Source organism: Actinomadura parmotrematis, from assembly GCF_019458805.1.
GTDB lineage: Bacteria > Actinomycetota > Actinomycetes > Streptosporangiales > Streptosporangiaceae > Spirillospora > Spirillospora parmotrematis.
The window spans coordinates 1-56057 of record NZ_JAIBOA010000011.1 but is presented as its reverse complement, the minus strand read 5'-3'; the positions used below and the strand labels follow the sequence as shown (position 1 = coordinate 56057).

The 56057-nt window shown below is 75.4% G+C and carries 51 protein-coding genes and 1 pseudogene (1 of these 52 running past the window's edge); 26 read left to right on the top strand and 26 right to left on the bottom strand.

Translation table 11 applies throughout. From position 1 onward, the window contains the following. The 6 genes in view from K1Y72_RS18400 to uraD are tightly spaced (at most 14 nt apart) and all read right to left on the bottom strand, a layout consistent with a single transcriptional unit that may run on beyond the window. A protein-coding gene (locus tag K1Y72_RS18400) for an 8-oxoguanine deaminase (protein ID WP_220167593.1) crosses the window boundary here: on the bottom strand, window positions 1-398 show its start. 970 nt of this gene lie to the left of the window's left edge; only the first 398 of its 1368 coding nucleotides appear in the window; its start codon is at window positions 396-398; its stop codon lies beyond the left edge, outside the window. After that, entirely contained in the window at window positions 395-886 is a 492-nt protein-coding gene (locus K1Y72_RS18395) for a (2Fe-2S)-binding protein (RefSeq protein WP_220167592.1), read from the bottom strand. The genes K1Y72_RS18400 and K1Y72_RS18395 overlap by 4 nt, the downstream gene beginning before the upstream one ends. A 2-nt stretch (window positions 887-888) precedes the next feature. Next, on the bottom strand, window positions 889-1764 hold the full coding sequence (locus K1Y72_RS18390; protein WP_220167591.1) for an FAD binding domain-containing protein: 876 nt from the start codon (window positions 1762-1764) through the stop codon (window positions 889-891). Between the two features lie 14 nt (window positions 1765-1778). After that, on the bottom strand, window positions 1779-2684 hold the full coding sequence (gene pucL / locus K1Y72_RS18385) for a factor-independent urate hydroxylase (RefSeq protein WP_220167590.1): 906 nt from the start codon (window positions 2682-2684) through the stop codon (window positions 1779-1781). A gap of 3 nt (window positions 2685-2687) precedes the next feature. Then, window positions 2688-3005: a hydroxyisourate hydrolase gene (gene uraH / locus K1Y72_RS18380; RefSeq protein WP_220167589.1), complete on the bottom strand. Its 318-nt coding sequence runs from the start codon at window positions 3003-3005 to the stop codon at window positions 2688-2690. Continuing rightward, window positions 3002-3529 carry a 2-oxo-4-hydroxy-4-carboxy-5-ureidoimidazoline decarboxylase gene (gene uraD, locus K1Y72_RS18375; RefSeq protein ID WP_220167588.1) on the bottom strand — a complete coding sequence of 176 codons (528 nt, stop codon included), beginning with the start codon at window positions 3527-3529 and terminating at the stop codon, window positions 3002-3004. Before uraD ends, uraH begins: the two co-directional genes overlap by 4 nt. 153 nt (window positions 3530-3682) lie before the next feature. Here uraD and K1Y72_RS18370 point away from each other — a divergent pair, with 153 nt between their 5' ends. The 3 genes from K1Y72_RS18370 to K1Y72_RS18360 all read left to right on the top strand — a co-directional run bounded on the left by K1Y72_RS18370 (window position 3683) and on the right by K1Y72_RS18360 (window position 10606). Then, window positions 3683-5176 carry a PucR family transcriptional regulator gene (locus K1Y72_RS18370; protein WP_220167587.1) on the top strand — a complete coding sequence of 498 codons (1494 nt, stop codon included), beginning with the start codon at window positions 3683-3685 and terminating at the stop codon, window positions 5174-5176. 61 nt (window positions 5177-5237) lie between these two features. After that, window positions 5238-7151, top strand: coding sequence for a translocation/assembly module TamB domain-containing protein (locus tag K1Y72_RS18365; protein ID WP_220167586.1), 1914 nt, complete (start codon window positions 5238-5240; stop codon window positions 7149-7151). After that, the gene (locus K1Y72_RS18360; RefSeq protein WP_220167585.1) at window positions 7148-10606 is read left to right on the top strand and encodes a hypothetical protein; all 3459 of its coding nucleotides are present in this window, start codon (window positions 7148-7150) and stop codon (window positions 10604-10606) included. Before K1Y72_RS18365 ends, K1Y72_RS18360 begins: the two co-directional genes overlap by 4 nt. On the opposite strand, the gene K1Y72_RS18355 is transcribed toward K1Y72_RS18360, so the two are convergent. From K1Y72_RS18355 to K1Y72_RS18325, 7 genes are all read right to left on the bottom strand, one after another. Then, window positions 10581-11735: a serine hydrolase domain-containing protein gene (locus K1Y72_RS18355; protein ID WP_308287134.1), complete on the bottom strand. Its 1155-nt coding sequence runs from the start codon at window positions 11733-11735 to the stop codon at window positions 10581-10583. The genes K1Y72_RS18360 and K1Y72_RS18355 overlap by 26 nt on opposite strands. 27 nt (window positions 11736-11762) lie before the next feature. Beyond that, window positions 11763-12503 carry a siderophore-interacting protein gene (locus K1Y72_RS18350; protein WP_220167584.1) on the bottom strand — a complete coding sequence of 247 codons (741 nt, stop codon included), beginning with the start codon at window positions 12501-12503 and terminating at the stop codon, window positions 11763-11765. A gap of 96 nt (window positions 12504-12599) precedes the next feature. Continuing rightward, complete coding sequence (locus K1Y72_RS18345; protein ID WP_220167583.1) at window positions 12600-13529, bottom strand: NAD-dependent epimerase/dehydratase family protein; 930 nt, start codon at window positions 13527-13529, stop codon at window positions 12600-12602. Further along, the gene (locus K1Y72_RS18340) at window positions 13526-15007 is read right to left on the bottom strand and encodes a class I adenylate-forming enzyme family protein (RefSeq protein ID WP_220167582.1); all 1482 of its coding nucleotides are present in this window, start codon (window positions 15005-15007) and stop codon (window positions 13526-13528) included. Before K1Y72_RS18340 ends, K1Y72_RS18345 begins: the two co-directional genes overlap by 4 nt. After that, window positions 15004-16152 (bottom strand): cytochrome P450, encoded by a 1149-nt coding sequence (locus tag K1Y72_RS18335; protein WP_220167581.1) that lies wholly within the window; start codon window positions 16150-16152, stop codon window positions 15004-15006. The genes K1Y72_RS18340 and K1Y72_RS18335 overlap by 4 nt, the downstream gene beginning before the upstream one ends. Then, on the bottom strand, window positions 16149-16901 hold the full coding sequence (locus K1Y72_RS18330; RefSeq protein ID WP_220167580.1) for a glycosyltransferase family 2 protein: 753 nt from the start codon (window positions 16899-16901) through the stop codon (window positions 16149-16151). The genes K1Y72_RS18335 and K1Y72_RS18330 overlap by 4 nt, the downstream gene beginning before the upstream one ends. Window positions 16902-16903: 2 nt before the next feature. Then, window positions 16904-17896 (bottom strand): 3-oxoacyl-ACP synthase III family protein, encoded by a 993-nt coding sequence (locus K1Y72_RS18325; protein ID WP_220167579.1) that lies wholly within the window; start codon window positions 17894-17896, stop codon window positions 16904-16906. Between the two features lie 186 nt (window positions 17897-18082). Between K1Y72_RS18325 and K1Y72_RS18320 the strand changes: the two genes are divergently transcribed. From K1Y72_RS18320 to K1Y72_RS18305, 4 genes are read left to right on the top strand one after another with little or no spacing between them, the layout of a single operon-like run. Continuing rightward, window positions 18083-19273: a cytochrome P450 gene (locus tag K1Y72_RS18320; protein WP_220167737.1), complete on the top strand. Its 1191-nt coding sequence runs from the start codon at window positions 18083-18085 to the stop codon at window positions 19271-19273. Window positions 19274-19320: 47 nt separating this feature from the next. Then, on the top strand, window positions 19321-20268 hold the full coding sequence (locus K1Y72_RS18315) for an ATP-binding cassette domain-containing protein (protein WP_220167578.1): 948 nt from the start codon (window positions 19321-19323) through the stop codon (window positions 20266-20268). Further along, complete coding sequence (locus K1Y72_RS18310; RefSeq protein WP_308287133.1) at window positions 20268-21065, top strand: ABC transporter permease; 798 nt, start codon at window positions 20268-20270, stop codon at window positions 21063-21065. Before K1Y72_RS18315 ends, K1Y72_RS18310 begins: the two co-directional genes overlap by 1 nt. A gap of 18 nt (window positions 21066-21083) precedes the next feature. After that, window positions 21084-21710, top strand: coding sequence for an NADPH-dependent F420 reductase (locus K1Y72_RS18305; RefSeq protein ID WP_220167577.1), 627 nt, complete (start codon window positions 21084-21086; stop codon window positions 21708-21710). 59 nt (window positions 21711-21769) lie between these two features. On the opposite strand, the gene K1Y72_RS18300 is transcribed toward K1Y72_RS18305, so the two are convergent. Then, on the bottom strand, window positions 21770-22213 hold the full coding sequence (locus tag K1Y72_RS18300; protein ID WP_220167576.1) for an ATP-binding protein: 444 nt from the start codon (window positions 22211-22213) through the stop codon (window positions 21770-21772). 117 nt (window positions 22214-22330) lie between these two features. Here K1Y72_RS18300 and K1Y72_RS18295 point away from each other — a divergent pair, with 117 nt between their 5' ends. The 3 genes and pseudogenes from K1Y72_RS18295 to K1Y72_RS18285 form a co-directional block, all read left to right on the top strand. Then, window positions 22331-23140: a helix-turn-helix domain-containing protein gene (locus K1Y72_RS18295; RefSeq protein WP_220167575.1), complete on the top strand. Its 810-nt coding sequence runs from the start codon at window positions 22331-22333 to the stop codon at window positions 23138-23140. Then, the gene (locus K1Y72_RS18290; RefSeq protein ID WP_220167574.1) at window positions 23137-23328 is read left to right on the top strand and encodes a DUF397 domain-containing protein; all 192 of its coding nucleotides are present in this window, start codon (window positions 23137-23139) and stop codon (window positions 23326-23328) included. The genes K1Y72_RS18295 and K1Y72_RS18290 overlap by 4 nt, the downstream gene beginning before the upstream one ends. 329 nt (window positions 23329-23657) lie before the next feature. Beyond that, window positions 23658-23813 (top strand): annotated as a pseudogene (locus K1Y72_RS18285) (DUF397 domain-containing protein); the annotation flags it as partial. 213 nt (window positions 23814-24026) lie between these two features. On the opposite strand, the gene K1Y72_RS18280 reads toward K1Y72_RS18285, so the two are convergent. From K1Y72_RS18280 to K1Y72_RS18260, 5 genes are all read right to left on the bottom strand, one after another. Continuing rightward, window positions 24027-24611 carry an NADPH-dependent FMN reductase gene (locus K1Y72_RS18280; RefSeq protein ID WP_220167573.1) on the bottom strand — a complete coding sequence of 195 codons (585 nt, stop codon included), beginning with the start codon at window positions 24609-24611 and terminating at the stop codon, window positions 24027-24029. A gap of 29 nt (window positions 24612-24640) precedes the next feature. Next, window positions 24641-25591: an RNA polymerase sigma-70 factor gene (locus tag K1Y72_RS18275; protein WP_308287130.1), complete on the bottom strand. Its 951-nt coding sequence runs from the start codon at window positions 25589-25591 to the stop codon at window positions 24641-24643. Window positions 25592-25711: 120 nt separating this feature from the next. Next, window positions 25712-26809, bottom strand: a complete 1098-nt coding sequence (locus K1Y72_RS18270; protein WP_220167571.1) for an ABC transporter substrate-binding protein — start codon at window positions 26807-26809, stop codon at window positions 25712-25714. 72 nt (window positions 26810-26881) lie between these two features. Then, entirely contained in the window at window positions 26882-27820 is a 939-nt protein-coding gene (locus tag K1Y72_RS18265) for an RNA polymerase subunit sigma-70 (protein WP_220167570.1), read from the bottom strand. 33 nt (window positions 27821-27853) lie between these two features. Next, entirely contained in the window at window positions 27854-28261 is a 408-nt protein-coding gene (locus K1Y72_RS18260) for an SgcJ/EcaC family oxidoreductase (RefSeq protein ID WP_220167569.1), read from the bottom strand. 102 nt (window positions 28262-28363) lie between these two features. On the opposite strand from K1Y72_RS18260, the gene K1Y72_RS18255 reads away from it, so the two are divergent. Next, a complete protein-coding gene (locus tag K1Y72_RS18255; protein WP_220167568.1) occupies window positions 28364-29122 on the top strand; it encodes a class I SAM-dependent methyltransferase in 759 nt (252 codons plus the stop codon). Here the strand turns inward: K1Y72_RS18255 and K1Y72_RS18250 are convergent. From K1Y72_RS18250 to K1Y72_RS18240, 3 genes are all read right to left on the bottom strand, one after another. After that, a complete protein-coding gene (locus K1Y72_RS18250) occupies window positions 29103-30083 on the bottom strand; it encodes a hypothetical protein (protein ID WP_220167567.1) in 981 nt (326 codons plus the stop codon). The genes K1Y72_RS18255 and K1Y72_RS18250 overlap by 20 nt on opposite strands. A gap of 47 nt (window positions 30084-30130) precedes the next feature. Continuing rightward, on the bottom strand, window positions 30131-32971 hold the full coding sequence (locus K1Y72_RS18245; protein ID WP_308287129.1) for an ATP-binding protein: 2841 nt from the start codon (window positions 32969-32971) through the stop codon (window positions 30131-30133). A 288-nt stretch (window positions 32972-33259) separates the two neighbouring features. Then, window positions 33260-34303, bottom strand: coding sequence for a hypothetical protein (locus K1Y72_RS18240; RefSeq protein WP_220167566.1), 1044 nt, complete (start codon window positions 34301-34303; stop codon window positions 33260-33262). Between the two features lie 388 nt (window positions 34304-34691). On the opposite strand from K1Y72_RS18240, the gene K1Y72_RS18235 reads away from it, so the two are divergent. From K1Y72_RS18235 to K1Y72_RS18195, 9 genes are all read left to right on the top strand, one after another. Continuing rightward, window positions 34692-35978 (top strand): cytochrome P450, encoded by a 1287-nt coding sequence (locus tag K1Y72_RS18235; RefSeq protein ID WP_220167565.1) that lies wholly within the window; start codon window positions 34692-34694, stop codon window positions 35976-35978. An 86-nt stretch (window positions 35979-36064) separates the two neighbouring features. Further along, a complete protein-coding gene (locus K1Y72_RS18230; RefSeq protein ID WP_220167564.1) occupies window positions 36065-37225 on the top strand; it encodes a steroid 3-ketoacyl-CoA thiolase in 1161 nt (386 codons plus the stop codon). A 2-nt stretch (window positions 37226-37227) separates the two neighbouring features. Beyond that, entirely contained in the window at window positions 37228-38226 is a 999-nt protein-coding gene (locus K1Y72_RS18225) for an MBL fold metallo-hydrolase (RefSeq protein ID WP_220167563.1), read from the top strand. Between the two features lie 154 nt (window positions 38227-38380). Further along, window positions 38381-39304: an SDR family NAD(P)-dependent oxidoreductase gene (locus K1Y72_RS18220; protein WP_308287128.1), complete on the top strand. Its 924-nt coding sequence runs from the start codon at window positions 38381-38383 to the stop codon at window positions 39302-39304. A 42-nt stretch (window positions 39305-39346) separates the two neighbouring features. After that, complete coding sequence (locus tag K1Y72_RS18215) at window positions 39347-40615, top strand: cytochrome P450 (protein WP_220167562.1); 1269 nt, start codon at window positions 39347-39349, stop codon at window positions 40613-40615. Window positions 40616-40637: 22 nt separating this feature from the next. Continuing rightward, window positions 40638-41864, top strand: coding sequence for a cytochrome P450 (locus K1Y72_RS18210; protein ID WP_220167561.1), 1227 nt, complete (start codon window positions 40638-40640; stop codon window positions 41862-41864). 29 nt (window positions 41865-41893) lie between these two features. Next, entirely contained in the window at window positions 41894-43177 is a 1284-nt protein-coding gene (locus K1Y72_RS18205; protein WP_220167560.1) for a glycosyltransferase family 4 protein, read from the top strand. A 41-nt stretch (window positions 43178-43218) separates the two neighbouring features. After that, on the top strand, window positions 43219-43980 hold the full coding sequence (locus tag K1Y72_RS18200) for a class I SAM-dependent methyltransferase (RefSeq protein ID WP_220167732.1): 762 nt from the start codon (window positions 43219-43221) through the stop codon (window positions 43978-43980). After that, the gene (locus K1Y72_RS18195; protein ID WP_258572743.1) at window positions 43970-45154 is read left to right on the top strand and encodes a prenyltransferase; all 1185 of its coding nucleotides are present in this window, start codon (window positions 43970-43972) and stop codon (window positions 45152-45154) included. The genes K1Y72_RS18200 and K1Y72_RS18195 overlap by 11 nt, the downstream gene beginning before the upstream one ends. A gap of 68 nt (window positions 45155-45222) precedes the next feature. Here K1Y72_RS18195 and K1Y72_RS18190 read toward each other — a convergent pair whose 3' ends face one another. Further along, entirely contained in the window at window positions 45223-45954 is a 732-nt protein-coding gene (locus K1Y72_RS18190; protein WP_372452917.1) for a class I SAM-dependent methyltransferase, read from the bottom strand. A gap of 178 nt (window positions 45955-46132) precedes the next feature. Between K1Y72_RS18190 and K1Y72_RS18185 the strand changes: the two genes are divergently transcribed. The 4 genes from K1Y72_RS18185 (at window position 46133) to K1Y72_RS18170 (ending at window position 50144) form a co-directional block, all read left to right on the top strand. Continuing rightward, window positions 46133-46324 carry a ferredoxin gene (locus tag K1Y72_RS18185; protein WP_220167559.1) on the top strand — a complete coding sequence of 64 codons (192 nt, stop codon included), beginning with the start codon at window positions 46133-46135 and terminating at the stop codon, window positions 46322-46324. Window positions 46325-46400: 76 nt separating this feature from the next. Then, complete coding sequence (locus K1Y72_RS18180; protein ID WP_220167558.1) at window positions 46401-47489, top strand: Zn-dependent alcohol dehydrogenase; 1089 nt, start codon at window positions 46401-46403, stop codon at window positions 47487-47489. Between the two features lie 148 nt (window positions 47490-47637). After that, window positions 47638-49653, top strand: coding sequence for a DUF8508 domain-containing protein (locus K1Y72_RS18175; protein WP_220167557.1), 2016 nt, complete (start codon window positions 47638-47640; stop codon window positions 49651-49653). 299 nt (window positions 49654-49952) lie between these two features. Continuing rightward, window positions 49953-50144 carry a hypothetical protein gene (locus K1Y72_RS18170; RefSeq protein WP_220167556.1) on the top strand — a complete coding sequence of 64 codons (192 nt, stop codon included), beginning with the start codon at window positions 49953-49955 and terminating at the stop codon, window positions 50142-50144. Window positions 50145-50314: 170 nt separating this feature from the next. On the opposite strand, the gene K1Y72_RS18165 is transcribed toward K1Y72_RS18170, so the two are convergent. From K1Y72_RS18165 to K1Y72_RS18155, 3 genes are all read right to left on the bottom strand, one after another. Beyond that, a complete protein-coding gene (locus tag K1Y72_RS18165) occupies window positions 50315-51301 on the bottom strand; it encodes a D-cysteine desulfhydrase family protein (protein ID WP_220167555.1) in 987 nt (328 codons plus the stop codon). Next, on the bottom strand, window positions 51298-53589 hold the full coding sequence (locus K1Y72_RS18160; RefSeq protein ID WP_220167554.1) for a sialidase family protein: 2292 nt from the start codon (window positions 53587-53589) through the stop codon (window positions 51298-51300). The genes K1Y72_RS18165 and K1Y72_RS18160 overlap by 4 nt, the downstream gene beginning before the upstream one ends. A gap of 87 nt (window positions 53590-53676) precedes the next feature. Beyond that, window positions 53677-54228 carry a DUF1707 SHOCT-like domain-containing protein gene (locus K1Y72_RS18155; protein WP_220167553.1) on the bottom strand — a complete coding sequence of 184 codons (552 nt, stop codon included), beginning with the start codon at window positions 54226-54228 and terminating at the stop codon, window positions 53677-53679. A gap of 143 nt (window positions 54229-54371) precedes the next feature. On the opposite strand from K1Y72_RS18155, the gene K1Y72_RS18150 reads away from it, so the two are divergent. Both K1Y72_RS18150 and K1Y72_RS18145 read left to right on the top strand, forming a co-directional pair. Further along, the gene (locus K1Y72_RS18150) at window positions 54372-54956 is read left to right on the top strand and encodes a Uma2 family endonuclease (protein WP_220167552.1); all 585 of its coding nucleotides are present in this window, start codon (window positions 54372-54374) and stop codon (window positions 54954-54956) included. Window positions 54957-55038: 82 nt separating this feature from the next. Beyond that, on the top strand, window positions 55039-55959 hold the full coding sequence (locus tag K1Y72_RS18145; RefSeq protein ID WP_220167729.1) for an NADP-dependent oxidoreductase: 921 nt from the start codon (window positions 55039-55041) through the stop codon (window positions 55957-55959). Window positions 55960-56057: the final 98 nt, after the last annotated feature.

The window sequence follows — 56057 nt, the reverse complement described above, 5'->3', positions numbered from 1 at the left end:
CGCCCCTTGGGGAAGATGTAGTGGTGGTCGGTGGAGGTCGTGCAGCCCGACTTGGCGAGCCAGCCGAGGCCGGCGGACGCGGCGCCCGCGACGACCTCGGCGTCCATCTTCGCCCACGGCCGGTAGAGGGTCGTCAGCCACTCGAACAGGGTGTGGTCGGGCGCGTAGCCCTGGCTGGCCCACTGGTACAGGTGGTGGTGGGTGTTGACGAGGCCGGGCGTGGCGAGGCAGCCGGTGCCGTCGATCCGCTCGGCGCCCTCGGCGCCCTCGACGGCGGGGGCCGGGCCGGCGCCGACGGCGGTGATCCGGTCGCCGGTGACGACGATGTGGCCGCCCGGGTGCTCCGCGCCGGTGACCGTGACGACGTGCGCACCCTCGATGATCTTCACGTCGCTCATGCGGACGCCTCCGCCCGCCGCCGGGCGGCGAGCCGCACGGCGTCCAGGATCTTCTCGTAGCCGGTGCAGCGGCACAGGTTCCCCGCGAGCGCCTCGCGGATCTCGGCGTCGCTCGGGTCGGGCACCCGGGAGATCAGGTCGTGCGACTGCACGACGAGACCGGGCGTGCAGAACCCGCACTGCACGGCGCCCGCCTCCACGAACGCCTCCTGCACGGGGTCGAGGCGCCCGTCCGCGCCGGTCGAGCCCTCGGCGAGGCCCTCGACGGTGCGGACCTCGCGGCCCTCGGCCTGCCCGGCGGCGACCAGGCAGGAGCAGGCGGGGACGCCGTCGAGGTAGACGGTGCACGACCCGCACTCGCCCTGCTCGCAGGCGTTCTTGGAGCCGGGCAGGCCCATCCGCTCGCGCAGCATGTAAAGCAGGCTCTCGCCCTCCCAGACGTCGTCGACGGTCTGCGGGGCGCCGTTCACGGTCACGTTCACGCGCATGTCTAGGACGCCTCCCTGCGGGAGTCACCCGCGTGGTCGTTCCAGGCCCAGGTCAGGGTGCGGCGGGCCATCACCGACAGGGCGTGGCGGCGGTAGTCGGCGGTGCCGCGCACGTCGTCGATGGGCGCGGCGGCGTCGGCGACGAGCGCCCCGAAGCGCTGCGCGGCCGATACCGCGAGCGGCGTCCGGCCCTCCCAATCCAGCTCGGCCGACAGGAACTCCTCGGCGGCGACCGCGCGGACGGGCGTCGGCGCCGCCGACCCGATGCCGGTGCCGACGCGGCGCTCCTCCGGGTGCAGCGCGATCGCGAACGAGCAGACCGCGATGACCATCGCGTTCCGCGTGCCGATCTTGGAGAAGTACTGCGGGCCGGGCGCGGGCGGCGTCCAGAACGCGCGGATCAGCTCGTCGGGCGCCAGGGCGTTCCGCTTCACGCCGGTGTAGAACTCCGCGGCCGGGATCATGCGGGTGCCGCGCGCGGCGGACTCGGCCTCGACGACGGCGCCCGCGGCGAGCAGCGGCGGGTGGGAGTCCCCGGCGGGCGAGGCGGCGCCGAGGTTGCCGCCGACGGTGCCCCGGTTGCGGATCTGCGGCGACCCGACGGTGCGGGCCGCCTGCGCGAGGCCGGGCAGCCGGTCGCCGAGCCCGTCGATCAGCCGCGCGTAGGGGACGCCCGCGCCGACGCGGATGCGTCCGCCGTCGTCGTCCCATCCGGCGAGATCGGCGATCCGGGTGAGGTCGAGCAGCGCGGCGGGCCGCCGCGCCCCGAAGTTGAGCTCCACCATGACGTCGGTGCCGCCCTGGAGCGGCACCGCGTCCGGGTGCTCGGCCTTGGCCGCGAGGGCGTCCGCCCAGGTGGGCGGGCGTAGGAAGTCCATGGTTCCACTCTCCCCTAGGACCAGGCGTCCGGCGCGTCCGGCGCGTCGCCGGTGAGGACCGAGCCCTCGATCAGGCCGTAGGGACGGTCGGCGGCGAAGAACACCTCGTTGTCGTTGTCGAGGCCGAACGGGGCCAGGTCCACGACGAAGTGGTGCTTGTTCGGCATGGCGAGCCGCACCTCGCACGTCTCGGGCCGCTCGGTGAGGACGCGGCGGCCCATCGCGTACAGCGTCTGTTGCAGCGACAGGCTGTAGGTCCCGGCGAACGCGTCGAGGAGGGCTTGGCGGGCGCCCGCGTAGGAGGCGTCCCAGCCCCCCGCGTCCCCCGCGTCCGTGCCGTGGTGGCGCCAGCGGGCGGTGACGGCGGTGGCGAGGACGCGGTCGTTCGTCTCCTCCAGCGTCGTGTACTCGTCCTTGACGTAGCCGTGGAACTCGCTGCCGGTGGAGTTCAGGACGACCAGGTCGGTGAGGCCGGACACCACCGACTCGGCGCCGCCGGTGCCGTCGCTGTGCACGAGCGCGGTGCGCACCTCGCCGCCGCTGCGGACGAACGAGTGCTGCTCGGCGCGCGGGACGCCGCCCTCCAGGACGGGGATGCGGTCCCACGCGTACTCCTGGACCTCCACCCGGGCGTGGTGGATCGTCGGCCGGGAGTCCACGAAGTGGCGGGCGAGGGTGAGCGCGAACTCCTCCGCGCTCGCGATCCCGTACTTGCGGGCGAAGGCGAACACGGTGTTCTTCTGCGCGTCGGTGGTGAGGACGTTGGCGTTGTCGCCGCTCAGGTGGACCTCGTCCATGTCGCCCGACAGCGACACGCTCACGTTCAGGTCCTTGATCGTGTGCACCCCGCCGTCCCGGGTGACGCGGACGACGCGGGTCTCCGCCTTCCCGTAGCGGTTGGGGCCGAGGACGATGGCCATGTGCTAGCTCCCTCGGTAGGTGGAGTAGGCGAACGGGCTGAGCAGCAGCGGCACGTGGTGGTGCCGGTCCGCGTCCGCGATCGTGAACGCGACCGCGACCTCGGGGTAGAAGTCCGACAGGTGCGCGGTGTCGAAGGTCAGCCGGTAGGTGCCGGCGGCGAGATCGGTGACGCCGGGCCAGGCGCGGACGCGGCCGTCGGCGTCGGTGCGGGCCTCGGCGAGCGGCGTCCAGGCCGCGCCGTCGCGGCGCTCCAGCCGGACGGCGACGCCGGGCGCGGGCAGGCCGCGGGCCGCGTCGAGGACGTGCGTGGACAGCGTCACCTGGCCTCCCCCGCCGCCGCGCCCGCGCCGTCGAGCTCGGCGGCGAGGCCCGCCAGCCGCAGGTCGACGATCTTGGCGAGCTCCTCGCGGACGACGACGCGCTCGGCGGCGACGCCGTTGTCCAGGCGGCGGTGCAGGGCGGCCAGCATCTCGGCCGCCGACAGGCCGGTCGCGCAGATCAGGTAGACGTGGCCGAACCGCTCCTCGTAGGCGCGGTTGCCGTCCGCGAGGGCCTGCTGGGTCTCCAGGCCGGCGTCGCTCGCGCCCGCCTGCTCGCGCCGCGACCAGGCGGCCTCGCGGGACGCGCCGCCCGCCCGCTCGCCGATGCGCGGGTGCGCGGCGAGCGCCTCGCCCACGTCCTCCCAGGTCAGGCCGAGCATGGCCCGCGCGGACGCGGCCTTCAGCGCGGCGAGGTCGGGGTAGGGGCGGGCCGCGGCGACCTCGGCCGCCCAGCGGCGCGAGGCGCAGCACGCCAGCAGCGCGGCCGCGGCGTCCTGCTCGTCCAGCGCGTTCAGCCGGTCCATCGGCCCCCCTCGACGTCGTTCCCAGCAGTACACACAGCGGCGGCCGGGACGGTCGAGGGGCAGGAGCTCCGAACTGTGCGCCCCCCGGCCACCGGGTTTTCGTGCGTTGCTCCAAGCGGGACGCCGCGCCGGGGGTCGCGTAGCCTCCCCGGCATGAGGCTCCGCTCCCTGCTCACCCTGCCCGACCTGCGGCTGGAGCTCGTCGGCGGGCACGCCGAGCTCGATCGGACGATCCGCTGGGTCGTCACCACCGACATGCTCGACCCGGGCCGCTACCTGAGCGGCCGGGAGCTCGTCCTGACGGGCCTGGTGTGGCGTTCGGGGCCCGCCGACTCGGAGGTGTTCGTCCGGGCGCTCGCGCGGGCCGGGGTGTCGGCGCTCGCGGCGTGGGACGCGGCGAACGCCGTGCTGCCCGCCGACCTCGCCGAGGCGTGCGACCGGCACGGGGTGCCGCTGTTCCGGGTGCCCGAGGACGTGGCGTTCGCGACGGTGACCGAGACGGTCGTCCGGCACCTGTCGACGGCCCGCGCCGCCGACCTCACCGCCGTCCTGGACCGGCACCGGCGGCTCGTCGCCGGCGTCGGCCTCGAACCCGTCCTGGACCTGGTCGCCGCCGACCTCGGGCTGCGCTGCTGGGTGCTGACGCCGGTCGGGCGGGTCGTGGCGGGCCCGCCGGACCTGCCCGACCCGGCCGGGCTCGCGCGGGCGTTCCTCACCGCGCCGCGCCTGCCGCACCGGGCGGGCGGCCTGTCGCTGCTGCCGGTCGCGCCCGACACCACCAGCCGGGTCGCCGACTGGTTCCTGGCCTGCGCGGGCGACTGGCGCGAGTGGCCGCCCGAGCGGCGCGCCACGATGGGCGAGCTCGCCGCGATCGTCGCGCTGGAGCGGGCCCGGCTGGACGACCGGCTGAGCGTCGCGGGCCGCCTCGCCCAGGAGGTCGTCCGGCTGCTGGACGCCGGCGCGCCCGGCGCCGACGTCCGCGCCCGGCTGGAGCTCACCGGCCTGGACGCCGCCGGGCCGTTCGTGGCGGTGTCGGCCGCCGCGCGCGGCCCGCTGCGGCCCGGCGAGCTGCGGGCGCTGCTGCGCGAGGCGCTGCCGGGGCCGCCGGTCGTCGGCCTGGCGGGCGAGGAGGCCGTCGCGCTCGTCCCGGCGGGCGGCGCGGGGGACGTCGGCGGCGCCGTGCGGGAGGCGCTGCGCGCGCTCGCCCCCGGCCTCGGCGGCGCGGACCTGGCGGTCGGGACGAGCGGCGCGGCCGCGGCGGGCGAGCTGCGCGGCGCCGTCGAGGAGGCCCGCCACGCGCGCCGCCTCGCCGCCTCCCGGGAGGGGCCGGTGGCGGTCGTCGGGCACGACGAGCTGGCGACGCACGTGCTGCTCCTCGCCAGTGTCCCCGACGATGTCCGGCGCATGTTCCGGGCGCGGCTGCTGGACCCGCTGCGCGCCTACGACCGCGAGCACGGGGCCGACCTCGTCGCGACGCTGGAGACGTTCCTGCGGCACTCGGGGTCGTGGACGCGGTGCGCGGCGCAGCTCCACCTGCACGTCAACTCGGTCCGGTACCGGATCCAGCGGATCGAGGAGCTGACCGGCCGCGACCTCGGCCGCCTGGAGGACCGGGTGGACTTCTTCCTCGCGCTGCGGCTGGATTGAGGCAACCGGCGGCGCGGCTCCCGCGTCCGATCTAAGGACGATCACCGGAGGGCGCCGCCGCATGCCGTACGACGACCTGACCGAGGCCGAGCGGGCCGTCTGGGACGCCTTCCCCGAGGCCGCCGCGGTCGACCTGGGCGGCGACGAGGTGCGGGCGGGGGTCGTCGCGGCGCTGCTGATGGGCGCGCGCGAGGCCCTGCCGGGCCGCGTCCCCGCCGTCCGCGTCGCCGGCGCCCGCGTCACCGGCGTCCTGAACCTCGCGCACGCCGAACTCGCGCACCCGCTGCTGATGACGGGCTGCGCCTTCGCCGAGGCGCCCGAGCTGACCGGGGCGCGGACGGGCGACGTGCGGCTGCTGCGCTGCACGTTCGAGAAGGCCCCGCACCTGTCGGGCGCCCGCGTCGGCGGCACCCTCGACCTCACCGGCTCGACGCTCGGCGGCGCCCCCGCCCTCCGCGCCGCCGACCTGGAGGTCGAGCGCGATCTCGACCTCAGCGAGATCGACGCCCGCGGCGAGCTGCGCTTGCCGAACGCCCGCGTCGGCGGCGCCCTCGTCCTGGACCGGGCGCGCGTCGCCAACCCCGGCGGCGTCACCCTGAACGGCGACGGCCTGACGGTCGAGCGCGGCCTGTTCGGGTCGGGCCTCGTCTCCGAGGGCCGGATACGGCTGCGGGACGCCCGCGTCGGCCGCCGCCTGTCGCTGCGCGGCGCGCGCCTCACCGCCCCCGGCGAGAACGCCCTGGACGCCGACCAGATCCAGGTCGACGGCACGGTCGGCCTGGACGACCTGGCCGCCGAGGGCACCCTCCAGCTCCGCAGCGCCGCCGTGCAGGGCTCGGTCGCCGTCAACGACGCGCGCCTCAGCGCCCCGGACGGCTTCGCGCTGAACCTGCGGCTCACCACGATCGGCGGCGAATTCAGCGCCTTCCGCGGCCTGCGCGCCGAGGGCACCGTCAACCTGACGGCGGCCGACGTCCGCGGCCAGGTCGCGCTGAGCGGGGCGGTGCTGTCGCGGCCCGGCGGCGTCGCGCTGGAGCTGGAGCGCGCGAACGTCGGCGGCGTCCTGTTCTGCAACCGGGGCTTCCGCGCCGACGGCGAGGTGCACATGCCCGACGCCCGCTTCGGCGCCGGGATCGACTTCGGCGACGCGCGGCTGAACTCGCCCGGCGGCTACGCGCTGACCGCCTGGGGCGTCCAGGTCGGCGGCCTCGCCCGCTGCGGGGACCTCACCGTCGACGGCAAGGTCTCCTTCGCCGGCGCCCGCATCGAGAACGAGCTGCACCTGCACGGCGCCGCCCTCACCGGCGCCCTGTCCCTCTGGCGGGCCAGGATCGGCGCCCTGCGCGTCGACGCGGCCGCCTCGTTCGGCCGGGTGGACCTGCGCGACGCCGAGATCACCGTCCTGGACGACGTCGCCGGCCGCTGGCCGGACGGCCTGCTGCTGGACGGCCTCGTCTACCAGACGCTGCGCTCCCCGCGGCCCGTCGCCGACCGCCTCGCCTGGCTGGCCAAGGCGGGCGACGGCCACCTCCCGCAGCCCTACGCGCAGCTCGCCGCCGTCTACCGGCGGCACGGCTACGACGCCGACGCGCGGACCGTCCTGCTCGCCGAGCAGCGCCGCCGCCGCGCCTCGCTCCCCCTGCCGCTGCGCCCCTGGGGCTACCTCCAGGACGTCGCGGTCGGCTACGGCTTCCGCCCCTACCGGGCCGCGGCCTGGCTGGTCGCGCTGCTCGCCGCCGCGACGGCGGCGTTCGCCGTCCACCGCCCGCCGCCCGCCGAGGCGGCGAAGGCGCCGCCGTTCAACGCCTTCCTGTACGCGCTGGACCTGCTGCTTCCGGTCATCTCCTTCGGGCAGGAGAGCGCGTTCAACCCGCACGGCTGGCAGCAGTGGCTCGCCGCCGCGCTCGTCGCGGCCGGCTGGATCCTCGCCACGACGATCATCGCGGGCGTCTCCCGGAACCTGTCGCGCCCGTGACCGCCGCCGAAGACGCCGTGCGGGAGGCGTTCGCCGCCTCCCGCCCCATCGACCTGCGCGGCGAGCGGCTGCCCGCCGCCGCGCTCGCGGCGATCCTGACGGCGCCCGGCGCCGTCCGCTCGCTCCGCCTGACCGGCGCCCGCATCACCGGCGTGTTCAACCTCGCGCACCTGGAGATCCCGCATCCGCTGCTGCTCGTCGGCTGCGAGCTGCCCGACGGCGCCGAGCTGATCGGCGCGCGCCTGCAACGCACCCGCTTCGCGCACTGCGCCTTCGGCGCCGAGCTGCGGATGCCCGACGCCCACATCGCCGGGACGCTCGACCTCACCGGCGCGACGCTCGTCGGCGTTCCGGCCCTGCACGCGGGCAGCGCCGTAGTCGAGCGCGACCTGATCCTGCGCAACGCCGACATCGGCGGCGAGGCCATGTTGTGGAACACCCGCGTCGGCGGCGCGCTCGTCCTGGAGGGCGCGCGCGTCCACGGCGGCGACTTCACCGGTGACGGGCTGGTCGCCGAGGGCGGCCTGTTCGGCGCGGGCGTGGCCTGCGACGGCGAGCTGCGGCTGCCGGGCGCGCGCGTGGAGACCTGCACGCTGTCGGGCGCTCGCCTCACCGGCGCCGTCGCCCTGAACGCCGAGCGCCTCACCGTCACCGGCCCGCTGGTCATGGACGGCGGGCTCGCCGCCGACGGCCTGGTGGACCTGCGCGACGCCCGGATCGGGCAGGGCTGCACGCTGGAGGGCGCCCGCCTCACCGCCCCCGGCGGCACCGTCCTTGACGCCCGCCACATCGCGGTCGGCGGCACCCTCACTCTGGACGGCGTCGCCGCCGAGGGGACGCTGGACCTGCGGGCGGGCGACGTCCAGGGCTGGATCCAGCTCGCGGGCGCCCGCGTCGAGGTGCCCGGCGGCGTCGCCCTGCACTGCCGCCGCATGGTCCTCGGCGGCTTCTCGGCCTCCGACGGCTTCACCGCGCGCGGCCACGTGTCGCTGGCGGGCGCGCAGGTGCGCGGCTCGGTCAACTTCAACGGCGCGCACCTCGCCGCGCCCGACCACGGCGCCCTGTCGCTCAACCGGGCCGAGATCGACGGCATGGTGTTCTGCTCGCAGGGCTTCACCGCCGAGGGCGAGGTCCGGCTGAGCGACGCCCGCACCGGCAGCATCGACCTGCGGCACGCGCGGCTCTCCTCCCCCGGCGGCCGCGCCCTCACCATGGTCAGGACGGCCGTCCGGGGCTCGGTGTCGTTCCACGGCGCGTTCGAGGCCGACGGCGAGGTCGTCCTGGAGGACGCCGCGATCGGCGCGTCCCTCGACCTCACCGGCGCCCGCCTCGCCAACCCCGGCGCCGCCGCCCTCACCGCCGACCGCGTCACCGTCGAGGGCGCCCTCACCGCCGTCCGCCTCCAGGCCGACGGCGAGGTCCGGCTCGTGGACGCCCGCGTGGCCAAGAGCTGCGAGCTGACCGGCGCCCGCCTCGCCGGTCCCGTCGCCCTGAACGCCGAGCGCCTCACCGTCGAGGGCGGGTTGCTCATGGGCGGCGGGTTCGCGGCGGACGGCGAGGTCCGCCTCCGCGACGCCCGCGTCGCCAAGAGCTGCGAGCTGACCGGCGCGCACCTGGCGGGCGCCGTCGCCCTGGACGCCGAGCGGCTGACGGTCGAGGGCACGCTCCTCATGAACGACGGGTTCGCGGCGGACGGCCTGATCCTCCTGCGCGACGCCCACGTCGGCCGGACCTGCGACCTGACCGGCGCCCGGCTCGCCGCGCCCGGCGCCGTCGCGCTGGACGCCGGGCAGCTCGCCGTGGAGGGCGCGCTGCTGATGAGCGGCGGGTTCGCGGCGGACGGCGAGGTCCGCCTCCGCGACGCCCGCGTCGCCAAGAACTGCGAGCTGATGGGCGCCCGCCTCGCCGGCCCCGGCGGCGTCGCCCTGCGCGCCGAGCGCCTCGCCGTCGGGGGCGGGCTGTTCCTGCACGGCGGGTTCCGGGCCGAGGGGGAGGTGCGGCTGCTCGGCGCCGCCGTCGCCGACCGCTGCTCGTTCGACGGGGCGCGGCTCGCCAACCCCGGCGGAGCCGCTCTGGAGGCCAGACGTATCACCGTCGCCTCCGACTTGACGTTGGACGGCATCACCGCCGACGGGACCGTGTCGATCCGCGCCGCGAAGGTCGAGGGGACCGTCCGCGTGCAGGACGCGGTACTCACCGCCGCCGGGGGCGTCGCGCTATGGGCGCCGCTGATGGACGTCGGCGGCGGCGTCCACGCGCCCGATCTGGCCGCCGAGGGGCACGTCTCGCTCGCCTCGGCGAAGGTGCGCGGGACGGTGAGGTTCGACGGCGCGCACCTGGCGAACCCCGGCGGCGTCGCCCTGTCGCTCGACCGTGCCGACATCACCGGCGCCCTGCTCTGCTCGGGTTCCTTCCGGGCCGAGGGCCGCGTCGTCCTGGAGGAGCTCCAGGCCGGCACCGTCGACTTCCGGGGCGCCGCGCTGGCCGCCGCCGACGGCCCCGCCCTCGCCATGACCCGGGCGTCCGTGCGCGGCGGGGCGTTCTTCCACGAGGGCTTCGCGGCCGACGGGGAGATCGTCCTGGAGGACGCGGCCATCGGCGCCGCGCTCGACTTCACCGGCGCGAAGCTGGCGGCCCCCGGCGGCTGGTGCCTCACCGCCTGGGGCATGCGGGTCGGCAGCGTCGCCTGGTTCACCGGCGGGTTCCACGCCGCCGGCGGCGTCTCGCTGAACAGCGCTCGCTTCGGCGCCGAGCTGGCGTTCGGGGACGCGACCGTCGACGGCGAGCTGCGGATGCGGGCGCTCCGCGCCCCCGCCCTCCGCACCACCGGCGGCACCCGCCTGAACGGTCCCGTCGAGCTGCGCGACGCCGCCGTCGGGTCGCTGGACGACGATCCGGGCTGCTGGCCGCCCGACACCCGCCTGGACGGGTTCGTCTACGAGGGGCTGCGGAAGCCGCTGCCCGTCCGTGCCCGCCTGAAGCTGCTGTCGTCCGGGCCGCGCTCCTACCGCCCGCAGCCCTACGAGCAGCTCGCGGCCGCCTACCAGCGGCAGGGCCACGACGCCGTCGCCCGTGACGTGCTGCTCGCCAAGCAGCGGCAGCGCCGCCGCACGCTGGCGTTCCCGCTGCGCGCCTGGGGCCTGGTGCAGGACGTGACGGTCGGCTACGGGTACCGGCCGCTGCGGGCCGCCGGATGGCTGGTGATGCTGCTCGCTGCCGCCACGACGGCGTTCGCGCTGCACGAGCCGCGGCCCGCCAAGCCGCCGGAGGCGCCGGAGTTCAACCCGTTCCTCTACGCCCTGGACCTGCTGCTGCCGGTGATCTCCTTCGGGCAGGAGGGGGCGTTCAACCCGCGCGGCTGGACGCAGTGGCTCGCCGCCGCGCTCGTCGCGGCGGGCTGGATCCTCGCCACCACGATCATCGCGGGCGTCAGCCGGAGCCTGTCGCGCCAGTAGCGCCGGTGGCGACGGCCCGCAGGGCGGCGAAGGTCTCCCGCTCGTCCTGCTCGGTGCCGTGGTCGCTGAACTTCACGATGACGGTCTTCGAGGCCGGGTGGACGTAGACGTACTGGCCGTAGACGCCGAGCGCCGAGATCGCGTCGGCGGACGGGCGCCACCACTGCGCGGAGTACTTCCATCCGTCCACCTCCTTGGGCGCCGGGGTGGAGATCCGCTTGATCCAGGCGGCCGGGACGATGCCGCGCCCGCCGTCCAGCACCAGTTGCCCGATCTTGGCGAAGTCGCGGGGCGTGGCGTTGACGCAGCAGAACGCCTTCTCGGCGCCGCCGCCGTGGTCGAGGTTCCAGGTGGCGGCGTCCTGCGCGCCGACAGGGTTCCACAGCCGCTCCGACAGCAGCGCGGCGAGCGGCTTTCCCTCGACCCTGGCGAGGATCAGGCCGAGCAGCTCGGTGTCCACGCTGCGGTAGGAGGCGGCGGCGCCGGGCTCGGTCTCCATGCCCCGGTGGTCCTTGACGAAGCCCGGCAGGTCCTTGGTGAGGTACATGCGGGCGGTGCCGGTGAACGGCCACGCCTGGCTGTAGTTCTCCGAGACGCCGATGCCGGCGGTCATGTCGAGGAGGTGGCGGACGGTGACGTCGTCGAAGGAGGTGCCGCCGGTGCGCAGCTCGGGCAGCAGCGCGACGACCTTGTCGTCCTCGCTCAGTTTCCGGTCGGCGATCGCCTGCCCGACCATCAGCGAGACCAGCGACTTGGCGACCGACCAGGACGCCGTCCGGTCGGTCGGCCGCACGCCCTTGCGGTACCACTCGTAGGTGATCGCGCCGTCGTGCACCACGAGGAAGGACGCCGTATGGGTCCTGGCCAGGAAGTCGGTGACGGCGATCCGCCCGCCCTTCCACGGGACGGTGGCGGGCGGCCGCCCCTGCTTGACCGGCAGCGGCGCCGGGCGCGCCGACGCGGGGACCGTCCGCGCGGGGTAGAGCTTCCCCGCCTGGGACGGCGCGGTGGTGAGCAGCCCGTAGAGGGTGACCGGCCCCGGCACGTTCATCGCCGCCGTTCCGATGAACGACCCGGCGACGGCCACGACCAGCACCGACAGCACGCCCGCGACGATCCGACGGACCACGGCCCCTCCCGGCGTCCCGGGGCGTGGTCAGTCGAGGCCGCGCTTGCCCGGGGTCCAGAACGGCTTGGTGCGCACGTTACGCCGGTCCCAGCCGCGCTCGCGCACCAGGTGCGCCCGGATCGCCTGGATCGTCCGCGCCTCGCCCGCGAGGTAGGCGGTGCCGGGGGCGTCCGGCAGGTCGAGCGACGCGACGGCCTTCAGCAGCGCCTCCGACGACGCCGCGGGCACGTCCCCGCGGTCGACCCGGACGAGGTCGCGGGCGAGGTCCTGGTGGTCGGCGGCGTCGCCGGCCTCGACGGCGCCGTGCACGGCGGCGTCCGGCGGCAGCGCGTCCAGCATCGCGGCGAACGCGACGGTGGCGGTCTCCTCGCCCGCGAACAGGTGGTAGGGCGCGGCGGCGTCGATGACGAAGCCGCCCTCCGGCCCGCGGAACAGCACCTCGCGGCCCGGCTCGGCCTCGCGGAACCAGCGCTCGCCGGGCCCGTCGCCGCCGTGGTCGAAGCCGACCAGGTCGAAGGAGTCGCCCGCGAGCCGCCGCACCGAGTAGGTGCGCAGCACGTCGCCGATCTGCCGGGACGTCCAGGTGCGCAGCGCGAACGGCTCGCCGACGAGCAGCCGGACCTGCTGGCCGGGCGTCCAGCCGAGGCCGCGCACGTCCGGGCCGGTGACGGTGACGCCGCGCAGCCGCGGGGAGATCGGCCCGGCCGCGGTGACGCGGCCGGCGGTGAACATCTTGTCCAGGACGAGGCGGGACAGGCTGGGGCTCACGAGCGCCTCCGATGCGCGATATATCTCGACTGCCCGACAACCGAGATATATCGCGAACAGCGGGCGGCGTCCAGCCCTCCCGGCCGGGTCACGGCTTCACCAGCCGGCGGCCCCGGCGAACGACGTCGGCGCCGGGTCGTAGCCGAGGGCCGTGCGGGCGGCGGTGATGTCGAGGGTGCGCTCGACCGCCAGGTGCCCGATCGCGTAGCGGGTGAGGCGCGGTGGTTCGGGCCGCCGGGCCAGCAGGAACGCGCCCTCGAGGGCGGCGGCGAGCGGCCGCGCCGCCCGGTACGGCAGGTAGACGGGGCGGGCGGCGACGCCGCGCTCGGCGAGGATCGCGCGCAACGCGTCGTCCAGGAGGACCGGCTCGGCGTCGGTGACGTTGAACACCCCCGGCGCGGCGGGCCCGGTCGCGGCGAGCACGCACGCCTGCACGAGGTTGGCGACCGACGTCAGGCTGATCCGCTGGCGGCCGGTGCCGACGGCGGGCAGCAGCGGGCCGCGCACCGACGACAGCACGCGTGGCAGCAGCGTCGTGTCGCCCGGCCCGTAAACGGCGTGCGGGCGCAGCACGACGCTGCCGGGACGCGCCGTCACGGCGCGCTCCGCCGCCGCCTTGGACGCCCCGTAGGCGTTGAGGTAGCGGGCGACGGGCGCCTCGTCCTCGCGCGCGCGCACGGTCGGCCGGAACGGGTCGTAGACGCTGGCCGTGCTGACGTGCACGAACCGGGCGCCGGGGAACGTCGCCAGGGCGGCGCGCGTCCCGCCGAGATTGGCGGCGAAGAAGTCCGCCGCCGGACCCCAGTCGGTGACGCTGCCCGCGCAGTGCACGACCGCGTCCACATCAGGGGCGTCCGCGAGCGGGCCGTCCAGCAGGTCCCACGCCCGGTAGGCGGCCCCGCCGAGATGGCCGGGCGGCGTTTCCGGGCGCCGCCCGAACGCCAGCGTCTCCACGCCCCGCGCGGCGAGGGCGCGGCAGACGGCGCCGCCGACGAACCCGGACGCGCCGGTGACCGCGACCCTCATCGGACGAGCTCCCGCAACCGCTCGCGGTCCAGCTTGCGGCCGCGCCCCGAGCGCGGCAGCTCCGGCAGCGCGACGACGCGGTCGGGCAGCGCGTCGCGGTCGAGGACGTCGCGGAGCCGCCGGTCCAGCCCGGCGGCGGAGCCGACGACGGCGAGGACGACCTCCTCGTCGCCGGTCACCGGGTCGGGCAGCCCGACGTAGGCGGCCTCCTCGACGCCGTCGAGGGCGGCGATCGCGGGCTCGTACAGGCCCGGGTACAGGTTGAACTTGCCGCGGATCAGCATGTCCTTCTTGCGGCCCAGCAGCACCAGGCGGCCGTCGTCGTCGAGGCGGGCGAGGTCGCCGGTGGCGAGTTCGGCGAGCGGCGGCGCGCCGAGGTAGCCCCGGCACAGGTTCGGGCCGGACAGGACCAGCTCGCCGTCGGCGCCGAACGCGGTACCGGTGAGGGGCTCGCCGAGCAGGTCGCCTTCGGCGCCCGAAGCGGTGTGGGCGAGCTTGTCGCGCGCCGAGGCGATCGCGACGGGCAGGATCTCGGTCATCGCGTACACCGACAGGACTTCCGCGCCCGGTGCGGCGGCGACGGCGCGCCGCAGGATCCCGGCCGGGGCGGGCGCCGCGCCGAGCAGCACGTACCGCAGGCCCGGCGGCAGCGCGGGGGCGGCGTCCAGGATCTCGCCGAGGTGCACCGGGACGCAGAAGGTGTGCGTGGCGCCGCGCTCGGCGAGCTGCCGGGCGAACGCGGCGGGCGGGCAGCCGAGCGGCGGCATCGACCAGCGGGCGCCGGAGATCAGCGTCGGCAGGCCCAGCATGAGCTGGTCGGTGTGCACGACGTCGCCGGGCCCGAGCGGCATCCGCTCCCGGAACAGATCGAGCGCGGCGGCTAGCGACGCCTGCGAGTGGACGACGGCGCGCGGGTCCTCGGTGGTCCCGGACGTGAAGATGACGGCGGCGGGCGCGTCCGGGTCGCCGGTGGCGTCCGGTTCGGGCGCCGGGCCGTCCTGGAGGCGGTCGAAGGCGAGCGAGCCGCGCGGCACGCCCGGCAGCCGCCGCCCGACGTGGACGTGGCGCAAATCGAGTTCGGCGAGGTTCGGCAGCAGCAGCCCGCGCCGCCGCGCGTAGGCGCGCACCGCGCGGAGGCGGCTGCCCGCGTACAGCACCGACTCGGCCGCCGACCAGCGCGGACGCGCCAACCTCAGCCGCGCCTCGAACATCTCCGGCCCCGCGCCGGGGTCGGCGAACACCACGACGCCGCCCGCCGCGACGACGCCGAGCGCGAGGACCAGCGACTCCGGCGACGGCCGCACCGAGAACAGCACCCCGTCCCCGGCCGCCATCCCGGCGCCGAGCAGGCCGTGCCGGACGGCGAGGACGCGGCGCCGCAGCTCCCCGTACGTCAGCTCCGCGCCGTCCCCCGCGACGAGCGCGACCCCGCCGGGCGTCTCCGCCGCCTGCTCGAGCAGGCGTTTCACCAGCGTCATGCACGGGCCTTCCGGACGGTGAGGGTGCGGTAGGCGGGCAGCAGGACGCCGCGCGCGGCGGCGCGGCCGGTGACGGCGAGCGGCGCGGCGTCCAGCAGCGTCCCGGCGACGCGCCGGATCTCGGCCATCGCGAGGGGGTAGCCGATGCAGAAGTGCGGCCCGGCGCCGAACCAGAGGCGCCGCAGCTCGGGCGGCTGCGGCCGGGTCGGGTCGAACGGCCCGTACGCGCGGCAGCAGTTGTGGGTGGCGATCAGGACGCGGTCGCCCGGCCTCACCGCCGTCTCCCCGATCCGGGCGGGCGCGTGGACGCTGCGCAGCATGACCGGCGTCGGGGTCGCGACCCGCATCGCCTCGTCGATCGCGGCGTCCAGCAGCGACCGGTCGGCGGCGACGCGGTCCAGGTGCCGAGTGTCGTGCAGCAGCGCGATCAGGCGCGGGACGAGCGTCGCGACGGTCTCGGTGCCGGTGAGGAAGAACGCCCCGGCGGCGCCGCGCGCCTCGTCCTCCGACAGGCCGAGCGCCCGCATCCGGCCCATGACGGTGGACTCGTCGCCCGCCGCGTACGCCTTGGCGGCGGCGCCGCCGAGCGGCTCCAGGACGGCGCGGGCGCGCGCGACCTGCGCGGGCGACAGGCGGCGGGTGCGCAGCGACACCATCGCCACGATCCGCTCGCCCTGCTCGAACAGCTCGCGGCAGGCGGCCTCGTCCGCGTCCAGACCGATGACCCGCGCGATCACCGCGCCGGCGGCGTGCCGCATGACGTCGACCAGGTCCACCTCCGCGCCGGCGGCGAGGCGCGCGGCGACGGCGTCCAGCGGGCCGGCGAGGACGCGGGCGCACAGGGCGTCGCTGTAGGCGGGCGTGAACAGGTCGGTGAGGCGGCGGCGGAGCGCCCGGTGGCCGTCGCCCTCCATGTTGAGCAGCACCGACGGGCCGAGGACGGGCGTCCACAGGTCGCCGGGCGAGCCGGGGCCGTCCTTGCGGAACGCCTCCCCGTCCATCAGCACCCGGCGGGCCGTCGCGGCGTCGTTCACCACGACGCCGACGCCCGGCACCCGCACCACCGGGCCGCGCCGGGCGAGGCCGCGCAGCAGCGGGTAGGCGAACGGGTGCGCGGCCGTATACAGGCGACGCTCCCAGCTCATCGGATGTCCACCACTTCGGGCCGGTAGCGGTGGTCGGCGTACCAGCCGAGCGTCCGGACGAGCCCGAACGCGCGCAGCCGCCGCACCGACCCGTACACGGCGACGTCGCGGCGCAGCCCGTAGGCGTCGGTGAGGTAGCGGACGCTGTTGACGAGCGCGCGGTCCTCGTGGACGTCCTCGATGCGGGTGCGCGGGAAACCGCCCGCCCGCTCGTACAGGTCCGCGGTGATGGCGACGTTGCAGCCGGGCATCATCACGTACGGCCCCAGATACAAGGGGTCCTGGTTGCCGGGGCGGAACCGGCCGAACAGCGCGGCGATCCCGATGACCGTGGGCAGCAGGCGCCGCTCCCACAGCTTCAGCGGGAACTCGTCGGTGCGCGGCAGCAGCGGGCCGCTGACCAGCTCCAGGCCGTCGTCGAAGGCCCGCTTCACCGCCGCGACCCAGTCGCGGGCGGGCAGGCAGTCGGCGTCGGTGCGGGCGACGTGCGTCGCGCCGGCGGAGATGGCGTGCCGGAAGCCGGTGTCGGCGGCGGCGCCGGTGCCCTTCTGCGCCTCCCCGATGATCCGCACGTCCACCTCGGGATGACCGGCGGCGAACGCGCGGACGGCGGCGGCCGTGCCGTCGCGGCTGCCGTTGTCGACCACGACGAGGGTGAAGTCCAGGTCGGTCTGGGCGGCGAGGCGGCGCAGCGTCGCGCCGATCGAGCGCTCCTCGTCGTAGGCGGGGACGACGATCCACAGGTCCATGCTCACAGCTCCGCGAAGATCACGCCGAGGCTGACGCCGCCCGCCAGGCCCACCATCGCGACCTTGTCGCCGGGGCCGCAGCGGCCCTGCTCCAGCGCCGTCGCGATCTGGAGCGGCAGCGTCGCCGACGCCAGGTTGCCGTGCTCGGGCAGCGTGACCACCAGCCTGTCCGCCGGGATGCCGAGGATCGCGCGCAGCACCTCGGTGTAGCGGGCCGTCACCTGGTGAACGGCGACGACCGCGAAGTCGTCCCAGGTCAGGCCGGTCTTGGCGAGGGCCTTCACGAACAGCTCGGGGCCGTTGGCGACGAACACGTCCTTCAGGCGGCGGCCGTCGCCGCTGAAGTAGGTGTACTCGGGGTCGCGCGGGTGCCGGGAGCCGCCCGCCGGGAGCGTCCCGACCCGCCACGCCGACGACACGGCGGCGAAGTCCCGGTAGAAGATCCCGCCGTCGGGCGCGGCCTCCACCAGCATCGCGGCGCCGCCGTCCGACAGCGTGTAGCCGGCGAAGGCGTCCACGAACTGGGCGCGGTCGCGGACGTCCCAGCGCACCGCCCGCGACGGGCTCTCGCCCGTGCAGACGAGGACCCGCTCGTGCTGGCCGGTGCGGATCAGCGCGTCCGCCATCTGCAGGCCGTTGAGGAAGCTGTTGCAGGCGTTCTTGACGTCGAACACCGGGCAGTCCAGGCCGAGCGCGTCGGCGACGATGTGCGCGGTCGCCGGCTCGATGAGGTCCTGCGACGCCGACCCGAACACCAGCAGGTCGGGCCGGACGCCGCGCTCGTCCAGCACCGTGCGGGCCGCCGCGGCGGCGAGGTCGGACGCCTGCTCGCCGTCGGCCATCACGTGCCGGGACCGGATCCCGGTCATCCGCTCGACGATCGTCGGATGCGGGCGGTAGCCGCCGCTCCCGGCCGCCACCCGCGCCTCCACCTCGGCGCTGCTGAGCGTGGCGGCCGGCAGGTGCGCCGCCGCCGCGGTGATGCGTGCTCTCATCGGGACCCCCGTTTTCCGTGGTGAACTGCTCGCCGGTGACGCTTCGCCCAGCCTCGCGGGGGCCGGCGGGACGCGGATAGGGCACATTAGCCGTTTCGACCCTGAGTACCGGTACCTGGTTCTTTTGAGTCGAGTGCGGTTTCCGTCGCCCTCGCCGGGCTCGGCACAATCGGCCTTGTGATCGACATGATGAACCGGCCGCTCGCGCCGGACGCGGCCCGCCACGAGTCCCGGCTCCTGTGGAGCGCCAACCCCGGCCTGTTCGCGCTGCTGGAGGCGGCCCGCCATCTCGGCCCGATCGCGCGCGTCCCGCGCCTCGGCTGGGTGGTCACCGACCCGCTGCTGGCCAGGCGCGTCCTGAACGACCACGCCGCCTTCACCATGGGCGGCGAGGGCGGCGTCGGCCACATGTGGACGCAGCTGTTCGGCCCGGAGATGGGCGCGTTCTTCGGCGGCTCCCGGCACGCCGAGATCCGCGCCCGCGCCCGCGACCTGTTCACCGAGGACGCCGCCGCCGACCTGGTGGAACGCTCCCAGGGCGGCCACCACGCGGCGCTCGCCGCCCTGCTGGCGTCCGGCGCGGAGGTCGACGTCGCGGACGCCGCGCGCGTCCTCGCCGGCCGCATGGTCGCCGACCTGCTCGGCCTGCCGGCCGACTCCCCCGACCAGCAGTACCGGGACCTGTTCGCCGCCGGGGAGTCCCTCGCCGCCCTCGCCCTCGGCACGACCGCGTCCACCGACCTGCCCGAGGACCGCCTCGCCGCCGCCCGCGAGATCGCGGACGGCCTCACCGCGGGCGTCCCGGACGCCTACCGGGACGCCGGGCCCGGCACCCTCCTCGGCCGCTGCCGCGCGATGGGCCTCGGCCTGCCGCTCGCGCGCGGCCTCGCGACCCTCCTCGTCATCGCCGGGACCGAGACGGGCGTCGCGGGCACCACCCGCACCGTCGCGCTCCTGCACGACACCGGCGCCCAGCACGCCCTGCTGCGCGACCCGTCCCTGCTGCCGAACGCCGTCCGCGAGGGGCTGCGCGTCGCGACGCCCGCGCCCGTCATCGGCCGCCACGTCGAGCGCGACGCCGAGCTCGGCGGCCGGACGCTGCGCGCCGGCGACCGCGTCCTGCTGCTCACCTACCGCGCCACCAACGGCGCCGGGCCGTTCGACATCACCCGCCCGCACATCCCCGAGACCCGCCAGCTCTGGTTCGGCGGCGGCCGCCACCTCTGCCTCGGCGCGTCCGTCGCCCGCGTCCAGATCGCCCGGATGCTGGAGACGCTGCACTCCACCGGCCGCCCCTACCGGATCGTGTCGCGGCGCGCCGCGCACCGCGCGCTCGTCCCCACCTACGCGTCGCTGGTGGTGCGAGCAGGGTCGTGAAACCGGCGTGAAGCCACCGTGAAACCGGCGCCCCGCACGCTCGGGGCATGGCAACGACACCCCCCGCGCCGCCCGCCATCGAGGCGAGCGGGCTCCGCAAGTCCTTCGGCGACCACCTCGTCCTCGACGGCATCGACCTGCACATCCCCGCCGGATCGGTGTTCGCGCTGCTCGGCCCGAACGGCGCGGGCAAGACCACCGTCGTCCGCATCCTCACCACGCTGATCCGCGCCGACGGCGGGCGCGCCCGCGTCGCCGGGCACCTCGTGGACGCCGAGGCGGACGCGGTGCGCGCCGCGATCGGCGTCACCGGCCAGTACTCGGCCGTCGACGGGCTGCTGACCGGCCGCGAGAACCTCATCCTGATGGCCGACCTGCACCGCCTCGGCCGCGCCGAGGGCCGCGCCCGCGCCGACGAGCTGCTCGCCGCGTTCGACCTCCGGGACGCCGCCGGCAAGCCCGCCGCCACCTACTCGGGCGGCATGAAGCGGCGCCTGGACCTGGCGATGACGCTCGTCGGGCGGCCCGGCGTCATCTTCCTGGACGAGCCGACGACCGGCCTGGACCCGCGCAGCCGCCGCGCCATGTGGCAGACGATCCGCGACCTCGTCGCGACCGGCGTCACGATCTTCCTGACCACCCAGTACCTGGAGGAGGCCGACCGGCTCGCCGACCGCGTCGCCGTCCTCGACGGCGGCCGCGTCATCGCCGAGGGCACCCCGGACGAGCTGAAGCGCTCCGTCCCCGGCGGGCACGTCCTGCTGACCTTCGCCGGCCCCGCCGACCTCGGCGCCGCCGCCGCGCTGTTCCCCGGCGCCGCCCGCGACGACGAGGCCCTCACCCTCCAGGTCCCCGGCGACACCGGCGTGGACGCCCTGCGCGGCGTCCTCGACACCCTCGACGGGGGCGGCGTCAAGGCCACCGCCCTGTCGCTGCACACCCCCGGCCTCGACGACGTTTTCCTCGCCCTGACCAGCACGAAGGCGGCCCGCTGATGTCCACGACCCACGCCCTCGCCGACTCGGCGACCATGCTCCGCCGCAACCTGCGGCACGCCCGGCGCTACCCCGCCATGACCATCAGCGTGATCTTCGGGCCGGTGCTGATGCTGCTGCTGTTCTTCGGCGTCTTCGGCAACACCCTCGGCGCCGGCATCTCCGCCGGCACCGGCTTCAAGGGCGACTACATCGACTACCTGACGCCCGGCATCGTCCTCATGGCGGTCACCTCGGGCTGCATGGTGGTGTCGGTGGCGGTCGCCGTCGACATGACCGAAGGCGTCATCGCCCGCTTCCGCACCATGGCGGTGTTCCGGACGGCGGTGCTGAACGGCCACGTCGCCGGCGGCGTCCTCCAGACGGCCGCCTCCACCGCCCTCGTCCTCGCCATCGCCGTCGCCCTCGGGTTCCGCTCCCACGACGCGACGCTGCTGGACTGGCTCGGCGCGATCGGGCTGCTGCTGTTCCTCATCGTCGCGCTGTCGTGGCTCGCCTGCGGGCTCGGCCTGTGGTCCAAGGGGCCCGAGTCGGCGTCCAACACCCCGCTCATCGTGCAGTTCCTGCCGTTCCTCGGCAGCGCCGTCGTCCCGCCCGAGCAGATGCCCGCGAGCATCCGCTGGTTCGCCGAGTACCAGCCGTTCACCCCGATCATCGAGACGCTGCGCGGCCTGCTGCTCGGCACGCCCGTCGGGAACGACGCCTGGACCTCCCTCGCCTGGTGCGCGGGCCTCACCGCCCTCGGCTACCTGTGGTCGCGCCGCCTGTTCGCCCGCGACCCCAAGCACGCGTCCTGACCTGGGTAGGAGTCACGCATGCGCATCGGAATCATCGGAGCGGGCCACATCGGCTCCACCCTGGCCCGCCATTTCACCGACCTCGGCGAGGACGTCGTCATCGCCAACTCGCGCGGCCCGGAGACCCTGGCCGACCTCGTCGCCGAGATCGGCGGCGGCCTGAAGGCGGGCACCGCCCAGGAGGCGGCCGCCTTCGGCGAGATCGTCGTCGTGTCGATCCCCTACGGCCGCTACCGCGAGCTGCCCGCCGCCGAGCTGCGGGACAAGGTGGTGATCGACACCATGAACTACTACCCGGAGCGCGACGGCCAGGACGCCGACCTGGACGCGGACGCGACGACGTCCAGCGAGAAGGTCCAGGAGTTCACCGGCGCCGACGTCGTCAAGGCGTTCAACGCGATCTACTGGGAGCACCTGCGCGACCGCGGGCGTCCCGCGGGCGACCCGGCCCGCACGGCGATCCCCGTCTCGGGCAACGACACCGACACCAAGAACGCCGTCGGCGACCTGATCTCCGCCATCGGCTTCGACGCCGTCGACGCCGGCACCCTGGGCCGGGGCGGCCGCAAGCACCAGCCCGGCACCCCGCCCTACGGCGCGGAACTGACGGCCCACGACCTGAACGCCCTGCTGAACAAGTCCTGACGCACGCTCTGGGAGGGCGGCCCGGAATCCTCCGGCCCGCCCTCCCCTCTTTCCCACCCTCACCCCGGCTCCCGCACCGCCCGCAACACCGCGAACACGGCCTTGCCCCCCGACGCGAGCGGGTTGTACCCCCACGCCTCGGCCAGCATTTCCACCATTGCCAGCCCGCGCCCGCTCGTCCCGTGCAGCCGGAGCGGCTGGACGACCGGCGGCTGCTCGCTCCGGTCCCACACCTCCACCACCGGCCCGCCCTCCGACGAGAAGAGCCGCACCACGATGCCCTCCCCCGCCCCGGCGGCGTGCTTGTAGGCGTTGGTCACCAGCTCGCTCACCACGGTCTCGGCGACGTAGGCGGAGTCGTCATCGAACCCCTTCGCCTCGAACCACCGGCCTACGACCCCCGCGCGGACCTGATCGACTCCGGCACCGACGGCACCACCAACGACGTCACCCCCTCCACCGGCACCACCGGCTTCCCCTCCGACCTGGCCACAACGCCTCACCTCACCCCTGTCGCCTCCGTAACGGACACCTCACTTTCCGTTGACTCGGGCTCAATGTCGCCGTTCCCTGGAACCACCGCAACAGACAGAAACACTTGCCTCCCCAGAGGACGATCCATGAGCAGCCGTCCCTCGCCTGACCCGATGTCCTCCATGTGGGCGTGGCTCGCCCACGACCTGCGCTTTTACCGCACACGGGCACGCATGAGCGGCGAGACTTTCGGGAGGATCATCGGCGTCGTCCGCTCCACTGTTTCCCGGCTGGAGTCGGGAGCCCTGCGGATCGACGAGAAACAAGCCGCCGCACTCGACAGGCATTTCGCAACCGGCGGCCACTTCCTTCGACTGCTCGTTTACGCCAAGCTCGGCCATGATCCGGACTGGTTCAAGGAGCACGTCGAATACGAGACCCGAGCCTCGGTGATCAAAGCCTACGAGGCGTCACTGATACCTGGCCTCTTTCAGACAGACGCCTACGCCCGAGCCCTTTTCACGGCAGCAGGCGCCCAAGACGTCGAGGCGGAGGTGAGCGCTCGCCTCGCCCGGCAAGCGATCCTGCAACGCTCGCCACGCCCTCTTGTAATGGCCATTCTGTCCGAGAACGTCATCACTTGGCCCGTAGGTGGGTGTCATGTCATGCGCGAACAGCTCGCACATCTTTTGGGACTCAGCCAAGAACAGAGCGCCATTGTGCGCATTCTGCCGCGAAGCGCCGGAGCGACGATCGGCCTGGACGGCGCGTTCAAGATCCTCTCCGTGGAGGAATGCGACGTGGCCTGGACGGAGGCCCACGGCGGCGGCAGACTGATCCTTAACGGCGCCGAGGCTCGTGATTTCGGCGTCCGCTGGGACAGGATCAGCGCCCAGAGCCTTCCAGATGACGCCTCACGAAGGCTGATCGAACAGGCCATGGAGGACATGAAGTGATCAATTGGCGGAAGTCGTCACACAGCAACGCACAGGGCGGCGACTGCGTGGAACTGGCCGACCTCGGCTATAGGGCCGCCAGCCCTGGCACCGTCGGCCTACGCGACTCCAAGGCACCCGGCGCAGGCCACCTCGCCCTCACCCGCGCCACCCTCGCCACCCTCTTCACCACCCTCAAGGCCAACTGATCAAGCCCGGCCGGCGATGACCGGCCGCCCCCTCGCCCATGACCACCCGGTCGCCCAAAGTTGAGATGCGGCGTGTTGGCCGTTTTCGAGATCGAAAACGGCCAACACGCCGCATCTCAACCCGCAGTGACCGGGTGGTCATGGACGGTCAAGGCGACCGGCCCGAGTGCCCGGAACCCATCGGTTCGGGGCACTCGCGTATTAAGGCGGCTACAAATCCAGGGCGCGCCTATCGCCCGCCCCTAAGAAGAGCTTTGCTGAAGGACACGAGAACTCCGGCCGCGTCCGGAGCGTGACCAAGGCGGCAGTGCAAGACCACCTGGCGCAAGTCCTCCCGCAGCACCCTCCAAGGCGGCGACTGCATCGAACTCGCCGGCCTCGGGCGGATCGTGGCACTACGCGACTCCAAGGCGCCCGACGCGGGCCACCTCACCCTCACCCGCGCCACCCTGGCCACCCTCCTCACCACCCTCAAGGCCAACTGATCCACGACCCGGGGCCACGGGGCCACGGGGCCACGGGGCCATCGTCCCGGGGGCGCTCGCGCGTTCGCGCAGCGTCGTGACCAGACGGTCGCCAGAAGTTGAGATGCGGCGTGTTGGGCGTTTTCGATCTCTGACGAGCCCAACACGCCGCATCTCAACCCGTTCGGGTGCGGTTTGAAGATCCGTGGAGTACGGACGGCGGGGGGGCCGCCTTTACGCCACTTTCTCGGGGGTGGGGGTGCGGAGGGGGGCGAGGGCCTGCGTCCAGGTGAGGAGTTCGTCGAGGAGGGCGTGGAGCTGCGGGGTGTGGTGGGGGCGGGGGCGGAAGTCCGTGTAGTTGGTGAAGTCCTCGGTCAGGGTCAGGGCCACCTGCGGGGCGATGTCGGCCATGCGAAGGACGCCCGCCTGCGCGCGGAGCTTCTGGACGGCCATGACGGCACCGTAGATGCCGTAGCCGACGTAGGCGACCGGCTTGTAGGCCCACTCGCCGTGCAGGTAGTCGATGGCGTTGGTCAGGGACGAGGGCGGGGCCGTGTTGTACTCGGGCGTGACGAAGATGTAGGCGTCGCAGGCGCCGATCCGCTCGGCCCAGCGGCGGGTGTGCGGGTGGCCGCCCGGCGCCTGGGCGGCGGGGACGGGCTCGTCCAGCAGCGGGAGCGCGTGGTCGGCCAGGTCGATCAGCTCGAAGGTCGTGGCGCCGGACGCGTGGTCGGTGGCCGTGTCGTGGACCCAGCGGGCGACCTGCTCGCCGTTGCGGCCGGGGCGGGTGCTGCCGATGACGATGCCGATTCTGGGCATGGCGAAATCTCCTGTCGTGCAGGGTGTTCTTACTCGGGAAGGGTGCGGAGCGTTTCGTTCAGGACGGCCCAGGCGTCCGCCACCGGTCCGATGTGCCCGAGCTTGTCGGGGTTGGTGACCGTGCGGATCGTCTGGATCCGGCCGTCCCGGACGTCGAGCGCCCAGACGTTGACGACCTTGCCGTCGCGGGCGCGGAAGATCGCGCCCGGCTGGCCGTTCACCGGGTGCGGCTCGATGGCGCCGCCGTTGCGGACGAACGGCGGCAGGAAGGTGGTGAGCACCTCGGACACCCCGGCGGCGCCGGCGAAGCCCCCGGACCACTGCGGGGCCTTGCCGCCGCTGTCGGCGACCAGCCGGACGTCGGCGGCGAGCAGCTCGCGGAGCCCGTCGACGTCGCCGCCGGCGAGGGCGGCGAAGAACCGCGTCGCGAGCTCCGCGCGCTCGTGCCGGTCGGCCTCGAACCGCGGGCGCCCGTCGCCCATGTGGCGGCGGGCCCGCACCACGAGCTGGCGGCACGCGGACTCCGACCGGCCGACCGCCGAGGCGATCTCGCCGAACTCGAACCCGAACACCTCCCGCAGCACGAACGCCGCCCGTTCGAGGGGGCTGAGCCGCTCCAGCAGCAGGAGCGCCGCCATCGAGACCGAGTCGGCGAGCTCCGCCGCCCGCTCGGGGTCCTCGTAGGGGTCGGCGAGCAGCGGCTCGGGGAACCAGTCCCCGACGTACTCCTCGCGGCGGACGCGCGCCGACCGCAGCACGTTGATCGAGACGCGGGTGACGGCGGCCGACAGGTACGCCCGGGGCGAGCCGGGGACGGCCCGGGCGGCGTCGTAGCGCAGCCAGGTCTCCTGGACGGCGTCCTCGGCCTCCGCGACGCTGCCGAGGATCCGGTAGGCGATCGAGAACAGCAGCGGCCGCAGGTCCTCGAACTCCTCGGCCCGGGAACCGGCGGAGCCGTGCTCCCCGTGACCGCCTCGCACCGGCATGATCCTCAGCTCCCCCGCGTCGCGTCCGCCTTCATCACCTGAGACAAGACGGCCCGCCCGGCTGTGACACGGAAACGGAAGAAACTCCCCGATCCGTCCCGCCGGGCCGCCGTCTCAACCGGTGTGCAGGACCCGGAAGCGAGCGGGTTCCGCCGGATCCCGATCGGCGACCTGGATCGGCGGCCACGCCCATTGCCGGACGCCGATCCCCGGCACGCGGGAGAAGGCGATGCGCCCGCGCGTGCCCTCGACGGCGACGCGCGACCAGAGTCCGTCCTCGGCCCCGGTACGCAGCGCCTCGGCGAGGACGGTGATCGTGTCGTGGCCCTCGAAGGCGACGAAGGACGGCTCCTCGCCCAGCCGCTCGCGGAGGGCCGCGTCGACGCGCGCGCCCAGCGGGCCGAACCGCTCGGGCAGGTAGCGCAGGAACGGGACCGCCGCGCCGTCGTCGCCCAGCAGCGCCGCCCATTCGGCGAGTTCCGGCTGGCCGGCCGGCGCGCCGATCAGGATCCCGGTGAGGCGCAGGTCGCGGCGGACGGCCCGGACGATCGGCACGGCCGGTTCCGGATGGCCGACCAGCAGCAGCAGGGCCGTCGCCCCGTCGTCCGCGAGCGCGTCGCAGATCTGCGCCGGGGTGAGCGCACGCGCGTCGAGCTCGACGACGGTGCCGCCGCGCGGGGCGAGGTGGTCCCGGAGGATGCGGGTCCCGGACGCCCAGTAGACGCTCGGCTCGACCGCCACGGCGATCCGGTCGTGGCCCGCGCCCAGCAGGAAGTCCGCGTAGATCCGCCACCCCCGGGACTGCGCCGGGGCCAGGCGGGCGACCCGTTCCGTGGGCTGCTCGGTGAGCGCGTCGAGGACGGCCGACGAGCAGAGGTACGGCAGGCCGAGCGCGTCGGCCCTGGCGGCGACCGCACGGGCGACGACGCTGTGGTACTCCCCCACCAGGCACCGCACGCCCGCGCGCGCCAGCTCGTCCACGGCCGCCACGGCCCGCTGCGGATCGGCCGCGGTGTCCCGGACCAGCAGCTCCAGCGGCGCTCCGCCGATCCCGCCGGCGCCGTTGACCTCGTCGAGGGCCAGTTCGAGGCCGGCGAGCAGGTGCCGGCCCGCCCCGACCCAGCCGGGCGGCGTCAGCGGGGCGAGGGCGCCGATCAGGACCGGCGGCCCGTCGGCCCGTCGTGGTCCGGGCGGCGATGGCGGCGTGTTCATGCTCGGATGCCCCGTTCATGGCGAGTGGATACGGTCCGACCGAATCGTACGCACCCGACGTCCCGTTCCTGATCACGGGCGGGGGCCGCCGAGGGTGGGGGCGAGGTCGAACAGGGCGAAGACGTCGGGGTCCTGGAAGACCGTGGTGCGGGTGATGCCGCCGTCGGCGACGGTGAAGAGCTGCACGGTGTGGAGCTCGCGGCGGCGGTAGGCGGCGAAGCCGGGCTGGCCGTTGGCCGCCAGGGGCTCCAGGTGCCAGTCCGTTCCGGACGCCGCGAAGACCCAGTCCATGAACACGCCGTAGTTGCCGCGGCCCGCGAACCAGTTGAGCATCGGCGGCATCTCCATGACGACGTCCTCGGTGAGCAGCCGCTTGAGGCCCTCGACGTCGGCGCGCTCGAAGGCCCGCATGTAGCGGTCGACCCACGCGCGCTGCTCGGCCGCGGACGGTTCCCGCCCGGTGCCGGCGTCCTTCACCCGGACGCGCGCCCGCTGGAGGGCGCTGTTGACCGACGCGGTGGTGCTGCCGAGGATCTCCGCCGCCTCGGCGGCGGAGAAGCCCAGCACGTCGCGCAGGATGAGGGCGCCGCGCTCGCGCGCCGACAGGTGCTGCAGGGCGGCGGCGAACGCCAGCCGCAGGCTGCTGCGGTCGATCGCGGTCCGGGCCGGGTCCAGCCACGCGTCCGGCAGCGGCTGGAGCCAGGGGACGTCCTCGCCGCGGACGAGCGGGCCGCGCGGGTCCGACGCGGCCGCCAGCCCCGACGGCAGGGGCCGGCGGCCGCGGACCTCCAGGGCGGTCAGGCACGCGTTCGTCGCGATCCGGTAGAGCCACGTGCGCAGCGAGGCGCGCGACGCGTCGTACCGCTCGCGCGCCCGCCACGCCCGCAGGTACGTCTCCTGGACGAGGTCCTCGGCGTCGTGCGCCGAGCCGAGCATCCGGTAGCAGTACGCCAGCAGCTCCGCCCGGAACGGCTCGACCCGGAGGTCGAAGTCCCCGTCCACCTCCGTCACGCGCCCACGTCCTCTCCGCCGGCCGATCCTACGTCAGCCCGGCAGGACGGCCGGGCTGTTGTGGTACGCCGCGATCAGCCAGGCGCCGTCGCGCTTCTCCAGCACCCAGGTCGCGTTCACCGCGCGCCCGGCGGGGACCTCGGCCTCTCCCGCGAACCGGACGGCGGTCTCGCTCACCGCGACCGCGGCGTCCCGGCCGAGGAACCTCACGCTCACCAGCCGGTCGGCGGTCGTGCTGCCCTTGAGGCGGGACGCGAAGCCCGCCGCCATGCCCCGCCGGACCTCCTCGCGGGACGTGCGGGCGACGCCGGGCGTGAACGAGGTGGCGTCCTCGGTGTAGTCCTTGACGAAGGCGTCGGCGTCGCCGGCGTCCCACGCCTTGTAGAGGTCCGCCAGGACGTCCTTGATGGCGGCCACGTCGTGCTGCCGGTTCTCGGCCATGGTCTCTTCTCCTCCCGCGCCTCCCCGAGGGATGGGGACGGTCGCACGGGTACATACCGGCGAGCGCCCGGCGATTCATCGCGCCGACCGGAAAGGAACGGGATGCGGCACCTCGCGAGCGGTTACGACGCCGAGCTGGAACGGCACGGGCGGGCACTGCGCCGCGCCTGGGGCGTCCGGGCCGGTGACCGCGTGCTCGACGTCGGGTGCGGCGCCGGGCGGACGACCAGGGACGCCGCGCGGGCCGCCGGGACGGGCGAGGCGCTCGGCGTCGACGTCGCCTCGGCCGCCGTCGAGCGCGCCCGCGCCCTGGCCGAAGGTCTCCCCAACGTCGCGTTCGAGTGCGCCGACGCGCAGGTCCACCCGTTCCCCGGCGCGTACTTCGATGTCGCGGTCAGCCGGTTCGGCACGATGTTCTTCGCCGACCCCGCCGCCGCGTTCGCCAACATCGGGCGGGCGCTCCGCCCGGGCGGACGCCTGGTGATGATGGTGTGGCAGGCAGCCGAGGCCAACGCGTGGGACGTCGCCGTCCGCCGCGCCCTCGCGACGTCCCCGGGCACCGGGCCCGACCCGTTCTCGCTCGCCGACCCGGCGGCCGTGGAGCGGCTCCTCGCGGGAGCGGGCTTCACCGGCACCGCCTTCGCCGATGTCCGCGAACCCGTCTACTACGGGCCGGACGTGGACGCCGCCCTGGCCTGGGTGCGCGGCTTCGTCTCCACCCGCGAGGCGCTGGAGCGCATGGGCCCGGCCGACGCCGAGCGCGCGCTCGGGCGCCTGCGCGCGACGCTCGCCGCGCACCTGGGCGAGGACGGCGTCCTCTTCGACTCGCGCGCCTGGATCGTCACCGCCCGCCGCCCCTGAGCGCGGGGGCGATCTGCTGCAGCGTCCTGTCGGCGAGCTCGGCGAGGTGGCGGGGGCAGCTCCATTCGCCGCGGCGGGCGTTCCACCGTCCCTCCGGGTGGGAGAGGTCGCGGACGGCGTCGGCCCACTCCTCGAACGTCGGGCCGGCGGCGCCGGGGTGGCCCTCGGCGTGGCCGCAGCCGGTCTCCAGCGGCCGCCGGTCCACCGCCGCGAACGCCCGCGCGGCCAGCTCCATGACGTGCGGCCCGGCCCGCTCCGCCTCGTCCCCGCGCGGGACGAGCACGACCATGGCCAGCACGAGCCGGGCCGCCTCCTCACCGTCCGGGGCGTCGAGATGAGCGGTGCCGGGCGCCCCGTCGGTGGTCTCCATGCCGGTGCGACGTGCGGCGACGGCGGCCGGTTCCCGCGGCCGGGTGCTAGGAGCGGGCCGGCTCGCGGTCGGGGACGGCGGCCGGGGGGCGCGGGCGCCGGGCACCGCGCTGGGCGGGGAGGGGTCGTCGCGTTCGGGCGGCAGGGGCGGGCCGAGGCGGGGTCCGGCGCCCTGCTGGACGCGGACGCCCCAGCGGGTTCCCGGGCTCGCCTCGACACGGACGGTGAGCCGGGGGCGGTCGCGGGCCAGGACGAGCTCGTTGGCCGTGCGGTTCGCCTCCCCGGGCACGCAGGGCAGCGGCATGTCGGTGATCTCGGGCACGACGAGGACGAGCCCCCGGTCCCCCTGGCAGTCGACCAGCAGCCACAGGCTCCCCTTGCGCGCGTGGAATGTCCCGACGGTCGCGGATCCGGAGTGCGGGCCGTACGTCGCGATCGTCCTCAGCCCGTTGCGCGGGCCGGGCGCCGCCGGCGGCGGGACCGCCGGCGCGGTGACGGCGGCGGGCGCGCGCGGCGGGGACACGGGCGCGCAGGCGCAGGCCAGGAGGGCCGCGGCGAGCGCGGCCGGGCGGTGCGGGGCGAGGCGCTTCACGACGGCGACCCTACGCGCCGGATGATCATGGGGAGGGGGCCGTGCGGTCAGGGGGCGGTCAGGGCGGTGCGGGCGGCCTCGCGGAGGGAGTCGCGGTCGAGGCCGGCGAACTCGGTGACGGCGGCGGCGTAGGCGGCGGCGTCGGAGTCCTCGGCGTCGGCGCGGGCGCGGGCGCGGTTCATCGTCGGCTGGAAGTTCGGCAGGAACCGCAGCCGCTCCGCCAGCGCGATGAGGCGGGCGGCGCGGGCGTGGTCGCCGCGGGCGCGGGCCGTCATCCCGATCGCGACGATCAGCACGCCCCACACCGGCAGGTCGGCGGTGTAGAGGGCGCCCGTCGGCGGGGTGCCGTCCAGCAGCCGCAGCGCCATCGCGGGCAGCCGGTCCGCCATCTCCGCGACCTCGGGGACGCCGTCCAGGCGGCCCGCGCGGGCGTGCGCGACGACGGCGGCGGAGAGGTTCTCCAGCGCCCACGGTCCCCGCCAGATGTCCTGCTCGGGGCACGTGGCGGCCTCGGCGTCGCGCAGCCAGCGGACGGCCCGGCCCCACTGCCGCAGCGCGCCGTCGACGTCGCCGCGGCAGAGCGCGATCTCGCCGCGCATGCCCGCCACGTAGGCGTCCAGGCCGAGCTGGTCGTCCAGGCCGGAGTTGCGGGCGTACTCCAGCCAGCGCTCGGCCTCCGCGACGCGGCCGAGGCCGAGGTGCGACATCGCGAGGCCCCAGCCCGCGCCGAGGACGTCGGGCCAGGCGCCGAGCTCGCGCAGCCCCGCGAGCGCCGCCTCCAGCCAGCCGATGATGTCGGCGAACCGCTCGGTGTGCATCCCGAGCTCCGACAGCCGGTAGAGGGCGGCGTTGGCGAGCCACGGCGCGCGCCCCGCCGCCAGCCGCTCGTGGGCGCGCTCGGTCGCGGCGACCGCGTGCTCGACGTCGCCGCGCTTCTCCGCGGCGTAGCCGTCGAGGAGCGAGACCAGCCCGTCCATGAGCGGCCCGCGGGCGCGGAGCGCGGGGTACTCCCCCGGTTCCGTGCAGAGCAGCAGCGCGACCGCGCCCGCCAGGGTGTCGGTCCGTCCGGGCGGCAGGCGGCGCAGCGTCTCGGGGACGGCGAGGGAGTCGTCGTCCTGCAGCATGCCCTCCAGCACCGTCCGGGTGACGAGGGCGGTGCGGGCGGTGTCGGCGAAGTCCGGCGCGGGGTCGAGGGCGTCCAGCGGCTCGCCGAGCTCCTTCACCAGCAGGACGACCCGGTTGTAGCGGCACTCGATCAGCCACAGGCCGCCGAGGACGGCGAGGACGGCGGCGGCCGCCTCGGCGTCGCCCGCCGCGCGCGCCCGCCGCGCCGCCTCGGCGAGGTTGTCCTGCTCGGCGCGGATGCGCTCCAGGGACGGGGTGGGCGACGGACCGTAGATCGCCGCGTGGTGGGCGGCGCCGAACGCGCGCGCCCAGGCCAGCATCCCGGCGGCGGCGCGGGCGGTGTCGCCGGCCTCCTCGCGGCGCAGCGCGCTGAACTCGCGGACGGTCTCCAGCATGGTGAAGCGGGCGCCCGCCGGGGTGTCGGCGACCTTCAGCAGGGACTGCTCGACGAGCCCTTCCAGCGCGCCGTCCGCGCCGAGCAGGCGGGCGGCGTCCGCGGTGAACCCGCCGGGGAACACCGACAGGAGCCGCAGCGCCTCCCGCTCGGACGGCGCGAGCAGGTTCCAGCTCCAGTTCACGACGGCGTGCAGGGTGCGGTGCCGGGCGGGCGCGTCGCGGGGGCCGCCGCGCAGCAGCCCGAACCGGTCGTCGAGGGCGCGGGCGATGTCGGCGGCGGACATGGCGCGCACCCGCGCCGCCGCGAGCTCCACCGCGAGCGGCAGCCCGTCCAGGTGCGCGCAGATCTCGGCGACGGCGGCGTCCGGCAGGTCGGCGGCGGGCCGCGCGGCGCGGGCCCGCTGGACGAACAGCTCGGCGGCCGTCGCGGCGGCGAGCTCGGGCAGCGCGTACACCGCCTCCGACGACAGGCCGAGCGGCGCGCGGGTCGTGGTGAGGACCCGCACGTCGCGGGTGGTGGCGACGAGGGCGCCGGCGAGCTCGGCGGCGCCGTCCACGACGTGCTCGCAGTTGTCGAGCACCAGCAGCGCGTCCGGGCCGAGCGCGGCGGCGACGAGGGCGGCCGCGTCCGCGCGCAGGCCGGGGGCGGCGGGGATCTCGCCCGCGCCGACGGCGGCGGCGACGGCCCCGGCGACCTCGTCGGGGTCGGCGCCCGCCGGCACGCCGGTGAGCGGGACGAAGTGGACGGTGCGCTGCTCGGCGCCGCGCGCGACGGCGTGCGCCAGCCGGGTCTTGCCGAGCCCGCCGGGCCCGGCCACCGACACCACCCGCCAGGCGCGGAGCAGGCCCGCGACGGCGGCGACGTCGGCGTCCCGGCCGAGCAGCGGGTTCGGCTCGTGCGCGACGCCGTGCCGGACGCGCGGCGCCCGCTCGTCCAGCAGCCGCCGGTACAGGGCGCGCAGCCCGGCGCCCGGATCGGTGCCGAGCTCCTCGGCGAGGCGCCGCCGGTGGTCCTCGTAGCGGTCCAGCGCGGCGGACGGCCCGGCGGTCGCGGCGGTGCCGCGCAGCAGCTCGGCGAGCACCTCCTCGTCGCGCGGGTGCGCGGCGGCGAGCGCTTCGAGCGGCCCGGCGGCCTCGCCGTGGCGGCCGAGGCGGGCGAGCGCGAGCGCCCGCGCGCGCTCCAGGGCGCGGTGCGCGGCCTCCCGCTCGGCGCGCAGCGCGGCGAGCGGGCCGCCGTCGCCGGGCGCGGGGGCGCCGTCCCACAGCGCGAGGCCGTCCTCGGCGGCGGCGAGCGAGGCGACGTGGTCGCCGGTGCGCGCGTGCCGCGCGGCGTCGGCGGCGCGGGCGAGGACGGCGGAGGCGTCCACCTGGTCGTCGCGGAGCGCCAGCCGATACCCGTCGGGGGTGCGGGCGATGACGCCGTCGCCGAGCTGCGCGCGGGTCCGCGCGACGACGACCTGCAGCGCCTTGGCCGGGTTGGCGGGCCGCTCCTCGGGCCAGAGCCCCGCGACGAGCGCGGCGGCGGGCCGCCCCGCGCCGGGGCGCTCGGCGAGCAGCGCGAGCAGGCCGCGCGGCCGCGGCCCGGTGACCTCCCGGTCCCGGTAGGCGACGCGCGGCAGCAGGACGAGGTCGACGTTCAGCGGTCCTCCCGGGGATCAGACCTGCGCGACCCGGCCGCAGACGTCCGAGGGGGCGATCGGCCGGCTGAGGTCGTAGGGATCGTGCTGGTTCGCGCCGCCGGGGCCGGCGCCGGGCGAGGTCTTCGAGTACTGCGGGTGGACCAGGCCGTCCTTGACGTCGCAGCGCACCGGGGCCGAGTAGTGCACGGCCTTGGTGATCCACACGTGGACCTCGCCGCCTTCGGCGTACACGAAGTAGTCGCTCGTCCAGCGCTGCACGACGCGCTGCACCGCGTCCGGGCGCGCCGGCGGGTGCACGGCGTAGACGAAGTTGTGGTCGGTCTTCACCATCAGGCCCTTGCGGCCGTCCCGTTCGGCGGCGGCGGCGCTGCCGGTGCCGTGCACCTTGACGGTGCGGACGGTCTGCTCGGCGCTGCCGGGCGCGAAGGTGGTGACCCAGGCGGCGGCGCCGGCGCGGCGGGGGTCGTCGAGGTCCTTCTTCATCTGGGCGAGCTGGGCGGGCTCCAGCGTCTTGCGGAAGGAGGAGCTGTCGCCCCGGAAGACCGTCGCCTCGTCGAGGTTGGCGGCGATCATCATCAGCCGGACCCGGTCGAGGCCCTCCTTGACCTGGGCGGCGCTCATCCCGGCGGCGGCCGCGGGCGGCGGCAGGGCGATCCCGGCGGCGCCGCTGGCGTAGTCGGCCGCCGGCGACGCGGCGAACGGGTCGCGGGGGTCGGTGCTCGGGAGCGGCGGGACGACCGCGCTCGGCGGCTTCGCGGCGCCGGGCGGCGCGGACGACGCCTTCGGCCGGTTCATCCACCACAGCCCGACCGAGAGGAGCAGCAGCACGAGCAGGCCCGCGATGACCTGGACGACGGCGCGCCGGCCCGCCCGCACCGGGTCGGGGCCGGTGCGGCGCGCCCCGGCCCGCACGGCGCGCCGGGCGCGCAGGGCCGCGCGGCGGGCGCGCAGGCGCTCCCGGCGGCCGGGCCGGCGGGCCCGTTCGGCGGCGGATGGCTCGGTGTAGGCCGCGCCCTTGACGAAGTCCTCGTCGAACACGGGCTGCGAATCATCTGCCATGGGCATTGCGGGCTCTCCGAGGCGGGGCTGAGCGCGGGTCTCACCGCAGGCGGCGCCCCGGGGCCCCGCCTGCCCGTTCAGGGTAAGGGACGGCGCCGGTCCACGCTCACCCGAGGAACAAGAACACGTTCTAGTCAAAGCCGAGCCGGGCCGTGACCAACGTCACCCGCATTCGCGGCCTTCTCCCCTTGACCCCTCACGGCTTTCAGATAATGGCCCCCCGGCGCGCCATTTCGCCTGATGAAAAGGGTGCCCGCCCCCGGTAATCAACCAATCGCTTGTTCAAGACATTAGTCGAGACTGGAGTCTCATTCGCTCTTGAAAGCACCGCGGAACCGGTTCTACGGTGAGGCCGATCCCGAGTCGCCGCGAGGGCCGAGGAGCACGCATGACCGCCACCGCACCGGAGACCGCCACCCCGCAGACCACCCCGCAGGCCGCCGCCCCGGAGACCGCCGTCCCGGCGGGCTTCGACTTCAGCAGCCCCGACCTCATGGCCGAGCGCGTCCCGCTCGCCGAGTTCGCCGCCCTGCGCCGCACCGCCCGCCCGTTCTGGAACGCCCAGCCGCGCGGCCGCACCGGCTTCGACGACGACGGCTTCTGGGTGATCAGCAAGCACGCCCACATCAAGGAGATCTCCCGCGACGGCGAGCTGTTCTCGGCCAACGCCAACGGCTCGGTCATCCGCTTCAACGAGAGCTTCGGCGCCGCGGAGCTGGACCTCCAGCGCGAGAGCCTGCTGCTCCACATGGACGCGCCGCAGCACGCCAAGCTGCGCCGCATCGTCTCGCGCGGCTTCACCCCGCGCGTGGTGAACGGCCTGCACGACGCGCTGCGCGACCGCGCCGAGCGGATCGTGCACGAGGCCGCCCGCCGGGGCGGCGAGGGCGACTTCGTCAGCGAGATCGCCGCCGAGCTGCCGCTGCAGGCGATCGCCGAACTGATGGGCGTCCCGCAGGCCGACCGGGGCCGGCTGTTCGAGTGGTCGAACCAGATGCTCGGCTACGACGACCCCGAGTACGACGCCGACCCCGCCTGCGCCGCCGCCGAGATCATCGGCTACTCGATGGGCCTCGCCGAGGAGCGCCGCGGCTGCCCCGCGCACGACATCGTCACCCGGCTCGTGCAGGCCGACGTGGACGGGCAGGCGCTCACCGACGACGAGTTCGGCTACTTCATGATCCTGCTCGCGGTGGCCGGCAACGAGACGACCCGCAACGCCATCACCCACGGCATGAACGCCTTCTTCGACGACCCGGAGCAGTGGGAGCGGTACAAGGCCGAGCGGCCCGCGACCGCCGCCGACGAGATCGTCCGGTGGGCGACGCCGGTGACGGCGTTCCAGCGAACCGCCGTCCGCGACACCGAGATCGGCGGGGTCGCGATCCGGGCCGGCGACCGGCTCGCCATGTACTACAGCTCCGCCAACTTCGACGAGGAGGTGTTCGACCGCCCCGAGCGGTTCGACATCGCCCGCGACCCGAACCCGCACCTCGGTTTCGGCGGCACCGGCGCGCACTACTGCATCGGCGCGAACCTGGCCCGGCTGGAGATCTCGCTGATGTTCGACGCGATCGCCGACCTCATGCCGGGCATCGCCCGGGCGGGCGCGCCGCGCCGGCTCCGCTCGGCCTGGCTGAACGGCGTGAAGGAGCTGCGCGTCCGCTACGCCTGACCGCCGGCGCCCGCGCGGCCTCCCCTACCGAACAAAACTAGAACACGTTACAGTCGAAGCTGAATTCCGTTCTAGAAGGAGACCGCATGGGCACCCCGGTGATCGTCGAAGCGGTGCGCACGCCGCTGGGCAAGCGCAACGGATGGCTGGCCGGCCTCAAGGCGCAGGCCGTCCTCGCGCACGCGCTGAACGCGGTCGTGGAGCGCGCCGGCGTCGACCCGGCCCTGGTGGAGCAGGTCTTCGCCGGCTGCGTGACGCAGGCGGGCGAGCAGGGCGGCCACGTCGGCCGCTACGCCTGGCTGTACGCGGGGCTGCCCTGGCAGACCGGCGTCACCACCATCGACGCCCAGTGCGGCTCGGCGCAGCAGGCGGTGCACCTCGCCGCGTCCCAGGTCGCCGCCGGCGTGGTGGACGTGGCGATCGGCTGCGGCGTGGAGGTGATGAGCCGGGCGCCGCTCGGCAGCAACGTGCTGCCGGCCAGCCCGCGCCCGGCCGACTGGTCCCTGGACATGCCGAACCAGTTCGAGGCCGCCGAGCGCATCGCCCAGCGGCGCGGCCTCACCCGCGCCGACGTCGACGCCTTCGGGGCGCGCTCGCAGCAGCGCGCCGCCAAGGCGTGGGCGGACGGCCGCTTCGACCGCGAGATCGCCCCGATCGACGCGCCGGTGCTGGACGCCGAGGGCGAGGAGACGGGCGAGACCCGCACGGTGACCCGCGACCAGGGCCTCCGCGAGACGACCGTCGAGGGCCTCGCCAAGCTGAAGCCCGTCCTCGGCGAGGGCGCCGTGCACACCGCCGGCACGTCCTCGCAGATCTCCGACGGCGCCTCGGCCGTGCTCGTCATGTCCGAGGAGATGGCGCAGCAGCTCGGGCTGCGGCCGCGCGCCCGCATCCGCGCGCAGGCGCTCGTCGGGTCCGAGCCGTACTACCACCTGGACGGGCCGGTGCAGTCGACCGAGCGGGTCCTCGCGCGGGCCGGCATGACGATGGGCGACATCGACGTCACCGAGATCAACGAGGCGTTCGCCTCCGTCGTCCTGTCGTGGGCGAGCGTCCACGAGCCGGACATGGACACGGTGAACGTCAACGGCGGCGCGATCGCGCTCGGCCACCCGGTCGGGGCGACCGGCGCGCGGCTCCTCACGAGCGCGCTGCACGAGCTGGAGCGCCGCGACGGGCAGACCGCGCTCGTCACGATGTGCTGCGGCGGCGCGCTGTCCACCGCCACGATCATCGAGCGGATCTGAGGGTGGCGGCCCGGCCGGCGCCCGAGGACCTCGGCGGGGGCGTCTGGAGCGTTCCCGTCCCGATCCCCGGCAACCCGCTCAACTACACGCTGGTCTACGCGCTGGAGAGCCCGTCCGGGCCGGTCCTGGTGGACGCCGGGTGGGAGCACGAGGAGGCGTGGGCGGTGCTGAAGGACGGCCTCGCCACCTTCGGCATGGACATCGCCGACGTGCACGGCGTCGTCGTCACGCACTACCACCCCGACCACGCGGGCCTCGCCGGGCGGGTCCGCGCGGCCTCCGGCGCGTGGATCGCCATGCACGGCGCGGACGCCGCCGTCGTCCGGATGTTCCACGACGCGGTGCGCGAGGACGCCGACCGGAGCTGGGAGAGCGCCGCGCTGCGCCGCGCCGGCGCGCCCGCCGACGAGGTGGCGGTCGCGTCCGGGGAGGGCCGCGTCGACCCGCCCGCCGTCCCCGACCGCGAGCTCGCCGACGGCGACCTGGTCGACCTGCCCGGCCGGGCGCTCCGCGCGATCCACACCCCCGGCCACTCCCCCGGCCACATCTGCCTGCACCTAGAGGACACCGGCCGGGTCTTCACCGGCGACCACGTGCTGCCCCGCATCACCCCGCACATCGGCCTCTACCCCTACGACCTGCCGGGCGTCGACCCGCTCGGCGACTTCCTCGGCTCGCTCGGCAAGGTCGGCGGCCTGCCCGCCGACCAGGTGCTGCCCGCCCACCAGTACCGGTTCACCGGCCTGTCGGACCGGGCCGCCGAGATCGTCGCGCACCACGAGGAGCGCATCGCCGAGGTGCTGGACCTGCTGTCGGGGCGGCCCGTCTCGCTCTGGGACCTCACCGCCGGGCTGACCTGGCGGCATCCCTGGGCGGAGATGACGCGGCAGGCCCGCCGGATGGCCGCCGGGGAGGCCGCCGCGCACCTGCGCGTGCTGGAGCGGCGCGGCATCGCCCGCCGCGCCGGGGACGGCGAGCCGCTCCGCTTCGTCGTCGCCTGACCGCGGGCCGCGCTGCGACGCGCGTCACACCCGCGGACGAGACCCTTGATGAGACTCCAGTCTCATGTTAGAACCTGTTCTAGATCCATTACCAAGCAAGCGCTTAGTCACGAGTCCTGCGCGGCGCGACGCGGGACGGCTGGGAAGGACGGGCGTGACCGAACAGGACGAGAGCTCCGCGGGGACGGGGATGGACGGCCGGGTGGCCGTCGTCACCGGGGCCGGGCAGGGGCTCGGCCGGGCCGAGGCCGTCGCGCTGGCCGGAGCCGGGGCCCGGGTCGTGCTGAACGACCTGCCGGGCGGGGCGGTGCACGAGACCGCCGCGCTGGTCGAGGAGGCGGGCGGCGCCGCCGTCGTGCACACCGGCGACGTCGCCGACGCCGCGACCGCCGAGGCCCTCGTGAAGACCGCTGTGGCGGCCTACGGCGGCCTGCACGCCGTGGTCAACAACGCCGGCTTCACCCGGGACCGGATGATCTTCAACATGTCCGACGAGGACTTCGACGCCGTCGTCCGCGTGCACCTGCGCGGCCACTTCGTCACCTCGCGGGCCGCCGCCGCGTACTGGCGCGGCCTGTCCAAGCAGGAGGGCGCCCCCGTCTACGGCCGGATCGTCAACACCGCGTCCGAGGCGTTCCTGCTCGGCGCGCCCGGCCAGCCCAACTACGCCGCCGCCAAGGCCGGCATCGCCGCGCTGACCCTCTCGACCGCGCAGGCGTGCGCCCGCTACGGCGTCCGCGCCAACGCCATCTGCCCCCGGGCCAGGACCGGCATGACCGCCGATGTCTTCGGCCCGGCACCCGCGCAGGGGGCCGACCCCCTGTCAGTGGACCACGTCGCACCGCTGGTCTCCTACCTGGCCTCGCCCGCCGCCGAGCGGGTCACCGGCCAGGTGTTCGTGGTGTACGGGGGGCGCGTCGCCGTCATGGCGCCGCCCACCGTCGCGCACCTGGTGACCAGCGACGACGTGTGGACCCCGGCCGGTCTGGCCGCGGCCCTCGGTCCCGCGATCTCCACCGGCGAGGCGGGCTTCTCCGCCGCCGCGTCCCTGAAGTTCGACGACCGACCGACCGGCTGACGCCCGCCCGACCGACCGGCCCCCACCCGCGGAAGGACCCCGATGGCCCGCGAGACCGACAGCAACGGCACCCCCGAGATCGACATCATCGACCCGGCGATCTACGAGCGCGGCGGCATCCCGCACGAGGCGTTCACCTGGCTGCGCGACCACGACCCCGTCCACTGGCACTACGACCTGGACGAGCGCGTCCCCGGCTTCTGGGCGGTCACCCGGCACGCCGACGTGGTGCACGTGTCGCGCAACCCGCAGCTGTTCTCCAGCCACGTGCGCACCTCGATGTACGAGGAGTTCACCGACGACGAGATCCTGCTCTACGGCATGATGATGCTGTTCCAGGACCCGCCGGACCACACCCGGAACCGGTCCAAGGTCAACCGCGGCTTCACGCCCCGGATGATCAAGCAGCTGGAAGAGCACATCCGCGACATCTGCCACGAGCTGATCGACGACGTGGTGGAGCGCGGCGAGGCGTGCTTCGTCGAGGACATCGCCGCCCACCTGCCCGCCTACGTCATCTGCGAGCTGCTCGGCGCCCCGGTCACCGACCGGGAGATGATCTGCGAGTGGTCCAACAAGATCATCGGGTTCGCCGACCCGGAGCTGAACGGCGCCAAGGAGGAGGCCAAGGTCTTCGCCGGCGAGCTGATGGACTACGCCGCCCGGCTCGCCGCCGAGCGCGCGGCCGAGCCCCGCGACGACATCGCCTCCAAGCTGTTGCAGCCCGACGAGAGCGGCGCCCGCCTCAGCACCGAGGAGTTCCAGCTCTTCCTGCTGATGCTGACGATCGCCGGGCACGAGACCACCCGCAACGGGTCGGTCGCCGGGATGCTCGCCTTCTTCGAGCATCCCGACCAGTGGGCGCGCCTCCAGGCCAACCGGGCGCTGCTGCGCACCGCGCCCGACGAGATCGTCCGCTGGACCAGCCCGATCAACCTGTTCCGCCGCACCGCCACCCGGGACACCGAGCTCGGCGGCAAGCAGATCAAGGCCGGCGACAAGGTCGTCGTGTTCTACGGCTCGGCCAACCGCGACGAGCGCGTCATCGACGACCCGTTCACCTTCGACATCGGCCGCGACCCGAACCCGCACGTCGGGTTCGGCGGCGGCGGCCCGCACTTCTGCCTCGGCACCCACCTGGCCCGGCTGGAGCTGACCGTGCTGTTCGAGGCGATCCTCGACCGGATGCCCGACATCCGGCCGGCCGGCGAGGCCCGCCGGCTCCGCTCCAACTTCGTCAACGGCGTCAAGGAGCTGCGCGTCGAGTTCACCCCCTCGGCGCGCCGCGGCACCCGAGCACGGACCGAGTAGCACCACCCCGAGGAGGCGCGAGATGAGCGGCACACCCGAGATCGACCTGGTCGACCCCGGCGTCTACGAGCGCGGCGGCATCCCGCTCGACCAGTTCGCCTGGCTGCGCGAGCACGACCCCGTGCACCGGCACCAGGGCGACCCCGCGCGGGGCAACCCCCCGTTCTGGGCGATCACGCTCCACGAGGACGTGGTGCACGTCTCGCGCCACCCGGAGGTGTTCTCCTCCTACGAGCGGCTCGCGCTGTTCGAGGAGCCCGTCCCCGAGCAGCTCGCGCTGCAGCGGATGATGATGCTGAACCAGGACCCGCCCGAGCACTCGCGCAAGCGCTCCATCGTCAACCGGGGCTTCACCCCGCGCGCGATCGGCGCCCTGGAGGGGCACATCCGCGACATCTGCCGGCGCCTCGTCGAGGAGGCGCCGGACGAGGGCGACTTCGTCCGCGACCTCGCGGCGCCGCTGCCCCTCTACGTCATCTGCGAGCTGCTCGGCGCCCCGCCCGAGGACCGCGAGAAGATCTTCCACTGGTCCAACACGCTGATCGGCGCCGACGACCCCGAGTTCCAGGGCTCGCCCGAGGACGGCGCGCAGGCCGCCGCCGAGCTCTACGCCTACGCCAACGAGCTCGCCGCCGCCCGCCGGGAGAGCCCCGCCGACGACATCGTCACCAGGCTCCTGGACCCCGGCCCCGACGGCGGCGTCCTCAGCGGCGACGAGTTCGAGCTGTTCGTCCTGCTGCTGTCGGTCGCCGGCAACGAGACGACCCGCAACGCCGCCTCGGGCGGGATGCTCGCCTTCTTCGAGCACCCCGACCAGTGGGACCGGCTGCGCGCCGACCCGTCCCTGGTGGACACCGCCGCCGACGAGATCGTCCGCTGGGTCACCCCGGTCAACCTGTTCAAGCGCACCGCCGTCCGCGACACCGAGCTGCGCGGCCGCAAGATCAGCGCCGGGGACAAGGTCGTGGTGTTCTACTCCTCGGCCAACCGGGACGCCGCCGCGTTCGCCGACCCCGGCGTGTTCGACATCGGCCGGTCCCCCAACCCCCACCTCGGCTACGGCGGCGGCGGGCCCCACTTCTGCCTCGGTTCGCACCTGGCGAAGCTGGAGCTCCGTGTGCTCTTCCAAACACTTTTGGACACCATGCCCAATATTGAACTCTCCGGTAACGTCCGGAGGCTAAGGTCTAGTTTCATCAACGGTGTGAAGGAACTGCCGGTGCGCACGCGCCCGGCGATCCGCGAGTGAACGGGAGCGGTGCGTGAGCCGGAGCGGACGTGACTGAGGCCGTCGAGCCGTCGCAAGGCCCGCTCCGCGTGGCCCTGCTCTCCTACCGGAGCAAGCCGCACTGCGGCGGACAAGGCGTCTACCTGCGGCACCTCAGCCGCGAGCTGGTCGACCTCGGCCACCGGGTGGAGGTGTTCTCCGGCCAGCCCTACCCCGAGCTGGACCGCGACGAGATCACCCTCACCAAGGTGCCGAGCCTGGACCTGTACCGCGACGAGGACCCCTTCCGCACCCCGGCCCGCGAGGAGTTCCGCGACTGGATCGACGTGCTGGAGTTCGCGCACATGAAGACCGGCGGCTTCCCCGAGCCGCTCACCTTCAGCCTGCGGGTGCTGCGCGAGCTCCGGCGGCGCCGCCGCGACTTCGACGTCGTCCACGACAACCAGGTGCTCGGGTTCGGCAACCTCGGCATCGCCCGCGCCGGGCTGCCGCTGGTCACCAGCATCCACCACCCGATCAGCGTGGACCGGCGGATCGAGCTGGAGGCCGCCGACGGCGTGCTCGCCAAGCTCGGCAAGCTCCGCTGGTACGGGTTCGTCGGGATGCAGTCCCAGGTCGCCCGCCGCATCGGCCCGGTGCTGACGGTCTCGGGCTCCTCCAAGGTCGACATCGTCAAGGACTTCAAGGTCGACCCGCGCGACATCGAGATCCTGCCGCTCGGCGTGGACACCGCGATCTTCCACCCGCGCGGCGCGCGCGTCCCCGGCCGCATCGTCGCGATGGCGAGCGCGGACGCCCCGATCAAGGGCGTGGACGTGCTGCTGCGCGCCGTCGCCAAGGTCGCCACCGAGCGCGACGTGCACGTCGTCGTGGTGTCCAAGCCCCGCGACGACGGCCCGACCGCCCGGCTCGTGCGCGAGCTCGCGCTCGGCGACCGGGTCCGCTTCGTCAGCGGCATCAGCGACGACGAGCTCGGCGAGCTGCTCGCCTCCGCCGAGGTCGCCGTGGTGCCGTCCCGCTACGAGGGCTTCTCGCTGCCCGCCGTCGAGCACATGGCGTCGGGGACGCCGCTCGTGGCGAGCCGCGCGGGCGCGCTGCCCGAGGTCGTCGGCGACGCCGCCGTCCTCGTGGCGCCCGGCGACGCCGAGGAGCTCGCGGCGGTGCTGCGCCGCCTGCACGACACCCCCGCCGAGCGGGAGCGCGTGGGCGCCGCGGGCCTCGCCCGGGTGCTGGAGCGCTACACCTGGAACGCCGTGGCCCAGGCCACCGTCCGGCACTACCGCGCCGCCATCACCCAGCAGAACTACCTGCGGCTCGCCGCGGGGAAGGCATAGCGGGACCCGTTCCGGGCCCCTCGTACGGAAGGAGCACGACCCTGCTGACCGTGGATTTCCAGCGGTTCCGCGTCACCCCCGGAGAGCGCATCATGGACATGGGGTGCGGCGCCGGGCGGCACGCCTTCGAGCTGTACCGCAGGGGTGCCGACGTCGTGGCCTTCGACATGGACGCGGACGAGCTCGCCGGCGTCGAGACGATGTTCGGGGCGATGCGGCTGGAGGGCGAGGTGCCCGACGGCGCCTCCGCGCAGACCGTGCAGGGTGACGCGCTCGACCTGCCGTTCCCCGACGACCACTTCGACAAGATCATCGCGTCCGAGGTGCTGGAGCACATCCCCGACGACATGCGGGCGATGCGCGAGCTGCTGCGGGTGCTGAAGCCCGGCGGCCAGCTCGCCGTCACCGTCCCCGCCTGGCTGCCCGAGCGGCTCTGCTGGGCGCTGTCGGAGGACTACCACACCGCCCCCGGCGGCCACGTGCGCATCTACACCCGCGCCGAGCTGGAGGCCAAGCTCAAGTCCACCGGCTTCCGCGTCGACGGCCACCACCGCGCGCACGGCCTGCACGCCCCCTACTGGTGGATCAAGTGCGCGGTCGGGGTGGACAACGGCGAGCACCCGCTCGCCAAGGGCTACCACCAGATCCTGGTGTGGGACATCATGAAGCGCCCCCTCGCCACCCGGGTGGCCGAGCGCGCCCTGAACCCGCTCATCGGCAAGAGCGTCGTCGTCTACTTCACCAAGCCCGCGACCCCGAGCAAGCCCGCGCAGGCTCCGAAGGAGACCGCCGATGCCGTCTGAGGCCCCGCCCCCTCTGGGGGCGGACCCCCAGACCCCCGGGGCTTCGCCCGAACAACAGCCTCAAGTCCCGTCCGTCCCCGGCGTCCTCACCCCCGACGACATCGTCGCCACCGCCCAGAGCATCGTCCGCCAGCAGGAGCCGTCGGGAGCGATCCCGTGGTTCTCGCCGACCCACGGCGTCCCCGGGCACGTGGACGCCTGGAACCACGTCGAGGCCGCGATGGCGCTCCGCGTCGCCGGCCTCGGCGGCCCCGCCCGCCGCGCCTACGAGTGGCTCGCCGGGGCCCAGCGCCCGGACGGCTCCTGGCCCGCCAAGTGGGTCCTCGGCGAGGTCACCGAGCCGGGCGGGGAGTCCAACCAGGCCGCCTACATCGCCGTCGGCGTCTGGCACGAGCTGGTCACCACCGGCGACGAGGCGTTCGCGCGCCGCATGTGGCCGGTGGTGCGGGCCGCGATCGAGTTCACCCTCGGCCTGCAGACCCGGCGCGGCGAGATCCTGTGGATCCGGCACGAGGGTGGCGAGGCCGCCGACCACGCGCTGCTCACCGGCTGCTCCTCGATCTACCAGTCGCTGCGCTGCGCGGTGGCGCTCGCCGAGCGCCTCGGCGAGCCGCGCCCCGAGTGGGAGCTGGCCGCCGACCAGCTCGGCCACGTCGTCGCCGCCCACCCCGAGGCGTTCGCCGACAAGGGCCGCTGGTCGATGGACTGGTACTACCCGGTGCTCGGCGGCCCGGTGCGCGGCGCCGACGCCGACCGGCGCCTCGCCGCGCAGTGGGACACCTTCGTGGTGGACGGCCTCGGCTGCCGCTGCGTGTCCGACCAGCCGTGGGTGACCGCCGCCGAGAGCTGCGAGCTCGTCATGGCCCTGGACGCCAACGGCCGCCGCGACGACGCGCTCGCGCTGTTCACCACCGTGCAGCACCTGCGGCACGAGGACGGCTCGTACTGGACGGGCTGGCAGTTCGAGAACCAGCGCCACTTCCCCGGCGACCGCTCCACCTACACGGCCGCCGCGGTGGTCCTGGCGGCGGACGTGCTGGAGGGCGCCACCCCGGGCGCCCGCATCTTCAAGGAGATCGCGGGACGGCCCCTCGGCCCCGCCAAGGTCGCCGACCCGGCCGCGTGCGGCTGCACGCTCGCCCCCGTCGCCAACCCGGTCCGCACCCGCCTGTAGGCGCGACGCGCGAGGCCCCCGCGACCCGGCCGGGTCGCGGGGGCCTCGCGCGTCGTGCGGAGGCCGGATCAGGCGGGGGTGAGGGGGTCGGTGTCGCCGACGCGCTCCAGGACGCGCAGGGAGCCCTGGACGCGGCGCTCCTCGAACGCGCCGCTGGCGAGCGCCCGCTCGTAGACGTGGAAGGGCGCCTGGCCGCCGTGGGCGGGGTCGGGGAACACGTCGTGGATGACGAGCGCGCCGCCGGCCGCCACGTGCGGCGCCCAGCTCTCGTAGTCGCCCTGGGCGAACTCCTCGGCGTGCCCGCCGTCGATGAACAGCAGCGCGAGCGGCGCCGTCCAGAACCGCGCCACCGTGCGGGAGGCGCCGACGATCGCGACGACCTCGTCCTCCAGCCCGGCGAAGGCGATGGTCTTGCGGAACGTCGGCAGGGTGTCCATCCGCCCGGTGCTCGGGTCGACCAGGGACGGGTCGTGGTGCTCCCAGCCCGCCTGGTTCTCCTCCGAGCCGTGGTGGTGGTCCACCGTCACCACGGTCGCGCCGGTCTCCCGGGCGGCCGCGCCCAGGTAGATCGCCGACTTGCCGCAGTAGGTGCCGACCTCCAGCAGCGGGCCGGCCGCGCCGAGCCGGGCCCCGTACTCCAGGGCCGTCTCGTAGAGCGCGCGCCCCTCGTCCTCGGGCATGAAGCCCTTGGCGGCGCGGGCGCAGCGCAGCAGGTCGGCGGGCATGGCGGCCGGCGGCGCGGGCGGCGGGGCGGGCGGGCTGGTCGTCCCCGCGAGGGTGGACGCCGTGCTCTCAGTCATTGATCTCCTCCGCCGGGCACTCTAGCCGAGATCTTTTGCGCGGTCCCGGTCTTGCCGCCCCATACTGAAACGTGTTCTACTTTCGTTCACAACCGGCCGGTCCGGGACCCGCCCAGGCGGCCGAATCCGATTCGGTAGATTGACGTTCACCGATGCCCCGGCGTGAACGGAGAAGGCGATGAGAGTACGAGTCGACCCCCTGGTGTGCGAGGCGAACGCGGTCTGCGTCGGCCTCGCCCCCGACGTCTTCGACCTCACCGACGACGACGAGCTGGAGATCCTGCGGCCGGAGGTGCCGGCCGACCAGGCCGACAAGGTCCGCCACGCGGTCCGCTCCTGCCCGAAGGCCGCGCTCGCCCTGGAGGAGTAGCGCGCACCCGCGCCGTCGCGCCCGCCGAAGAGGCACCCACAACCACCACCCCGAACCCCTCACAGTGGAGGCAGCCATGGCACGCGCCGCGGTACTGCATGCGGTCGGCGACACCGAACTCGACCTGCGTGACGACGTCACCACGATCGATCCGGGCCCGACCCAGGTGAAGATCAAGATCAAGGCGACCGGCGTCTGCCACTCGGACCTGTCCACGATGACCGGCGTGCTGCCCTCGGTCCCCCCGACCGTCGTCGGGCACGAGGGCGCGGGCGTCGTCACCGAGGTCGGCGACCAGGTGACCGCCGTCGCGCCCGGCGACCACGTCGTGGTGAACTGGACCCCGAACTGCGGCACCTGCGGCGAGTGCCGGCGCGGCCAGCCCTACCTCTGCATCACCTTCATCACCCAGGCGTTCACCGAGCCGGCGTTCCGGCTCGGCGACGGCACCCCCGCCTTCGGCATGGCGGGCGCCGGCACCTGGGCCGAGGAGCTGGTGATGCCCTGGCAGGCCGCCATCAAGATCGACGAGGACGTGCCGTTCGAGTACGCCGCGCTGCTCGGCTGCGGCATCCCGACCGGCGTCGGCGCGGCGTTCCACACCGCGGACATCCGGCCGGGCGACAAGGTCGCGGTGGTCGGCGCGGGCGGCGTCGGCCTGTCCGTCATCCAGGGCGCCAAGATCGCGGGCGCGGCCACCATCGTGGCGGTCGACCCGAACGAGGCCAAGCACCCGATCGCCAAGCAGTTCGGCGCGACCCACACCGCCACGCTGGACTCGCTGGAGGACACCAAGAACCTCCTCACCGCCGGGCAGGGCTTCGACACCGTCTTCGAGGTCGTCGGCAAGTCCGCCGCGATCACCACCGCGTGGAACGCCACCCGCCGCGGCGGCGACGTCATCGTGGTCGGCGCGGGCGCCGCCGACGACAACTGGTCGCAGAGCGCGTTCGGGCTGCTGTTCGACGGCAAGTCGCTGAAGGCGTCCCTGTACGGCGAGTGCGACCTGCGGCGCGACATCCCGGTCTTCGTGGACCTCTGGCGCGCCGGCAAGCTCGACCTGGACGGCCTCATCTCCCGCCGCATCCGGTTCGAGGACCTCAACGACGCGATCCGCGCCCTCGCCGCGGGCGAGGTCATCCGGCAGGTCGTGCTGTTCGACTGACGCGGTCCCCGGCGGCCCGGCGGCCCGCCCCTCGCGGGCGCGGCGCCGGGCCGTCCGCGCGTCCGGCGGCGGGCGCGGACCGCTCCCCATCGGCGGGTCCTTCGTGTTCCAATAGGACCCCGGACCGAGTCGATCATGGAGGTGGGCGGTGGTCCCGCGAACCCGGGCGGCCCTCGCGGCGGCGGTGCTCGCCGCCCCGGCGGCGCTGGGCCTCGCGCCCGCGCGCGCCGAGGGCGCGGCGCCCGCCCCCTCCCCCGGCCCCGTCCTCACCGGCAAGCGCGTCCACGACGTCCAGGGCGCCGCGCACGTGTCGCCGCTCGCCGGGCGCACGGTCGCGCAGGTCCCCGGCGTCGTCACCGCCGTCACCGGCAACGGGTTCTGGATGCAGGACCCGCAGCCCGACCGCGATCCCGCCACCTCCGAGGGCGTGTTCGTGTTCACCCGCTCGCGGCCCGCGGTCGCCGCGGGCGACGCGGTGGCGGTGGACGGCCAGGTCAGCGAGTACCGCCCGGACGGCCCGGCGTCGGCCGCGCTCGGCCGCACCGAAATCGACGCGACCGCCGCGCCCGTGCGCGCGCACGGGCAGCCGCTGCCCGCGCCGACGCTACTCGGCCCCGGTGGCCGCACCGCCCCCGGGCGGGTCGCCGCGCCCGCCAAGGGCGGCGCGCAGACCGACGCCGAGGCGCCCACCACCCGCTTCGACGCGGCGCACAACGCGCTCGACTTCTATGAGTCACTGGAGGGCATGCGCGTCCGCGTCCAGGACGCGGTCGCGGTCGGTCCGACCCGCTACGGCGAGGTCCCGGTACTGCCCGGCGGCGGTGCGGGCGCGGACGGGCGAAGCGCGCGCGGCGGCGTCCTGCTGCGCGACGGAGACGCCAATCCCGAGCGGCTGCTCCTCGACGACGTGCTCGCGCCGCTGCCCGCTCTGAACGTCGGCGACCGGCTGCCCGGCGCGCACGACGGCGTCCTCGACTACGCGCAGGGCGCGTTCCGGCTGCTGCTCGCCACCACGCCCGTCCGCGCGGACGGCGGCCTGCGGCGCGAGACCGCCCGCCCGCAGCAGACCGGCGAGCTGGCCGTCGCGACCGCGAGCATGGACGGCCTCAGCCCCGACTCGCCCGCGTCCCGCTTCCGCGACCTCGCCGGGGACGTCGTCGCCGGCCTCGGCTCCCCCGACCTCATCACCGTCTCGGGGCTCCAGGACAACAGCGGCACCGACGACGACGGCACCGTCGCCGCCGACCAGACCGTCGCGCAGCTCATCTCGGCGATCAGCGAGGCGGGCGGGCCCGCCTACGACTGGCGCTCGGTCGCGCCCGCCGACGGCGCGGACGGCGGTCCGGCGGGCGGCAACAACCGCGTCGGGTTCCTGTTCCGCACCGACCGGGGCCTGTCCTTCGCCGACCGGCAGGCCGCCGGGCCATCCGCCGCGCCGACCGACGCGCTCACCGACGGCCCGCCCGACGGCGGGCCCGCCACCGTCGCGACGCAGGTCGTGCGGGGCGGCCTGACGCTCAGCCCCGGCCGGATCGCCCCCGGCGACCCGGCGTGGGCGGGCACCCGCAAGCCGCTCGCGGGCGTGGTGACCTGGCAGGGCCGCCGCATCGTCGTCGTGGCGAACCACTGGTACCCGCGGACCTCCGACGACCAGCCGGTGTTCGGCCGCTACCAGCCGCCGCGGCTGCCGAGCGAGTGGCGCCGCGACGCGCAGGCCAGGGTCGTCGCCGGGTTCGTGCGGTCGGTGACCACGGTCGACCGCGACACCGACGTCATCGTCGCGGGCGACCTGAACGAGCGCGACTTCGCGGGCCCGCTGCGCGTCCTCACCCGCGACGGCGGGCTCCGCGACACCGCCGCCGAGGTGCCCGCCGGCGGCCGCTACACGGCCGTCGTGGACGGGAACGCGCAGGTCCTCGACCACGTCCTGCTGAGCCCCGGCCTCGCCCGCCGCGACCACGACGTGACGATCGTGCACCGCAACGCCGAGTTCGCCGACCGCGCGGGCGACCGCGACCCGACCCTCGTCCGCATCGACATGGACGGCGAGGCGGGCGCCGGCAAGAGCGGCGACAAGACGCCGGCCGCGCCCGCCGCGTCCGCGTCTCCAGAAGCGGCACCCGGCCCCGCCGACGCGCATCCCCTGCCCGACGCCGCACCCTGAGGGCGGGAAAGAGCGATGGCCGGCGAGCGCTGCCCAGTGCCGCCGGCCATCGCGGACCACCTGATTATCGCGCAAGGTGCCGGATTCGCTACAGGAACGGCGCGATTCCCCGCATAAGCGTCCGACTCCCGCCGCCCCCCCTCGCGCCCCACCGGCACCTGCGGCCCCAGCGGCCCCGCCGGCCCCTTTGGGCAGTCCCTAATCTCGCCCTAGGGACCGGTCCGAAAACCGTTCACGTTTTGTCCCGATCTGTACGGGGATTCCGTCCCGCGTCACTGCACGCGAGAGGAGACGCCGTCATGGCGCGGAGATACTACGGCGGCCGCGGGATCAGCCTGGTCGGCCTCATCTACATCCTGATCGGTCTCTTCGTCGCCTGGGACCGCGGCTACATCAACCCGGACCTGCTGCGGAGGGTCGCCAGCGCGCTGCTCGCCATCTTCCTGTGGTTCCTGGTGCTGCTCGGCATCGACATGCACATCCACGCCTAGCGTGCGGCGGCCCGCCGGGTCGGCCTCTCCCGGAGGACAGGCCGACCTTGCGTCCGCGTCATAGACGGGTCGTGTGCGCGGAGGTACGTTCCGTCCATGGCTAAAGGCGGATGCAGTTGCGGACATGGTTCCTGCTCGTGCCCGAAGGGGTGCTCCTGCGGTTGTAACGGCTAGCTCGCACCGGCGCCGGTGAGGGCGTCCGGGTAGACGAACAGGCCCGGGGCGCCGCCGGTGTGCCAGAACACCACGGTCTCGTCCGGGCCGATCGCGCCCGTGCGGGCCAGGCCGGCGAGCCCGGCCGCGGCCTTCCCCGTGTACACGGGGTCGAGCAGGATCCCCTCCGTGCGGGCGAACAGCCGGACGGCCTCGACCATCTCCGGCGTCGGCACGCCGTAGCCGGGCCCGAACCAGTCGCCGTGCACGCGCGGGCGCCGCTCCGGCAGCGGCGCGCCGAGCAGGTCGGCGGTCGCGCCGAGCACCGCGTCCAGCGTGGCGGCGGTGACGCCGGCGGGCTCGTAGACGCAGACCGCCTCGATCGCGGTGTCCAGGCCGGCGTGCGCCAGGCCGAGGGCGAGGCCGGCGGTGGTGCCGGCCGTGCTGGTCGCCACCACGATGCGGTCCACGCCGCCCGGCAGGTCCGCGGCCTGCGCGGCGAACTCCAGGCCCGCGGCGACGTAGCCGAGCGCGCCGGTGGCGTCCGAGCCGCCCGGCGGGATCGCGTAGGCGGGCCCGATCTCCGCCAGCAGCGCGAGCGCCTCGTCCGCGCCGTCCACGATGTGCGTGCGGGCGCCCAGCAGGCCGTCCAGCAGGACGTTGCCGGACGTCTCGTAGAGCGCGTCCGGGCGCGGCACCGACCGGGTGAGCACCAGCTCGCAGCGCAGCCCGAGGCGGGCGCACGCGGCGGCGGTCTGCCGGGCGTGGTTGGACTGCACCGCGCCGAAGGTGACGACGGTATCGTGGCCCTCGGCGAGCGCGCGGCCGAGCAGGAACTCCAGCTTGCGGGTCTTGTTGCCGCCGAGCGCGAGCCCGGTCGCGTCGTCGCGCTTGACCAGCACGCGCGGGCCGCCGAGCGTCTCCGTCAGCCGGGGCGCCTCGTGCAGCGGGGTGGGCAGGTCGGCGAGCGGGACGCGCGGGAACCGGGACAGGAGATCGCTCATGGGGCCATTGTGCGCCACAGCACGAGGCGGCTCCCCCGGTGGTCTGCCACCGTGCCCGCGCCGAGGAGCGCGCCGCCCGCCGGGGCGAGCGCGGTGATGCGCTGCTCGCCGCTGCCCGCGCCGCGCACCGGGACGCGCCGCCAGGCGGCGCCGTCCGCCGACTCGTACAGCTGGGGCGCCGGCGCGCCCGGCGCGGCCAGCGCGAAGCCGCCGGGCGTGGCGGTCACGGCGGACGGGACCGCGCCGCCCGGCACCGGCCTCGCCGTCCAGGTCGCGCCTCCGTCGGCCGAGAGCGCCAGGAAGGCGGCCGGGCCGTCCTTCGCTCGCCCCTCCCCCACCGCGAGGACGCGGGCGCCCGAGGCGACGACGCGGGTGAGGACCGCCGACGCGACGCCCGGCGGCGGTGCGGGCGCGGGCGCGGCCGTCCAGGTCGCGCCGTCGGCGGAGGTGAGGACGGCGGGGGCGGTGGCGCCGCCGACCGCGACGTAGCCGCCGGGCGTCGCGGTGACGGCGCGCAGGCGGGCGGCCGGCGCTGTCCCGCGCGTCCAGGTCCGCAGGTCCGCCGAGCGCCACAGCGCGGTGCCCGCCGCGACGTAGCCGCGCGGCCCGTAGGCGACGGCGGCCGGGACGCCGCCCGGCGCCGGCGCGCGCGTCCAGGACGCGGCGTCGGGCGAGGTCAGCAGGGTGCCGCGGGCGCCGACGGCGACCCATCCGGCGGGCCCGCCCGCGACGCCGGTGAGGCGGGTCTCGCCAGGGGCGGCGGTGCCCGCGGCGCGCGTCCAGGCGAGGCCGCCGCCCTCCCAGGCGGCCGGGCCGCCGTTGGCGCCGCCGACCGCGACGGTCCGGCCCGCCGCGACCGCGAGGGCGGTGACCGCGCGGTCGGGGCGGATCGCGCCGGGCACGGCCGCGAGGTCCACGGGCGCGCCCGCCGACAGGTAGGGGTCGTCGCCGAGCCGCCCGGCGAGCACCGGCGTCCCGGCGGCGCCGACGGCGAGGCCCCGGACGTCCGGAGCGGCGGCCGGACCGCCGTATCCGGCGGCGGGCCGCCAGGCGCGGCCGTCGGTGCTGGTCAGCAGCGTCATGGTGCCGCCCGCGCCGCGCAGCAGCGCGGCGAGCCCGGCGGCCGAGCCGGCGAAGGCCGCGACGCCGCCGTAGCCGGGGACGGAGAGCCGCACGGCGATCCGCCACGATCGCCCGTCCGTGGACGTGAGGACGGTCGCGCCGCCTTTCCCGCCGCGCACCAGGTAGAGGCCGCCGGGTCCGGCGGCGAGCCCCAGCGCCGGACCCCCAGCGGCCTCGATCCGCGTCCAGGACGCGCCGCCGTCGGCGGACCGCCACAGTCCCGGAGCGCTCGTGGTGACCGTCTTCCTCTTGCCGTGCGCGCCCTTCTGCTTCACGGTGCGCGGGTAGGCGCCGTGCGCGACGAGGATCCCGCCGGACGCGGCGATCCGGTCCAGGACGGTCGCGCCGGCGGGCGGCGCCGCGCGGCGCCAGGACCGGCCGTCGGGCGACGCCCACACCGCCGCCCGGCCCGCCGAGGCGCCCACGGCGGTGAACCCGGCGGCCGTCCCGGCCAGCCCGGCGACGGCGTCGGCGGGCGCGAACGCCGCGCCGCCCGGCGCCTCCGTCCAGGTGGCGGCGTCGCGGCTCGTCCATGTCACGGTCGCGCCGGCCGGGTCGCGGCCGAGCGCCGCCCAGCCGCCCGGCCGCGCGGCCAGCAGCGCCGGACGGGCGCCGGGGACGGGCTCGGCGCCGCTCGCGGCGCGCACCCCGGCGAGCCGCCACGGCCCGCCGGACGACACCAGGAACTGGGCGCGGTCGCGGCCGTCGCTCTCGGTCTCGGCACCCGCCGCGACCACCGCCGCGCCGGCGGCGGCGACCGGGCCGAGGACCTGGCCGAGACCGTCGGACGCGGCGGCCGGGTCGGAGGCGAAGAGCGCGTCGGCGGGGACGGGCGCGGGGGCCGCCCGGCCCGCGTCCTCGTGCCCCCGGGTGAGCGCGTAGCCGCCGGCGGCCGCGACGCCGAGCGCGACCGCAGCGGCGGCGAGCGGTCCCGGACGGCGCGCGCGGCCGGGCGCGGCGGGCACCGGCGGGATGTCGTCGTCCACGGGGCCGGGCGCGCCGGACCAGGCGATCCCGGCGTCCCGCCACACCTTCTGGGCGTGCCACCAGGGGGTTCCCTCGATCCGCGCGGGCGGGCCGGAGGCGAGGCGCAGGCGCGTCGCCCGCGAGCCCGCCGTCCCGCCCTCGGCGAGGGCGCCGTCCTGCTCGGGGCTCCTGGACGTCAATCGCGCTCCCGCCGCTCTCGGATGGCCGACGGCTCACCATCCAACCGCGCCGCCCGGCCCGGTGCGGGGACAATCGCGCGAACGGCCTCAGCCCGCGGCGGGGCGGTCCCCGATCTCGATCGCGCCCTTGTAGGCCAGGCCCCGCACCACGACGACCGGCGCGTCCGGGCCGGGCGCCCCGTGCAGCTCGCTCGACACGCCGGTGCCGCCGGCCTCCACCCGCAGGCCCGGCGGGACGACGATGCGGACGTCGGACTTGTAGGCGAGCACCCGCAGGGTGGTCACCTGGGCGTCCAGCTCGGCGCCGCGCAGGTCGAGCAGGCCCGTCCCCTTGTAGACGACCACGTCCTGCCGCTCGGGCAGGCGCCACCGGCCGGTGCGGCGGAGACCGGACTTGTAGGCGAGCTGGAAGCGGCCCGGCGACCGCGCCGGCGCGCCGCCCGCGGGCCGCGGGGACGCGGCCTCGGGCAGGTCCGCGGAGATGTCGGCGAGGTCGCCATGGGTCCGGGCGGCCAGGGTGCGGTCGATCCGGTCGTCCAGCTCGGCCTCGGCGAGCCGGCCCTCGGCGAAGGCGGTGTGCAGGCGGACCAGGAGGTCGTCCCGGTCGCGGTCGGAGGCGAGGATGTCGGGGGCTCGCATGGGAGGTCTCCTTCGCGGCGTCAACGCGATGTATCTTAACTTAGATTCCCTCCCTTTTCGAGAGAAATGCCCCCGGCACGCCGGAGCCCGGCGCGTCCGCGTCCGGCCACCGCCGTCGGTTACCGTCGTACCGTGGTGATCATGTGAACGCGCTCGCCGGACATCCCCACGGCCCCTACACGCTGTACGACCTGGACGCCCTGCCCGACCAGGGCGGCGGCCACGAGCTCGCCGACGGCTGGCTCACCGAGCTGCCCGGCGACCTGTGGCACGACAACGCCGCCGACCAGCTCCGCGAGATCCTGAAACGGGCCGCCCGCCAGGCCGACGCCGACGTGCACGTCGCCGCGTCCGCGCAGTACGTCGTGACGCCGGCCGGCATCCGCCAGCCCGACGTGTTCGTCGTCGCCCGGGACGTGGCCCGGCTCGCGCTGGAGAAGCAGAGCCGCACCTACTACGGCCCCGACCTGGTGCTCGCCGCCGAGATCGTGACGCCGCGCACCGCGAGCGAGCAGGTGGACCGGGTCCGCAAGGTCGCCGAGTACGCCGCCACCGGCATCCCGCACTACTGGATCATCGACCTGGAGCCGCGCCCGTCGGTGACCCTGCTGGAGCTCGACGGCGACGCCTACCGGACGGTCCGGCGCGCCAAGTCGGGCGAGCCGGTCGTGCTGGAGCGCCCCTTCCCCGTCGCCTTCGACCCGGCCCGGCTGTCCGAGATGGAGTGAGTGGCCGGATCCTTGCGCACCTCGGCCGTCCGGCCGCTTCCGGGCGGGCCGCGCCGGCGGCAGGCTGGTCCGCATGACGACGATGCGCGCGATCGGCGTGGCCGCCCCCGGCGGCCCCGAGGTACTGCGGGAGATCGAGATCGAGCGGCCCGAGCCGGGCCCCGGCGAGGTGCTGGTGCGGGTGCGCGCGGCGGGGGTCAACCCGACCGACTGGAAGCACCGGGCGGGCGGCGGGCTCCTCGCCCCGCCGTTCGTCCCGGGCTGGGACGTCTCCGGCGTCGTCGAGGCCGCCGGCCCCGGCGCCGGCCCGCACCGGCCCGGCGACGAGGTGTTCGGGATGCTGCCCTACCCCCACGGGGCCGGCGCCTACGCCGAGTACGTCGCGGCGCCCGCGCGGACCTTCGTCCGCAAGCCCGCGAACCTCGACCACGTGCAGGCCGCCGCGCTCCCCCTCGCCGCGCTCACCGCCTGGCAGGCGCTCGTGGACGCGGCCGGGCTGCGGGCCGGGCAACGCGTCCTGATCCACGCGGCGGCGGGCGGCGTCGGGCACCTGGCCGTGCAGATAGCCAAGGCGCGCGGCGCGCACGTCACCGGCACCGCCCGCGCCGCCAAGCACCCCTTCCTCAAGGAGCTCGGCGCCGACGAGGCGATCGACTACACCGCCGTCGACTTCGCCGACGCCGCCCGCGACATGGACGTGGTCCTCGACACCATCGGCGGCGACTACGGGCCGCGCTCGCTGCGCACGCTGCGGCCCGGCGGCACGCTCGTGTGGATCGTGCTGAGCCGCCCCTTCGACGGCGACGCGACGGGCTTCCGCACCGAGAGGGTGCTCGTCGAGCCCGACCACGCCGCGCTGTCGGCCATCGCCGGCCTCGCGGCCGAGGGGCGGCTGCGCGCCGCCATCGACGGCGTGCTCCCCCTCGCGGACGCCGCCCGCGCGCACGAGCTCGGCGAGACCGGCCGCGTCCGGGGCAAGCTCGTCCTCACCGTGGCGGACTGAACCCCGCGCGGCGGGGCCAGGTCACCCTGCCCTACCGCGCGTGCGCGCCCGAACGATTTCCGGCGGCGCTAGGCTGCGGCCGTGCTGCTGCTCACGAC

Excerpts from the sequence above, each read along its gene's own strand:
- K1Y72_RS18190 (WP_372452917.1), bottom strand. The coding sequence starts at position 45,954 with ATGACTGAGAGCACGGCGTCCACCCTCGCGGGGACGACCAGCCCGCCC.
- K1Y72_RS18365 (WP_220167586.1), top strand. The coding sequence starts at position 5,238 with ATGCCGTACGACGACCTGACCGAGGCCGAGCGGGCCGTCTGGGACGCC.
- K1Y72_RS18180 (WP_220167558.1), top strand. The coding sequence starts at position 46,401 with ATGGCACGCGCCGCGGTACTGCATGCGGTCGGCGACACCGAACTCGAC.
- K1Y72_RS18395 (WP_220167592.1), bottom strand. The coding sequence starts at position 886 with ATGCGCGTGAACGTGACCGTGAACGGCGCCCCGCAGACCGTCGACGAC.
- K1Y72_RS18215 (WP_220167562.1), top strand. The coding sequence starts at position 39,347 with ATGGCCCGCGAGACCGACAGCAACGGCACCCCCGAGATCGACATCATC.
- K1Y72_RS18165 (WP_220167555.1), bottom strand. The coding sequence starts at position 51,301 with ATGAGCGATCTCCTGTCCCGGTTCCCGCGCGTCCCGCTCGCCGACCTG.
- K1Y72_RS18210 (WP_220167561.1), top strand. The coding sequence starts at position 40,638 with ATGAGCGGCACACCCGAGATCGACCTGGTCGACCCCGGCGTCTACGAG.
- K1Y72_RS18240 (WP_220167566.1), bottom strand. The coding sequence starts at position 34,303 with ATGGCAGATGATTCGCAGCCCGTGTTCGACGAGGACTTCGTCAAGGGC.
- K1Y72_RS18185 (WP_220167559.1), top strand. The coding sequence starts at position 46,133 with ATGAGAGTACGAGTCGACCCCCTGGTGTGCGAGGCGAACGCGGTCTGC.
- K1Y72_RS18335 (WP_220167581.1), bottom strand. The coding sequence starts at position 16,152 with ATGAGCTGGGAGCGTCGCCTGTATACGGCCGCGCACCCGTTCGCCTAC.
- pucL (WP_220167590.1), bottom strand. The coding sequence starts at position 2,684 with ATGGCCATCGTCCTCGGCCCCAACCGCTACGGGAAGGCGGAGACCCGC.
- K1Y72_RS18315 (WP_220167578.1), top strand. The coding sequence starts at position 19,321 with ATGGCAACGACACCCCCCGCGCCGCCCGCCATCGAGGCGAGCGGGCTC.
- K1Y72_RS18310 (WP_308287133.1), top strand. The coding sequence starts at position 20,268 with ATGTCCACGACCCACGCCCTCGCCGACTCGGCGACCATGCTCCGCCGC.
- K1Y72_RS18330 (WP_220167580.1), bottom strand. The coding sequence starts at position 16,901 with ATGGACCTGTGGATCGTCGTCCCCGCCTACGACGAGGAGCGCTCGATC.
- K1Y72_RS18170 (WP_220167556.1), top strand. The coding sequence starts at position 49,953 with ATGGCGCGGAGATACTACGGCGGCCGCGGGATCAGCCTGGTCGGCCTC.
- K1Y72_RS18280 (WP_220167573.1), bottom strand. The coding sequence starts at position 24,611 with ATGCCCAGAATCGGCATCGTCATCGGCAGCACCCGCCCCGGCCGCAAC.
- K1Y72_RS18325 (WP_220167579.1), bottom strand. The coding sequence starts at position 17,896 with ATGAGAGCACGCATCACCGCGGCGGCGGCGCACCTGCCGGCCGCCACG.
- K1Y72_RS18345 (WP_220167583.1), bottom strand. The coding sequence starts at position 13,529 with ATGAGGGTCGCGGTCACCGGCGCGTCCGGGTTCGTCGGCGGCGCCGTC.
- K1Y72_RS18270 (WP_220167571.1), bottom strand. The coding sequence starts at position 26,809 with ATGAACACGCCGCCATCGCCGCCCGGACCACGACGGGCCGACGGGCCG.
- K1Y72_RS18195 (WP_258572743.1), top strand. The coding sequence starts at position 43,970 with ATGCCGTCTGAGGCCCCGCCCCCTCTGGGGGCGGACCCCCAGACCCCC.
- K1Y72_RS18255 (WP_220167568.1), top strand. The coding sequence starts at position 28,364 with ATGCGGCACCTCGCGAGCGGTTACGACGCCGAGCTGGAACGGCACGGG.
- K1Y72_RS18305 (WP_220167577.1), top strand. The coding sequence starts at position 21,084 with ATGCGCATCGGAATCATCGGAGCGGGCCACATCGGCTCCACCCTGGCC.
- K1Y72_RS18295 (WP_220167575.1), top strand. The coding sequence starts at position 22,331 with ATGAGCAGCCGTCCCTCGCCTGACCCGATGTCCTCCATGTGGGCGTGG.
- K1Y72_RS18230 (WP_220167564.1), top strand. The coding sequence starts at position 36,065 with ATGGGCACCCCGGTGATCGTCGAAGCGGTGCGCACGCCGCTGGGCAAG.
- uraD (WP_220167588.1), bottom strand. The coding sequence starts at position 3,529 with ATGGACCGGCTGAACGCGCTGGACGAGCAGGACGCCGCGGCCGCGCTG.
- K1Y72_RS18145 (WP_220167729.1), top strand. The coding sequence starts at position 55,039 with ATGCGCGCGATCGGCGTGGCCGCCCCCGGCGGCCCCGAGGTACTGCGG.
- K1Y72_RS18235 (WP_220167565.1), top strand. The coding sequence starts at position 34,692 with ATGACCGCCACCGCACCGGAGACCGCCACCCCGCAGACCACCCCGCAG.
- K1Y72_RS18155 (WP_220167553.1), bottom strand. The coding sequence starts at position 54,228 with ATGCGAGCCCCCGACATCCTCGCCTCCGACCGCGACCGGGACGACCTC.
- K1Y72_RS18370 (WP_220167587.1), top strand. The coding sequence starts at position 3,683 with ATGAGGCTCCGCTCCCTGCTCACCCTGCCCGACCTGCGGCTGGAGCTC.
- K1Y72_RS18320 (WP_220167737.1), top strand. The coding sequence starts at position 18,083 with ATGATGAACCGGCCGCTCGCGCCGGACGCGGCCCGCCACGAGTCCCGG.
- K1Y72_RS18390 (WP_220167591.1), bottom strand. The coding sequence starts at position 1,764 with ATGGACTTCCTACGCCCGCCCACCTGGGCGGACGCCCTCGCGGCCAAG.
- K1Y72_RS18260 (WP_220167569.1), bottom strand. The coding sequence starts at position 28,261 with ATGGCCGAGAACCGGCAGCACGACGTGGCCGCCATCAAGGACGTCCTG.
- K1Y72_RS18340 (WP_220167582.1), bottom strand. The coding sequence starts at position 15,007 with ATGACGCTGGTGAAACGCCTGCTCGAGCAGGCGGCGGAGACGCCCGGC.